Source organism: Erwinia sp. TECH1 (assembly GCF_054057575.1).
The window spans coordinates 3,588,672-3,644,002 of the sequence record NZ_JBSRZK010000001.1 but is presented as its reverse complement, the minus strand read 5'-3'; the positions used below and the strand labels follow the sequence as shown (position 1 = coordinate 3,644,002).

The 55,331-nt window shown below is 54.2% G+C and carries 56 protein-coding genes, 1 other RNA gene and 3 pseudogenes (2 of these 60 cut by a window edge); 39 read left to right on the top strand and 21 right to left on the bottom strand.

From position 1 onward, the window contains the following. Window positions 1-642: the 5' portion of a phosphoethanolamine transferase EptA gene (gene eptA, locus ACVWZ0_RS17115; RefSeq protein WP_253459099.1), read on the bottom strand. It extends 999 nt beyond the left edge of the window; only the first 642 of its 1,641 coding nucleotides appear in the window; the start codon lies at window positions 640-642; its stop codon lies beyond the left edge, outside the window. A gap of 91 nt (window positions 643-733) precedes the next feature. Continuing rightward, entirely contained in the window at window positions 734-1,636 is a 903-nt protein-coding gene (locus tag ACVWZ0_RS17110; protein WP_253459101.1) for an AraC family transcriptional regulator, read from the bottom strand. Between the two features lie 673 nt (window positions 1,637-2,309). Here ACVWZ0_RS17110 and ACVWZ0_RS17105 point away from each other — a divergent pair. The 4 genes from ACVWZ0_RS17105 to ACVWZ0_RS17090 are packed head-to-tail and all read left to right on the top strand — an operon-like array spanning window position 2,310 to window position 6,187. Further along, the gene (locus ACVWZ0_RS17105) at window positions 2,310-3,719 is read left to right on the top strand and encodes a sugar porter family MFS transporter (RefSeq protein WP_253459104.1); all 1,410 of its coding nucleotides are present in this window, start codon (window positions 2,310-2,312) and stop codon (window positions 3,717-3,719) included. 16 nt (window positions 3,720-3,735) lie between these two features. Continuing rightward, the gene (locus ACVWZ0_RS17100) at window positions 3,736-4,746 is read left to right on the top strand and encodes a Gfo/Idh/MocA family protein (protein ID WP_253459107.1); all 1,011 of its coding nucleotides are present in this window, start codon (window positions 3,736-3,738) and stop codon (window positions 4,744-4,746) included. A 19-nt stretch (window positions 4,747-4,765) separates the two neighbouring features. Next, window positions 4,766-5,200, top strand: a complete 435-nt coding sequence (locus ACVWZ0_RS17095) for a PTS sugar transporter subunit IIA (RefSeq protein ID WP_253459110.1) — start codon at window positions 4,766-4,768, stop codon at window positions 5,198-5,200. Between the two features lie 45 nt (window positions 5,201-5,245). Then, window positions 5,246-6,187, top strand: coding sequence for a sugar phosphate isomerase/epimerase family protein (locus tag ACVWZ0_RS17090; RefSeq protein ID WP_253459113.1), 942 nt, complete (start codon window positions 5,246-5,248; stop codon window positions 6,185-6,187). Between the two features lie 88 nt (window positions 6,188-6,275). On the opposite strand, the gene ACVWZ0_RS17085 is transcribed toward ACVWZ0_RS17090, so the two are convergent. Both ACVWZ0_RS17085 and ACVWZ0_RS17080 read right to left on the bottom strand, forming a co-directional pair. Beyond that, window positions 6,276-6,629: a hypothetical protein gene (locus ACVWZ0_RS17085; protein WP_253459116.1), complete on the bottom strand. Its 354-nt coding sequence runs from the start codon at window positions 6,627-6,629 to the stop codon at window positions 6,276-6,278. Between the two features lie 256 nt (window positions 6,630-6,885). Continuing rightward, window positions 6,886-8,004, bottom strand: a complete 1,119-nt coding sequence (locus ACVWZ0_RS17080) for an ABC transporter ATP-binding protein (RefSeq protein WP_253459119.1) — start codon at window positions 8,002-8,004, stop codon at window positions 6,886-6,888. Window positions 8,005-8,331: 327 nt separating this feature from the next. Between ACVWZ0_RS17080 and ACVWZ0_RS17075 the strand changes: the two genes are divergently transcribed. The 6 genes from ACVWZ0_RS17075 to ACVWZ0_RS17050 all read left to right on the top strand — a co-directional run bounded on the left by ACVWZ0_RS17075 (window position 8,332) and on the right by ACVWZ0_RS17050 (window position 15,454). Then, on the top strand, window positions 8,332-9,552 hold the full coding sequence (locus ACVWZ0_RS17075; RefSeq protein ID WP_253459121.1) for an extracellular solute-binding protein: 1,221 nt from the start codon (window positions 8,332-8,334) through the stop codon (window positions 9,550-9,552). A gap of 72 nt (window positions 9,553-9,624) precedes the next feature. Beyond that, entirely contained in the window at window positions 9,625-10,902 is a 1,278-nt protein-coding gene (locus tag ACVWZ0_RS17070; RefSeq protein WP_301289828.1) for a carbohydrate ABC transporter permease, read from the top strand. Between the two features lie 10 nt (window positions 10,903-10,912). Next, entirely contained in the window at window positions 10,913-11,764 is an 852-nt protein-coding gene (locus ACVWZ0_RS17065) for a sugar ABC transporter permease (protein WP_253459124.1), read from the top strand. Between the two features lie 3 nt (window positions 11,765-11,767). Continuing rightward, window positions 11,768-12,961: a glycoside hydrolase family 53 protein gene (locus ACVWZ0_RS17060; protein WP_253459126.1), complete on the top strand. Its 1,194-nt coding sequence runs from the start codon at window positions 11,768-11,770 to the stop codon at window positions 12,959-12,961. A 47-nt stretch (window positions 12,962-13,008) separates the two neighbouring features. Beyond that, the gene (locus tag ACVWZ0_RS17055; protein WP_253459128.1) at window positions 13,009-15,069 is read left to right on the top strand and encodes a beta-galactosidase; all 2,061 of its coding nucleotides are present in this window, start codon (window positions 13,009-13,011) and stop codon (window positions 15,067-15,069) included. A gap of 70 nt (window positions 15,070-15,139) precedes the next feature. After that, entirely contained in the window at window positions 15,140-15,454 is a 315-nt protein-coding gene (locus ACVWZ0_RS17050; RefSeq protein ID WP_253459130.1) for a glucose PTS transporter subunit EIIB, read from the top strand. Window positions 15,455-15,538: 84 nt separating this feature from the next. On the opposite strand, the gene ACVWZ0_RS17045 is transcribed toward ACVWZ0_RS17050, so the two are convergent. After that, window positions 15,539-16,801, bottom strand: a complete 1,263-nt coding sequence (locus ACVWZ0_RS17045; protein ID WP_253459132.1) for a maltoporin — start codon at window positions 16,799-16,801, stop codon at window positions 15,539-15,541. A gap of 262 nt (window positions 16,802-17,063) precedes the next feature. Here ACVWZ0_RS17045 and ACVWZ0_RS17040 point away from each other — a divergent pair, with 262 nt between their 5' ends. Beyond that, entirely contained in the window at window positions 17,064-18,134 is a 1,071-nt protein-coding gene (locus tag ACVWZ0_RS17040; RefSeq protein ID WP_253459135.1) for a LacI family DNA-binding transcriptional regulator, read from the top strand. 391 nt (window positions 18,135-18,525) lie between these two features. On the opposite strand, the gene ACVWZ0_RS17035 is transcribed toward ACVWZ0_RS17040, so the two are convergent. From ACVWZ0_RS17035 to ACVWZ0_RS17020, 4 genes and pseudogenes are all read right to left on the bottom strand, one after another. Continuing rightward, complete coding sequence (locus ACVWZ0_RS17035; RefSeq protein ID WP_253459139.1) at window positions 18,526-18,996, bottom strand: DUF943 family protein; 471 nt, start codon at window positions 18,994-18,996, stop codon at window positions 18,526-18,528. Continuing rightward, a pseudogene (locus ACVWZ0_RS17030) lies at window positions 18,980-19,832 on the bottom strand (YPO3983 family protein). The gene ACVWZ0_RS17035 and the pseudogene ACVWZ0_RS17030 overlap by 17 nt, the downstream one beginning before the upstream one ends. Window positions 19,833-20,204: 372 nt before the next feature. Continuing rightward, window positions 20,205-20,669 carry a DUF943 family protein gene (locus ACVWZ0_RS17025; RefSeq protein WP_253459142.1) on the bottom strand — a complete coding sequence of 155 codons (465 nt, stop codon included), beginning with the start codon at window positions 20,667-20,669 and terminating at the stop codon, window positions 20,205-20,207. Then, the gene (locus ACVWZ0_RS17020; protein ID WP_367399475.1) at window positions 20,653-21,456 is read right to left on the bottom strand and encodes a YPO3983 family protein; all 804 of its coding nucleotides are present in this window, start codon (window positions 21,454-21,456) and stop codon (window positions 20,653-20,655) included. The genes ACVWZ0_RS17025 and ACVWZ0_RS17020 overlap by 17 nt, the downstream gene beginning before the upstream one ends. A gap of 824 nt (window positions 21,457-22,280) precedes the next feature. On the opposite strand from ACVWZ0_RS17020, the gene ACVWZ0_RS17015 reads away from it, so the two are divergent. After that, on the top strand, window positions 22,281-22,496 hold the full coding sequence (locus tag ACVWZ0_RS17015) for a hypothetical protein (protein ID WP_253459145.1): 216 nt from the start codon (window positions 22,281-22,283) through the stop codon (window positions 22,494-22,496). Window positions 22,497-23,330: 834 nt separating this feature from the next. Here the strand turns inward: ACVWZ0_RS17015 and ACVWZ0_RS17010 are convergent. From ACVWZ0_RS17010 to smpB, 4 genes and pseudogenes are all read right to left on the bottom strand, one after another. Further along, window positions 23,331-23,804, bottom strand: a complete 474-nt coding sequence (locus tag ACVWZ0_RS17010) for a hypothetical protein (RefSeq protein WP_253459148.1) — start codon at window positions 23,802-23,804, stop codon at window positions 23,331-23,333. Window positions 23,805-23,913: 109 nt separating this feature from the next. Continuing rightward, window positions 23,914-24,572, bottom strand: a pseudogene (locus tag ACVWZ0_RS17005) (primase-like DNA-binding domain-containing protein); the annotation flags it as partial. Window positions 24,573-24,689: 117 nt separating this feature from the next. After that, window positions 24,690-25,053, bottom strand: a transfer-messenger RNA (tmRNA) gene (gene ssrA / locus ACVWZ0_RS17000). A 49-nt stretch (window positions 25,054-25,102) separates the two neighbouring features. Further along, window positions 25,103-25,585, bottom strand: coding sequence for an SsrA-binding protein SmpB (smpB, locus tag ACVWZ0_RS16995; protein ID WP_125289457.1), 483 nt, complete (start codon window positions 25,583-25,585; stop codon window positions 25,103-25,105). Window positions 25,586-25,743: 158 nt separating this feature from the next. Here smpB and ACVWZ0_RS16990 point away from each other — a divergent pair, with 158 nt between their 5' ends. Together ACVWZ0_RS16990 and ACVWZ0_RS16985 are read left to right on the top strand one after the other, a co-directional pair. After that, window positions 25,744-26,178, top strand: coding sequence for a type II toxin-antitoxin system RatA family toxin (locus ACVWZ0_RS16990; RefSeq protein WP_125289458.1), 435 nt, complete (start codon window positions 25,744-25,746; stop codon window positions 26,176-26,178). Beyond that, entirely contained in the window at window positions 26,171-26,458 is a 288-nt protein-coding gene (locus ACVWZ0_RS16985) for an RnfH family protein (protein ID WP_125289459.1), read from the top strand. The genes ACVWZ0_RS16990 and ACVWZ0_RS16985 overlap by 8 nt, the downstream gene beginning before the upstream one ends. Window positions 26,459-26,549: 91 nt before the next feature. On the opposite strand, the gene bamE is transcribed toward ACVWZ0_RS16985, so the two are convergent. From bamE to nadK, 3 genes are all read right to left on the bottom strand, one after another. Further along, the gene (gene bamE, locus ACVWZ0_RS16980; protein ID WP_253459150.1) at window positions 26,550-26,897 is read right to left on the bottom strand and encodes an outer membrane protein assembly factor BamE; all 348 of its coding nucleotides are present in this window, start codon (window positions 26,895-26,897) and stop codon (window positions 26,550-26,552) included. Window positions 26,898-27,069: 172 nt separating this feature from the next. Next, window positions 27,070-28,731, bottom strand: coding sequence for a DNA repair protein RecN (gene recN, locus ACVWZ0_RS16975; RefSeq protein WP_253459153.1), 1,662 nt, complete (start codon window positions 28,729-28,731; stop codon window positions 27,070-27,072). 88 nt (window positions 28,732-28,819) lie between these two features. Next, window positions 28,820-29,698 (bottom strand): NAD(+) kinase, encoded by an 879-nt coding sequence (nadK, locus tag ACVWZ0_RS16970; RefSeq protein ID WP_125289462.1) that lies wholly within the window; start codon window positions 29,696-29,698, stop codon window positions 28,820-28,822. A gap of 124 nt (window positions 29,699-29,822) precedes the next feature. On the opposite strand from nadK, the gene grpE reads away from it, so the two are divergent. Further along, window positions 29,823-30,401 (top strand): nucleotide exchange factor GrpE, encoded by a 579-nt coding sequence (grpE, locus tag ACVWZ0_RS16965; RefSeq protein WP_125289463.1) that lies wholly within the window; start codon window positions 29,823-29,825, stop codon window positions 30,399-30,401. A gap of 64 nt (window positions 30,402-30,465) precedes the next feature. On the opposite strand, the gene ung is transcribed toward grpE, so the two are convergent. Next, window positions 30,466-31,146, bottom strand: coding sequence for a uracil-DNA glycosylase (gene ung / locus ACVWZ0_RS16960; RefSeq protein ID WP_253459156.1), 681 nt, complete (start codon window positions 31,144-31,146; stop codon window positions 30,466-30,468). A 272-nt stretch (window positions 31,147-31,418) separates the two neighbouring features. Here ung and grcA point away from each other — a divergent pair, with 272 nt between their 5' ends. Further along, a complete protein-coding gene (gene grcA, locus ACVWZ0_RS16955) occupies window positions 31,419-31,802 on the top strand; it encodes an autonomous glycyl radical cofactor GrcA (protein ID WP_253459159.1) in 384 nt (127 codons plus the stop codon). 231 nt (window positions 31,803-32,033) lie between these two features. Here the strand turns inward: grcA and srmB are convergent, their stop codons facing one another. Beyond that, entirely contained in the window at window positions 32,034-33,365 is a 1,332-nt protein-coding gene (gene srmB, locus ACVWZ0_RS16950) for an ATP-dependent RNA helicase SrmB (RefSeq protein ID WP_253459161.1), read from the bottom strand. Between the two features lie 132 nt (window positions 33,366-33,497). On the opposite strand from srmB, the gene trmN reads away from it, so the two are divergent. Continuing rightward, entirely contained in the window at window positions 33,498-34,235 is a 738-nt protein-coding gene (gene trmN / locus ACVWZ0_RS16945) for a tRNA(1)(Val) (adenine(37)-N(6))-methyltransferase TrmN (protein ID WP_253459164.1), read from the top strand. Here trmN and nadB read toward each other — a convergent pair whose 3' ends face one another. Beyond that, window positions 34,236-35,828, bottom strand: a complete 1,593-nt coding sequence (nadB, locus tag ACVWZ0_RS16940; protein WP_253459167.1) for an L-aspartate oxidase — start codon at window positions 35,826-35,828, stop codon at window positions 34,236-34,238. Between the two features lie 361 nt (window positions 35,829-36,189). Between nadB and rpoE the strand changes: the two genes are divergently transcribed. The 11 genes from rpoE (at window position 36,190) to acpS (ending at window position 45,517) form a co-directional block, all read left to right on the top strand. Continuing rightward, window positions 36,190-36,765 carry an RNA polymerase sigma factor RpoE gene (gene rpoE / locus ACVWZ0_RS16935; protein WP_125289469.1) on the top strand — a complete coding sequence of 192 codons (576 nt, stop codon included), beginning with the start codon at window positions 36,190-36,192 and terminating at the stop codon, window positions 36,763-36,765. A 30-nt stretch (window positions 36,766-36,795) separates the two neighbouring features. Beyond that, the gene (gene rseA / locus ACVWZ0_RS16930) at window positions 36,796-37,437 is read left to right on the top strand and encodes an anti-sigma-E factor RseA (protein ID WP_253459170.1); all 642 of its coding nucleotides are present in this window, start codon (window positions 36,796-36,798) and stop codon (window positions 37,435-37,437) included. After that, window positions 37,437-38,384 carry a sigma-E factor regulatory protein RseB gene (gene rseB, locus ACVWZ0_RS16925; protein WP_253459174.1) on the top strand — a complete coding sequence of 316 codons (948 nt, stop codon included), beginning with the start codon at window positions 37,437-37,439 and terminating at the stop codon, window positions 38,382-38,384. The genes rseA and rseB overlap by 1 nt, the downstream gene beginning before the upstream one ends. Next, window positions 38,381-38,842 (top strand): SoxR-reducing system protein RseC, encoded by a 462-nt coding sequence (rseC, locus tag ACVWZ0_RS16920; RefSeq protein ID WP_253459178.1) that lies wholly within the window; start codon window positions 38,381-38,383, stop codon window positions 38,840-38,842. The genes rseB and rseC overlap by 4 nt, the downstream gene beginning before the upstream one ends. 265 nt (window positions 38,843-39,107) lie before the next feature. Beyond that, entirely contained in the window at window positions 39,108-40,907 is a 1,800-nt protein-coding gene (lepA, locus tag ACVWZ0_RS16915; protein WP_253459182.1) for a translation elongation factor 4, read from the top strand. A gap of 25 nt (window positions 40,908-40,932) precedes the next feature. Continuing rightward, window positions 40,933-41,892 (top strand): signal peptidase I, encoded by a 960-nt coding sequence (gene lepB / locus ACVWZ0_RS16910; protein ID WP_253459185.1) that lies wholly within the window; start codon window positions 40,933-40,935, stop codon window positions 41,890-41,892. A 130-nt stretch (window positions 41,893-42,022) separates the two neighbouring features. Beyond that, window positions 42,023-42,703: a ribonuclease III gene (gene rnc, locus ACVWZ0_RS16905; protein WP_125289475.1), complete on the top strand. Its 681-nt coding sequence runs from the start codon at window positions 42,023-42,025 to the stop codon at window positions 42,701-42,703. Continuing rightward, complete coding sequence (gene era, locus ACVWZ0_RS16900) at window positions 42,700-43,605, top strand: GTPase Era (protein ID WP_253459188.1); 906 nt, start codon at window positions 42,700-42,702, stop codon at window positions 43,603-43,605. Before rnc ends, era begins: the two co-directional genes overlap by 4 nt. Window positions 43,606-43,608: 3 nt before the next feature. Further along, window positions 43,609-44,334 (top strand): DNA repair protein RecO, encoded by a 726-nt coding sequence (gene recO, locus ACVWZ0_RS16895; RefSeq protein ID WP_253459192.1) that lies wholly within the window; start codon window positions 43,609-43,611, stop codon window positions 44,332-44,334. Window positions 44,335-44,405: 71 nt separating this feature from the next. Continuing rightward, window positions 44,406-45,137 carry a pyridoxine 5'-phosphate synthase gene (pdxJ, locus tag ACVWZ0_RS16890; protein WP_253459195.1) on the top strand — a complete coding sequence of 244 codons (732 nt, stop codon included), beginning with the start codon at window positions 44,406-44,408 and terminating at the stop codon, window positions 45,135-45,137. Continuing rightward, entirely contained in the window at window positions 45,137-45,517 is a 381-nt protein-coding gene (acpS, locus tag ACVWZ0_RS16885; protein ID WP_253459198.1) for a holo-ACP synthase, read from the top strand. Before pdxJ ends, acpS begins: the two co-directional genes overlap by 1 nt. 58 nt (window positions 45,518-45,575) lie before the next feature. Here the strand turns inward: acpS and ACVWZ0_RS16880 are convergent, their stop codons facing one another. Next, window positions 45,576-45,833 carry a YfhL family 4Fe-4S dicluster ferredoxin gene (locus ACVWZ0_RS16880; protein ID WP_253459201.1) on the bottom strand — a complete coding sequence of 86 codons (258 nt, stop codon included), beginning with the start codon at window positions 45,831-45,833 and terminating at the stop codon, window positions 45,576-45,578. A gap of 99 nt (window positions 45,834-45,932) precedes the next feature. Continuing rightward, window positions 45,933-46,610, bottom strand: coding sequence for a S24 family peptidase (locus ACVWZ0_RS16875; protein WP_253459205.1), 678 nt, complete (start codon window positions 46,608-46,610; stop codon window positions 45,933-45,935). 177 nt (window positions 46,611-46,787) lie between these two features. Here ACVWZ0_RS16875 and ACVWZ0_RS16870 point away from each other — a divergent pair, with 177 nt between their 5' ends. From ACVWZ0_RS16870 to ACVWZ0_RS16820, 11 genes and pseudogenes are all read left to right on the top strand, one after another. After that, the gene (locus ACVWZ0_RS16870; protein ID WP_253459207.1) at window positions 46,788-47,162 is read left to right on the top strand and encodes an antiterminator Q family protein; all 375 of its coding nucleotides are present in this window, start codon (window positions 46,788-46,790) and stop codon (window positions 47,160-47,162) included. A gap of 977 nt (window positions 47,163-48,139) precedes the next feature. Next, complete coding sequence (locus tag ACVWZ0_RS16865) at window positions 48,140-48,490, top strand: phage holin, lambda family (protein WP_125289483.1); 351 nt, start codon at window positions 48,140-48,142, stop codon at window positions 48,488-48,490. After that, window positions 48,474-48,914, top strand: a complete 441-nt coding sequence (locus tag ACVWZ0_RS16860; protein ID WP_253459210.1) for a lysozyme — start codon at window positions 48,474-48,476, stop codon at window positions 48,912-48,914. Before ACVWZ0_RS16865 ends, ACVWZ0_RS16860 begins: the two co-directional genes overlap by 17 nt. 93 nt (window positions 48,915-49,007) lie before the next feature. Continuing rightward, window positions 49,008-50,828: an amylovoran biosynthesis protein AmsF gene (locus ACVWZ0_RS16855; protein ID WP_253459213.1), complete on the top strand. Its 1,821-nt coding sequence runs from the start codon at window positions 49,008-49,010 to the stop codon at window positions 50,826-50,828. Window positions 50,829-50,857: 29 nt separating this feature from the next. Continuing rightward, complete coding sequence (locus ACVWZ0_RS16850) at window positions 50,858-51,295, top strand: lysis protein (protein ID WP_436830343.1); 438 nt, start codon at window positions 50,858-50,860, stop codon at window positions 51,293-51,295. A 94-nt stretch (window positions 51,296-51,389) separates the two neighbouring features. Further along, window positions 51,390-51,935 carry a phage neck terminator protein gene (locus ACVWZ0_RS16845; protein WP_253459216.1) on the top strand — a complete coding sequence of 182 codons (546 nt, stop codon included), beginning with the start codon at window positions 51,390-51,392 and terminating at the stop codon, window positions 51,933-51,935. Between the two features lie 3 nt (window positions 51,936-51,938). Next, window positions 51,939-53,091: pseudogene (locus ACVWZ0_RS16840) on the top strand (DUF3383 family protein). A 10-nt stretch (window positions 53,092-53,101) separates the two neighbouring features. Further along, a complete protein-coding gene (locus ACVWZ0_RS16835) occupies window positions 53,102-53,542 on the top strand; it encodes a phage structural protein (protein WP_125289487.1) in 441 nt (146 codons plus the stop codon). 3 nt (window positions 53,543-53,545) lie between these two features. Next, on the top strand, window positions 53,546-53,971 hold the full coding sequence (locus ACVWZ0_RS16830) for a phage tail assembly chaperone (protein WP_125289488.1): 426 nt from the start codon (window positions 53,546-53,548) through the stop codon (window positions 53,969-53,971). Window positions 53,972-54,006: 35 nt separating this feature from the next. Further along, entirely contained in the window at window positions 54,007-54,159 is a 153-nt protein-coding gene (locus ACVWZ0_RS16825) for a DUF6889 family protein (protein ID WP_125289489.1), read from the top strand. Next, a protein-coding gene (locus ACVWZ0_RS16820; protein WP_253459222.1) for a phage tail tape measure protein crosses the window boundary here: on the top strand, window positions 54,149-55,331 show its 5' portion. Its footprint extends 464 nt past the window's final position; the window shows 1,183 of its 1,647 coding nt (coding positions 1-1,183); it begins with the start codon at window positions 54,149-54,151; its stop codon lies off the right edge, out of view. The genes ACVWZ0_RS16825 and ACVWZ0_RS16820 overlap by 11 nt, the downstream gene beginning before the upstream one ends.

The window sequence follows — 55,331 nt, the reverse complement described above, 5'->3', positions numbered from 1 at the left end:
CAGGTGCGTTAGCTGGTTGTGCTTATACCAGGAAAGCGTTGCGGCAATACTGTTGGAAGGGCTAAGCGACTTCACCAGCTCTTTATGATTGCGAAACAGCGAGGCGTAATCTTTATAGAAGAGCAGGGCTATCAGTAGGATCAACATGGCAGAGGCGGCCAGGCTGATAGCGCGCGGCACCACGCTGCTCAACAGGCCCGACGGCGTTTTGAAGCGTATCCAGAACGCCAGCACGACGGCCAGCACGCCGGAAAGCAGCAGGCTGATAACAAACTGCGGCGTCATCAGGGCAAAGGATTCCGACGCGGTGGTATCCAGCATATTGACGATCATCGAGCGGTCGAGAACGATATTGTAGTTCCAGATAAAATACTGTGCCGCAGCGGAAACCAGGATAAACAGGGCGATAAGCAGCCTGTCCAGCCACAGAAACGAAGCCAGCGTCAGCACGATATTAATGACGCTGAACGCTACAAGCGGCATAGAAAGGAAAACCAGCGTACAGCGCAACGTGGTAAGCGGCATGGCCGCCAGCACCTGATGGTAGAAGGCAAGATTCAGAAACAAAGCAATGTAGGCGGAAAAGAGGATCAGGAAAAGGTGTCGACTCAGCGACACTCTTTTTAGCTGCATCAGTGACATACCAGCAATCCGGAGCAAGAAAAGAGAGGCTCAGCCTGCCAGTGAAAGGTTAGGAAAACCTTAAGGCCCTTAAGAAATCGCGTCCGGCGCGCTATGCGCTTGCTGACTGCTGGCCCGGCGTCGGCACATTTTTCAGCTCGCCAGTTAACCAGAACTTTTTATAGCGAGCGGGCGGGATGCCTACCAGATTATGAAAAATACGATGAAAGTTATTGACGTTGTCATAGCCTACCGCATTCGCCACTTCCGTTACGCCCAGTTCGGTGCTGAGTAATAAAGACTGCGCTTCGCCGATCCTGCGTCGGGTCTGATACTGTTTAGGCGAATAACCTGAAAAAGCTTTAAACAGATGCGCCAGATAAAAACGATTCATTTGCAGTTCGGCCGTAATTAAACGGAAATCAAGATTGTCTTTATAATGTTCGTCAATAAAATCTTTAATACGCTGGCCTGGCGACAGTGCGTCAGGATCGCTAACTTCGTTTTTCTCCGCCCAGATTGTCCGACAAATTAACAGCAGCGCCTGCAATAAGCTGTGGCCCGTTTCGCTGGCGTAGGGCTTTTTACTGTTGATATGTTGCCACATCTGTAAAAAGAGCTGGCGGATTTCGTCGTAATAAACGCCGCTCGGCATCATCGCCGTCTGGCCGCGCGGCGTTAAATGATTTAGCGGCAGCCCGTGAATACTGAGCTGTTCTACGCCGCAGCTGAATAACATCAGGTCGTCCGTAGCGTGCGGGCATTCGTCATGCAGCACGCCTGCATTAAACAGCAGCAGATCGCCCTGTTTCGCCTGATACTGACGCCCGTCGATATGATAAGTGCCGCTGCCCTGCATAATAAACATCAGCTCAAACCGCTCTTGATGACGGTGCATCACGCGCGGCGTGGCGGCGCCAATGCCGTCGGCCCGGCACATAAACAGCAAACGCGGCCGCATGCCGTTTGCAAAGCCGCCCGTGGCGGAGCAGTCGTTCAGGCAAAATGTCAGCATAATTTCTCCCGTGGCGTTCATCACTATTCTTACATCAATAGTCGCTGGCTGTAATCATCAAAATTAGTTTTTATTTTTCTATAAACTGCTGATTGATAATGGATATAGAAAAATAGTCGGCCAGAAAATCTCTGTTTTTGCTTTATGCCGCCGCAATCAACCAGCAAAAACGGCTGCCGTTCCACCGGTCGAGTCTTTTTTGAGCACATTTTGAAATAAAAGGTTCAACCGCCATCCCGTCGGCAAAAAGGTAAATCCCCTTTTTCGGTATGGCTTTTTAATGTTGACCGACAGGACGAAAATCATCAAAACGGCAGAATAAAAGCCTGATTGCCGCTCCAGTTACCAGCGTAATTAATGCCGTAAGATATTATCTTCCTTGTTATTTTTAATAAAAGTAAGCGTAGAAATAATCTCTTCATTCTTGCTAAGTCAACGCGTTAAAATCAGTTTGTGATTGCTGTCACCCGCTATGGGAAAATTTAAGCGGAATATTGATCTCCACCACGGTATGAATTTTTCGTTATCTTTCTATATGGCCTTTTTCTTTCACTTCGGTATACCCTTTTCTCTGTCCGCTGTAGCCTGGGATTGTTTTTAAACGGCGGCAACAGCCATTAACGGTTTATAAAAAATGATGCAAGGCGTTCCTTAAAACCAGACGGAAAACCCTATGTATAATAAAAGTCACCTGCAAAATCCCAACCGAATGCGCTTTATTACGCTGGTCTCTACTATCGGCGGATTATGTTTCGGCTATGATACCGGCGTAATTTCCGGTGCATTAATTTTTATGAAATATGATTTTAATTTAACGCCGGTGCAGGAAGGTTTTATTACTTCCTTTTTGCTGTTCGGCGCGGCGTTGGGATCGCTGTTCGGCGGTTATTTATCCGATAAGCAGGGGCGGCGGAAAAACCTGCTGTGGGTCGCGGCGATATTTATTATTGGCGCGCTGGGCACGGCTTTCGCCTGGAATGTCCCTTCCATGATCGTCGCCCGCTTTGTCCTTGGCCTGGCCGTCGGCTGCGCTTCGGTAACCGTGCCTGTTTACATCACTGAACTGGCGCGGCCAGCCCAGCGCGAGCGACTGGTTACGGTCAATGAGCTGATGATCGTTACCGGCCAGTTCCTCGCCTACTCGATGAACGCCGGTATCGTTAATTTTTATCCCGATATGTCGCATAACTGGCGCATCATGCTGGCGATCCCGGCTATTCCCGGCGCACTGCTGTGGATCGGGATGCTGATGATGCCGGAATCACCGCGCTTTCTTCTGCGCCACGGCGAAACCGATAAAGCCATAAAGGTGCTGAAAACCATCCGTCTGCCGCAAGAGGTCGATCGTGAGGTCAAAGAGATACAGCGCATTCTCCAGATTGATACGGCACGGCTGAATATCTTTGCCGAGCTGAAAAAACCCTGGGTTATCCAGCTGATTCTGATTGGCCTGATGATCGTGCTGGCCACACGCGTGACGGGCGTCAATACCATCATGTATTACGCGCCGACAGTGCTGAAAGCTACTGGTCTGGGCGATGCGGCCGCGGTCACCGGCGCGGTGGCCAACGGCGTGGTCTCCATCCTCGCAACGCTGCTGGGCATGGTGCTGATTGGCAAACACTCGCGCAGAAAAATCTTTTTCACCGGGCAGGCTGGCGTCACCCTGAGCCTGGTGCTGATCGGACTCTCCTTTAAGCTTTTCTTCCATACCGAAATCCAAAACGGCGTGGAGAGTCTGCATGCCGATTTTGCGAGCGCAAGCTACATCATCCTGGGTCTGATGCTGCTGTTTCTGGTCTTTATGCAGGGCTGGATAGCGCCGGTTTTCTGGCTGATGCTGGCGGAAATCTATCCGCTGCGGATGCGCGGCCTTGGCATGGGTATCGCCGTGTTCGGCCTGTGGATCTTCGACTTTATTATCCAGTCCATCTTCCCGCTGCTGCTGCATCACTATGGCGGCGGCATGACCTTTGGCTTCTTCGCGGCGACCAATGTCGTGATGCTGATCCTGCTGGTTAAATTTCTGCCCGAAACGCGCGGGCTGACCTTAGAACAGATTGAAAATAAATTCCGCTTTTAAAAGTGAGGTAAACGCAATGCCAGTAAATATCGGACTCATTGGCCTGGGCATGATTGGCCGCGATCATCTGCAACGCTTCAGTACAGTAATTAATAACGCCAGAGTCACGGCGGTGTGCGATATCAATAGCGGCGTAGCGGATACGCTGGCGAAGCAGTACCAGGCCACCGCTTATTATGACGCTATTGAGATGATTCATTCAGAAAGCGTGGACGCCATTTTTATTTGTTCTGTCGGCCCTGTGCACAAGGAACAGATCCTGGCCGCCATCAAAGTCGGCAAGCCAATATTTTGCGAAAAGCCGCTGACGCCGACCGCTGAAGAATCGAAAGCCATTATCGATGCGGAAACGGCATACGGTAAACGATTGCTACAGCTGGGCTTTATGCGTCGCTTCGATCCCGGCTATATCGAACTGAAAAAGAGCATCGATGCCGGCGAGCTGGGCGATATCCTGCTGATGCACTGTGCGCACCGCAATCCTTCCGTACCGGAGAGCTATACGCTGGAAATGGCGATTAACGATTCAGCAACCCATGAAATCGACATCATCCGCTACCTGCTTAACGAAAACATTGTTTCGGTACGCGTCGATATACCGCGTAAAAAAACCAGCCGCGCGCTGCCGCATTTGCAGGATCCGCTGATGGTGATTTTTGAAACGGAATCGGGCGTGCGCATCGATGACGAACTGTTTGTTAACTGCAACTACGGTTACGACATCCAGTGTGAAGTTATCGGGGAAAATGCTATCGCCAGCCTGACAGAACAGGCGCTAACCGTGAAGCGATCCGTCAGCGGCGCCGGATACCCTATCGCCAAAACCTGTATGGAACGCTTTGCCACTGCCTACGATCGGGAGGTGCAGAACTTTATCGACAATATCAGCAGCGGCAGAGAGATGAGCGGGCCGTCTTGCTGGGACGGTTACGTCGTTGCGCTGGTGTGCGATGCGGGACTCGCTTCATTGCAGGATGGCTTAAAACACGAAGTCACCGTGCCGCCGCGTCCGGCGCTCTACCGCTAATCATTAACAGGAACCGACTATGCTGGCACTTTCGCAGGACGACCTTTTTCTCGACTGCCAGGCCTCGTCAAAAACAGAGGCGATCCGTCAGGCAGCCGCAGCGCTGGAGCAGGGCGGCTACGTAAAGCATGGCTTCTTTGATGCCATGCTGGCGCGGGAAAGCAGCGTATCGACTTATCTGGGCGCGGGGATTGCTCTGCCGCACTGCGCTAAAGAGCGCATCGATCTGGTGATTAAAACCGGCTTTCAGGTTTTTCAGTTTCCACAGGGCGTGAACTGGGGGAAGGGCAAGATCGCCTTTATCGTGGTAGCGGTAGCGGCGAAGCAAAACGAGCATATCCAGGTTATCGCCGATATCGCTGACCTGTTTAGCAACGAATGGAAAAGCACGCTGCTGGCGCAGGCAACCAGCAAAACCGATTTTATTACGCTGTTTGTAAAGCCGGAATTTTAAACAGGCCGACAGCGCAATCCAGACCTGATGAATTAAGGATCACCCATGAAACTTGCACTTTGTACGGACGTCCTGGCAAATTTGTCATTTGGCGAAATGCTGGATCGGGTAAAAAGCTACGGGATTTACGGCGTGGAGATGACGGCAGGCGGCTGGTCGCCCTGTCCGCATGTGCCAACCGATGAGCTGCTGGCCTCTGCGGAAAAGCTGGCCGCTTTCCGTCATGAACTGGAACGGCGCGATATGGAGATCGTGGCGCTGAACTGTTCAGGCAATCCGCTGGCGCCTGGCGAGCTGGGGGAAAGGCACAGCAACAGCAGCTACAAAACCATTGAGCTGGCGGCCAGGCTGGGCGTGAAAAAGATAGTGATGATGAGCGGCCTGCCGGGCGGCGGCCCGGAAGATAAAATCCCAAACTGGATCGCTTCGACCGTATCCTGGCCCGACTATATGCCTGGCGTGCTGGCTTACCAGTGGGAAGAGGTGGCTATTCCCTGGTGGAAAAAATTTGTGCAGCATGCGCGTCAACACGGTATAGAGAAAATTGCTATAGAAGCCTTTCCGAGCCAGCTGGTTTACAACGCGTCGACGCTGCTTAAGCTACGTAGTGCGGTGGATGAGATGATAGGGATCAACCTTGATCCTTCGCATCTGATCGCCATGGGTGCCGATCCGATCGCCGCCGCCAGAAAGCTGGAAGGCGCGATATTCCACGTGCACGGCAAAGATGCGCGCATTGAGCGCGGTCTGGCGGATATTGATGGACTGATGGAAACGCAGCCGGTAACGGAAACGAAATCCAGAACCTGGAACTATGTAGCGGTGGGCTGCGGGAAAGATTTACTGTGGTGGAAGGAGTTTTTCTCCGTGTTGCGCATGACCGGCTACAACGACTATGTCGCGCTGGAAATGGAAGATTTGACGATGAGCGTTGAGGCCGGGCTGCAAACGTCAATTGAGGCGCTGAATGCCAGCATCAGCCGCTAGCGTTCGCTCCCCATCGGTCTGTGAAACCCTGTAGAGCCATAAAAGAAAAGGCCGCATAAGCGGCCTTCAACTCGATCACGATAAGCGATTACTCAGTGACTTTCTTTTTCAGATCGCTGGCGCCTTCTTTGGTCTTATTCCAGCCTTTTTCAGTGCCTTCTTTGGTTGCATCCCAACCTTTTTCGGTACCTTCTTTGGTCTTATGCCAGGTTTTCTGCGTGCCTTCGCTGATTTTGCTGGTGGTGTCGTGGCTTTTGCCTTCCGCCGCGTGTTCAGACTTCAGCTTCAGCTCTTTGCCTTCATTCTGGGTCTGGTGCAGTTTCTCTTTTGCCGTGTTGGCGCCTTCGTTAGCGGCGGCTACGGTGTCGTCCGTTGCGTGTGTGGCGGCAAAAACAGGAGAAGCCAGCAGCAGGGCAGAAAGTGCAATAATCGTTTTTTTCATGATTTCCTCACCAAACATTGATCCGTTGTGTAGTTAAGCATGGCACGGCAAATGACGCCCCGCCTTAGGAATAACCTGTATTTGAGCATAGCTGAAGCGGGCGATTTTGCTGCTTTACCGGTGGAATGGCGGTTAAAAAGCGCTTACGCAGGGATAAAGAGAAGGATTGCAGCAGCGAGAAAGCGGGGCCGGATACTGACGAACACAAAGTATCCGTCCGGCAGGGCCGAACGGAAAGAGGGCGGTATCATATCGATCAGGCGGCACGTACCTGCGGCATGGCGATATCGGCGCTGATGCGGGTTCCCTCGGCATCAAACACCATGCAGTGATGGGGGTAAAACCCAGGCTGTAAATGTTGATAAGGGCGGAAATGCACGTCGCCCGGCAGCAGCATCTTGAAGCCGTCGTGGCCGTGGCCCTGGCCAAACAGATAAGTATTGTTGCCAAGCCGTTCAACCACTTCGCAATGGAAATTGAGATGCAGCGGCGCGTCGCCGCCAATCTGCAGCTGCTCTGGACGAATGCCCAGCGTAATGGCGTCGCCCGGCTGCAGCTGGCGCACCGGCGGCGGCAGCTGTAGCGTATGCTCGCCCTCATTGATACTGGCGATCAGTCCGCCGGTGCCGCACTGCTGCACGCGCGCCGGCAGAAAATTCATTTTCGGCGAGCCGATAAAGCCCGCCACAAAGCGGTTTACCGGATTATAGTAGAGCGCCATCGGCGATCCGACCTGTTCCACCTTGCCGTAGTTCATTACCACGATCTTATCCGCCAGCGTCATCGCCTCGATCTGGTCGTGGGTGACATAGACCATGGTGGTTTTCAGTTCCTGATGCAATTTGGCAATGTGCAGCCGCATATCGACGCGCAGTTCCGCGTCCAGGTTCGAGAGCGGCTCATCGAACATAAACACGCGTGGGTTGCGCACGATAGCGCGACCGATAGCGACGCGCTGGCGCTGCCCGCCGGAGAGCTGCTTCGGTTTACGGTCGAGAAGGTGGGCAAGCTGCAGCGTTTTCGACACCATCTCAACCTGATGCTGAACCTGCGCTTTCGGCACGCCGTTAACCTTCAGGCCGTAGCCGATATTCTCCGCCACCGTCATATGCGGATAGAGCGCATAGGACTGAAAGACCATCGCCACGCCGCGATGAGCGGGCGCAACGTCATTCATCACCTCATCGCCAATTAAAATCTCGCCGTCGCTGATCTCCTCCAGTCCGGCAATCAGCCGCAGCAGGGTGGATTTACCGCAGCCGGAAGGGCCGACAAAAACGGCAAACTCGCCCGCCTCAATATCAAGCTCGATATTTTTCAGCGTTTCTGTTTTTCCAAAGCGTTTGGTGACGTTTCTCAGTCTGATGCTGGACATGCGGATCCTCATGGCGAAAAGGTTTGGCTGTGGAAGTATGTAGTACGTATAACAATTACGAGCACTTCACGTCAGCCTTGATGGTGCCTGCTTTGACTATAACGCCGCCCTGATGCACGCCCTATCGCTGTTGTTGATTTCTGTAATACCGATCACACATTGATGCGAAGGGGCTGGAGCACGACGGAAGTTACGCGTAGCTTAAGCCCACAATGCGATACGTCGTTCCTGCTTTATAGATTGTGAAAGTCGAGTAAAACCGCGAACTGCGCACATGATTTCAGCATCTTTTAGTTTGAAATGTCATACCTTCACATGGGGTCTTTAATGAGAATCAAAACTGGCGTTACGCTTCTTCTGTCAGCCCTGATGCTGAATCAGGCGGCCTGGGCCGCACCACAGCTCACCGTCTGGGAAGATATTAAAAAATCGGACGGCATCAAAACGGCGATCGTCGATTTTCAAAAGCAATTTAACGTTGAGGTGAAGGTGCAGGAAATGCCGTTCGCCCAGCAGATCGAAAAATTACGGCTTGATGGCCCGGCCGGCATCGGCCCGGACGTGCTGGTGATCCCTAACGATCAGCTTGGCAGCGCGGTAGTGCAGGGGCTGCTGGCACCGCTGAACGTCGCGGCGGCAGAGCAGGCGGCCTACACGCCATCGGCCATGGCGGCATTTGTGCACGATAAGGTGGTTTACGGCATCCCGAAAGCGGTGGAAACGCTGGTACTGATTTACAACAAGGATCTGCTGCCGTCACCGCTGAAATCACTGGATGAATATCGCGCTTTCTCTCAGAAGCAGCGCGCGGCGCAGCAGTACGGCCTGCTGGCTAAGTTCGACCAGCTTTACTACAGCTGGGGCGTGATGTCGCCAATGGGCGCTTACATCTTTGGCAAAGACGGCAAGGGCGCGCTCGCGACCCAGGATGTCGGGTTAAACACGCCCGGCAGCGTTGAAGCGGTGACTTACCTCAAGCGCTTCTTCAGCGAAGGGCTGTTGCCGAGCGGCATTATGGGCGACAACGGCCTGAATGCCATCGACTCACTGTTTACCGAGAAAAAAGCCGCGGCGGTTATCAACGGGCCGTGGGCCTTCCAGCCTTATCAGGCGGCGGGCATCAACTATGGCGTAACGCCGCTGCCGCTGCTGCCCAACGGCAAGCCGATGAGCTCGTTCCTGGGCGTAAAAGGCTATGTGGTGTCGACCTGGAGTAAAGATCGGGCGCTGGCGCAGAAGTTCATCACTTTTATCAACCAGCCGCAGTATGCGAAAGAACGCTATCAGAAGACGCAGGAGATCCCGCCGGTGACCGCGCTGATGAACGATCCGATCATCAAAAACGATGAGAAAGCGAATGCGGTAGCGGTGCAGGCGACCCGCGCCTCCGCGATGCCGGGCGTGCCGGAGATGCAGGAAGTCTGGGGCCCGGCCAATGCCGCGCTGGAGCTGAGCGTTTCCGGCAAGCAGGAACCGAAGGCCGCGCTGGATAACGCCGTGAAGCAAATTTCAATGCAGATCGAAGCGATGCAGGCCAGTAACCAGTAATGCAGGTTCGCGGGGCAACCCGCACAGGATAAGGATCCGGGTGTGACTATTTCTTCCGATGAAAAGCTGGCGATGCCTAAGCGTCCGCGCCGCCATGCGACGACCGGCGCGCTGCTGGCGCTGCTGCCTGGCTGCGGCCAGTTTTACCACCGCCAGTGGGCCAAAGGGCTCTGCTTTCTGGTTTTGCTGTGCAGCTTTACCGGCGTCTTCCACGATTTTCTCCGCGAGGGGCTGTGGGGGCTTTATACGCTGGGCGAAGAGGTGCCGCGCGATAACTCGATCTTTCTGCTGGCGGAGGGCATTATCAGCGTGCTTATCGTTGCCTTTGGGGTGGCGATTTGGGCGCTGTCGGTGCGCGATGCCTGGCTTAACGGCGCAAAGCGCGATAACCATCAGCCGCTGAACAGCGTGCGCCAGCAGTATCAGCTGCTGCTGCGTGACGGCTTTCCCTACCTGATGATTTCGCCCGGCTTTATCCTGCTGGTGTTTGTGGTGGTGTTTCCGATCCTGTTTGGTTTCGCCATCGCCTTCACCAACTATAACCTCTATCACACGCCGCCGGCGAAGCTGGTGGACTGGGTCGGCTTCAAAAACTTCGTTAATATTTTCACCCTGTCGATCTGGCGCTCCACTTTCCTGGACGTGCTGCAGTGGACGGTGGTGTGGACGCTGCTGGCCACCACGCTACAGTGTAGCGTCGGCGTCATGCTGGCGATCCTGGTCAACCAGAAAGACCTGCGCTTTAAACCGCTTATCCGCACTATTTTTATCCTGCCGTGGGCGGTGCCGGGCTTTGTCACTATTTTGGTGTTTGCCGGTATGTTCAACGACAGCTTTGGCGTGATCAACAATGCCATTCTCCATTTCTTTGGGATTGCGCCGAAGGCGTGGATGACCGATCCCTTCTGGAGTAAAACCGCGCTGATCCTGATGCAGACCTGGCTCGGTTTTCCGTTTGTCTTCGCCATGACCACCGGCGTATTGCAGGCGATCCCCGACGATCTCTACGAGGCGGCGATCATGGACGGCGCCAGCGCGTGGACGCGGCTGAAAACCATCACGCTGCCGCTGGTGCTCTACGCCATTGCGCCGATCATCATCACCCAGTACACCTTCAACTTTAATAATTTCAACATTATCTACCTGTTTAACAACGGCGGGCCGGCGGTAGCGGGATCGAACGCTGGCGGGACCGATATCCTGGTGTCATGGATCTACAAGCTCACCATGTCGTCATCGCAGTACGCTATCGCCGCCACCATCACTATTTTGCTGTCGATTTTCGTGGTGGGCCTTGCGCTGTGGCAGTTCCGCGCAACCCGATCGTTTAAACAAGATGAGATGGCGTAAGGAAGCAATTATGGCGAAGTCCGTGAGTATTAAACGCGAAAAATGGGTGCGCCTGTCGTTGACCTGGCTGGTGGTGTTAGCGGTCTCGACCATTATTATTTATCCGCTGATCTGGACGGTAGGCGCGTCGCTGAACGCCGGCAATAGCCTGCTCAGCAGCTCGATTATCCCGGAAAACGCCTCGTTGCAGCACTATCGCAACCTGTTCAACGGCACCGTGCCTTACCTGACCTGGTACTGGAACTCGATGAAAATCAGCTTCCTGACCATGGTGTTGACCCTGCTCAGCGTCAGCTGTACGGCCTATGCCTTTTCGCGCTTTCGCTTCAAAGGACGGCAAAACGGGCTGATGCTGTTTCTGCTGCTGCAGATGATCCCGCAATTTTCCGCGCTAATCGCTATTTTCGTGCTGTCGCAGCTGCTGGGGCTGATTAACAGCCATATTGCGCTGGTGCTGATATACGTGGGCGGCATGATCCCGATGAACACTTATCTGATGAAGGGCTATCTCGATTCTATCCCTAAAGATCTGGATGAATCGGCACGCATGGACGGCGCGGGCAACTTCCGTATCTTTGTGGAGATTATTATGCCGCTGTCGAAGCCGATCCTGGCGGTGGTGGCGCTGTTCTCCTTCACCGGGCCGCTGGGCGATTTTATTCTGTCCAGCACCATCCTGCGTACCCCCGAGCAATTTACGCTGCCGATTGGCCTTTATAACCTGGTGTCGCAAAAGATGGGCGCCAGCTACACCACCTATGCGGCTGGCGCGGTGCTGATTGCGCTGCCGGTCGCCGTCTTTTATCTGGCACTGCAGAAATACTTCGTCTCTGGCCTGACCTCAGGCGGCACCAAAGGATAAATCATGACACCAAAAACCTTACTTCTCGCCCTGGCGCTGGCCTGGGCGACACCGCTGCTCGCCGCCGATCCGGCACCTGTCGCCTCCGCCGGGCCGTGGCCAGCGGATTTTGTGAAGGGTGCGGATATCTCTTCACTGGCGGAACTGGAGCGACAGGGCGCGAAATTCTATAACGCGGCCAATCAGCAGCAGGATGCCATCGCCATCCTGAAAGCCAACGGCATCAATACCGTTCGTCTACGGCTGTGGGTCGATCCCCGCGACGGCAGCGGCCATACCTACGGCGGCGGCGGTAACGATCTGCCGACCACATTGGCGCTGGCAAAACGCGTAAAAGCCGCGGGCCTGAAGCTGCTGCTCGACATCCATTACAGCGACTTCTGGACCGATCCCGGCAAGCAGTTCAAGCCTAAAGCCTGGCAGTCGTTGCCGTTCCCGCAGCTGGAAACTGCGGTGCATGACTATACGCGCGACGCCATCGCCCGCTTTAAGGCGGAAGGCGTAATGCCGGATATCGTGCAGATCGGCAACGAGCTGAACGGCGGCATGCTCTGGCCAGAGGGCAAAAGCTGGGGGCAGAACGGCGGCGAGTTCGATCGGCTGGCGGCCCTGCTGAAAGCGGGCATCAGTGGCCTGCGCGAAAACCTCAGCGATCCGCAGCAGGTGAAGATCATGCTGCATCTGGCCGAAGGCACCAAAAACGATATGTTCCGCTGGTGGTTTGATGAAATCGTCAAGCGCCAGGTGCCGTTCGATATTATCGGCCTGTCGATGTACACCTACTGGAACGGCCCGATTAGCGCGCTGAAAGCCAATATGGACGACATCAGCCAGCGCTATAACAAAGACGTAATGGTGGTGGAGGCCGCCTATGGCTACACGCTGGAAAACTGCGATAGCGCCGAAAACAGCTTCCAGGCTAAAGAGGAACAGGCGGGCGGCTATCCCGGCACGGTGGCCGGTCAGGCGGCCTGGCTGCACGATCTAATCAAAGCGGTGCTGGCGGTGCCGAACCATCGCGGCAAAGGCGTGGTGTACTGGGAGCCGGCCTGGATCCCGGCGCCGGGCAATACCTGGGCGACGCCAGCCGGGATGAAGTATATCCACGACGAGTGGAAACAGGGTAACGCCCGCGAAAATCAGGCGTTGTTTGACTGTCACGGCAAGGCGCTGCCTTCGCTACAGGTTTTTCATTAATCCATTGGCGCTATCGCTGATATTTCTGACACCTCAAAGGAACAGGTATGAATAAATTTCCCCCGCTCAGCGCCAGGGTCAACGCGCTGCTGCACGGCGCTGACTACAACCCGGAACAGTGGGCTCACCAGCCGGGTATCATTGATGATGATGTAGCGATGATGAAGCAGGCACGCTGTAACGTGATGTCCGTCGGCATTTTCAGCTGGGCGAAGCTGGAGCCGGAGGAGGGACGCTACGATTTCGCCTGGCTGGACAACGTGCTGGACAAGCTGCACCAGCAGGGCATTTCGGTGTTCCTCGCCACGCCCAGCGGCGCGCGTCCGGCCTGGATGTCGCAGAAATACCCGCAGGTGCTGCGTGTTGGACGCGATCGCGTGCCCGCGCTGCATGGCGGCCGACATAATCACTGTATGACCTCGCCGGTTTACCGCCAGAAAGTGCGGGCGATGAATGAACAGCTGGCCGCGCGTTATGCGCACCATCCGGCGGTGATAGGCTGGCACATTTCCAATGAGTACGGCGGCGAATGCCATTGCGATCGCTGCCAGGAAGCTTTTCGCGGCTGGCTGCAGCACCGTTACGAAACGCTGGAAAATCTTAATCACGCCTGGTGGAGCGATTTCTGGAGCCACACCTACAGCGACTGGTCGCAGGTTGTCTCGCCGGCTCCGCAGGGCGAAGTCTCGATCCATGGCCTGAACCTCGACTGGCGGCGGTTTATGACCGATCAGGTCACCGACTTCTGTCGTGAAGAGATCAAACCGCTGAAGGCGGCGAACCCGGCGCTGCCCGCAACCACCAACTTTATGGAGTACTTTTACGATTACGACTACTGGAAGCTGGCGCAGGCGCTTGATTTCATCTCATGGGACAGCTATCCCATGTGGCACAACGACAAGGATGAAACCGCGCTCGCCTGCTATACCGCGATGTATCACGACCTGATGCGTACCCTGAAGCAGGGCAAACCCTTTGTGCTGATGGAGTCGACGCCGAGCGCCACCAACTGGCAGCCAACCAGCAAGCTTAAAAAGCCGGGTATGCATATCCTTTCCTCGCTCCAGGCGGTGGCGCATGGCGCGGACTCGGTGCAGTACTTTCAGTGGCGCAAAAGCCGCGGTTCGGTTGAAAAATTCCATGGCGCAGTGATCGACCACGTCGGCCATCTCGATACCCGCACCGGGCGTGAAGTCAGCGAGCTGGGCCGGATGCTGGCGGCGATGACGCCGGTAGTCGGCAGCCGGACTGAAGCCAAAGTGGCGATCGTCTTTGACTGGGAAAGCCGTTGGGCAATGGACAATGCCCAGGGGCCGCGCAATCTGGGCCTGCATTATGAGCGCACCGTCAACGAACACTATCGCGCGTTCTGGGAGCAGGGCGTGGCGGTGGATGTGATTAACGGCGACAGCGATTTCAGCGGCTATGCGCTGGTGATAGCGCCCATGCTCTATATGGTGCGCGACGGCTTTGCCGGGCGTGTGCAGCAGCATCTGGAGCAGGGCGGCCACTTTGTTGCCAGCTACTGGAGCGGCATCGTCAATGAAAGCGATCTCTGCTATCCCGGCGGATTTCCAGGCCCGCTGCGGCCGCTGCTGGGTATCTGGGCGGAAGAGATCGATAGCCTGACGGATGAAGAGTTCAACGGCGTGCGCGGCGTGCGCGGCAACGAGCTTGGCCTGAGCGGGCCTTATCAGGCACGCGAGCTTTGCGAGCATATCCATCTGGAAGGCGCTACGGCGCTGGCCAGCTATGAGAGCGACTTCTACGCCGGTACGCCTGCTGTCACCGTTAACCGCGTTGGCCAGGGCAAAGCCTGGTATATCGCATCGCGTAACGATCTGGCGTTCCATCGTGACTTCTACGGCGCGCTGATTAAACAGCTGGCGCTGCCGCGCGCGCTGGCGATCGATCTGCCGCCAGGCGTCACGGCCCAGCGGCGCACCGATGGCGAACGTGCCTTTATCTTTCTGCAGAATTTTAGCGGCCAAACGCATCATCTACAGCTACCGGCGGGGCTTGAGGATTTAATTGACGGCACGCCGCTGGCCGGGCCGCTGACGCTGGTGCCGTGGGGCTGCCGCGTTTTGTGCGCGCCGCTGGCTTGATGGAGCGGTAAGCGTTGTCAGTAAGACGGCGGGCAGCAGCCCGCCTTTTTTTTCTCTGAAGGAGAGCAGCATGGTGAGTCTGAAATCGTTTAAACACTACTTCAGTCGACAGGCATTGCCGACTGAGGCCGCCCCGGCCGACAGCGCTTTGCTGGATCGGCTGATGAACTGCTTTGGCGGGCGCGACAATATCCGGCAGGTAGACGCCTGTTTAACGCGGCTACGCGTAACGGTGAAATCACTGGCGGTGGTAGATTCTGCGGGGTTGCAGGAGGCGGGAGCGATTGGCGTGGTTATTCTTGGGCATGAAGTTCATGCGATTTTCGGTACGCAGTCCGATCGTCTGCGTCAGCTGCTGGAGGCGCGCTTCTTTCAGCCGGGATAAAAAAAAAGGATAACCGGCGACGGTTATCCAAAATAAGCCTCTGTATAAGAGGCTAATAATAATGACAATGAGGATAGTGCGCGTTTACCACCAGGCTTCGACCTGCACGCCGAAGTTCCAGGTATCGTTACTGGTGTTGTCCTGGAAGCTGTGGCCGTTTTCAGAGTCATTCAGGTAAGAGGCAAACACGCGCAGTTCAGGGCGCGACATAAACTCCGAACCGGCGGCCAGCGCTAAAGCCAGGGTGTATTTCTGTCCGGCCTGTTTGTAGTCGCCACCGACTTTATTCTCATCTTTCTGCCAGAAACTGCCCACTTCACCGATGCCGCGCACATACTGCGTAAACTGGTACTGACCACGGCCCACCAGCGACAGCAGCGTACTTTTATTGGTCAGGGCGGTAACGTCATCGGCCGATCCCCAGGTGAAGACCTGATTCAGCGAAAACTTATCGGTGATCGGCAGCAGGCCGGTGTTGATCACGCGGTAGCCTTTGGCATTGCTGGTGTCGTTCCACATGTCATACCAGCCGCCGCCCTGGGAGATCATGTTTTGCGCCAGCCCTTTATCCGCATATTGCAGCACCAGTTTCTGATAGCCGCCCCAGAGATCCTGACTGATTTCGCCTGTTACCATCACGCCGTTTTCAGCGTCGTACAGGCCGCCATACTCTTCCTGTTTTTTGGTGGTGTTAGGAATGGCGTAATCAATACCAAACTCGGTCCACGCGCCGCTCCAGGGTTTCCAGCCGGCATAACGAAGATCGAGGTAGTTAATATTTACGTCGTTGTCGTCATCCACGCGGTAGTCCACGTCATTGGCATCGCCACGGATCCAGGCGAAGGAGATGGCGCCGGGGCCGAGCGTATAGTTTTCAATACCGGCGCCGGAACCGGAAATATTCCAGTATTTGGTATCGATGATATGTAAATCGTGGCGCTGGTAATAGCGTTTACCGCCCCAGATCACCGCATTTTTGTCGCCAGGCATCAGCCCCTTGATCTGCAGATTAAGCTGACGCAGGCCAAACTGCGCATCGTCGCCGAAAGTGGTTTCGTTGTCGTTGGAGCCGTCGGAAAACATGCTGACCATGGTGTCGACGTAGAAGCTGACGTCATCCTGTTTATAGACTTCGCTGCCCAGCTCAACCTCGCCATAGGTATCCGCTTCGTTGCCCAGACGGCCAATCTTGTTTTTCTGCCACTCTTCCATGCCGCCATCCTGAGACACGCCTACGCCACCGCGCAGGTAGCCATGGAAATCAATGTTGTCGATCGCCGCATAAAGTGTAGGGGAGGTCAGGACTGCAGCGAGCGCCACAGCAGCAGTGCGAAGCCTTGTATTCATGTTACCCTCAGTTTAATTGTAATACGTTCACATACGGCGGCAGTAAACGCCTTTCCCCCAGAGGGTGACAATTCAAATCGCAATAATATGTGACATACTGCAAATAAAAGGGCGCATTTTGTAACGATTGGTGAAACAGATCACTTAATCCTGTATGTGAAGGTATAACTTTTTTGTTGTTTTATTGCAGTGTGATAACGGTAACCTGACCTGAAGTTACGTTATGATACTATTCCGCCACTGGTTAACAGGGATGCGAGTTATGAAATCAAAAAATGCCACCTTAGAGGACGTTGCCCGCCATGCTGGCGTGTCGTATCAGACGGTTTCGCGGGTTTTGAATAAGTCGGCAAACGTCTCGGAAGCAACGCGGCGCAAGGTGGAGGCCGCCATTGAAACTCTGCGCTACGTGCCTAACAGACTGGCGCAGCAGCTGGTCGGTAAGCAAAGCACGACGCTGGGACTGGTGACCACCTCGCTGGCGCTGCACGCGCCTTCACAGGTGGCCGCGGCGGTAAAACGCTACGCCAATGCCGCTGACTATCAGGTGCTGATCGCCATGATTGATGAGAACGTCAATCAAAGTTTGCAGGATTGTATCAATGAGCTGAAGTCGCAGCGGGTGGATAAGGTCATTATCAACGTGCCGCTGGAGAGCGAAGATGCCGAGCGGATCGTGCTGGAGAACGAAGATATCCTGTGCCTGTTTCTGGATGTCGATCCCTACACGTCGGTGTTTAACGTTTCGTTTAACCCGGCGGACGGCACCCGCGCCAGCGTCAAATATCTTTATGAGCAGGGGCACCGTGATTTTGCGTTGCTGGCCGGGCCTGAACAGTCGGTTTCCGCCAGGCTGCGTCTGAAAAGCTGGCTGGAGACGCTGGCCAGCTATGGCCTGGAGCCGGTCAGCATCCGCCACGGTAACTGGGACGCGCAGAGCGGCTATAACGGCATCCTGCAGCTGCTGCGTGAAGCGCCTGACTTCAGCGCGCTGCTGGTAGGCAACGATCAGATGGCGCTCGGCGTGTTAAGCGCGCTTCATCAGCGCGGCGTGGCGGTACCCGGACAGATTTCCGTTATTGGCTACGATGACACTTATGAAAGCGCGTTTTTCCATCCGGCTCTGACCACGGTTTCGTTGGATCTTGACCTACAGGGAAAAGAAGCGGTAGCGCGTATTCTGTTGGCCAGCGATCTCGATCGGCAACGCTCGTCATCAATCCTGCCGGCGAAGCTGGTGGTGCGCAGCTCTACCGGTGCGGCCGATCAAAAGCAGCAAAATTTAAAGCAGCTTGCCGAACAGCTGCGCCTGATTGCCAGCCAGCTGGAGTAGGTAACCGGCGAGTGGATCCTGCCAGAACGCGCTGCTGAAAGCAGGCCTGTGTAATTCGGGCCTTAGCGAAGCTGGCTGATGGATAAGCACAAAGCCCTTTTCGCGCGCTTTTTAATGGCGGGGCGAATGAGCGAAACCGCCGGATTTTACTGTCGCTGGATTTAACAGGTCACTCAAGGCTGTCGTCATGGTAGAGAATGCAATCATACCCGGCGCATATCAAAGCAGGGCATTCATGTCGTGAAAGGCGCAATATCAGTGAGGCGGCGGCAAGGCATTGCCGCTTTTCTCCGTCTGGATAGACTCCTGAGTATTTGCTACTTCCGCTTTGCTGGTGCAAGCCGGGCAGGGCGGATGATTTTATTGCTGCCTCTACGCGAGAGAGGCAGACCTAATCAGATGTAACTTTTATAATGTCGCCATTAAGGTCTAAGCGATAATTATCGCCATCATACACAGTGAACATTAAACCCATATTTATACTTTTATCTACAGAAAAGATAGCGTCCTTTTCGATGCAGTTTATTTTTGTTTTTATATCATTAAAACAGAGTCTGTCATATTTTACTTCTTCCTTATACCCTTTCCCAAACAACCAGAAGGTGACATAAAAATAGCCATTTGAATCAGGTTTTGGAATGGCATATTTATCTTTTAACATATTCTGGTTTTTTAACCACCATTTAATTTTCCCTTTATCAGTCGGTGGAAAACTAGTGACCAGCACATCACTGAAACCACTACTTCTGTGATGAATAGCGACAATCTCTACTGGACGCAGAGACAACCAAAACCAGTAGACAAGCAGCACCAAGCCAGCCAGAAAGAGCGAAGCTATAGTTTTCCTATTTTTCACTCTCATTTGTGAGCTCCCTTAATTTCTATGATGGCTTCCATGTTGGTCATAAAGGGCTTGAAGCCAAACTGATTGTATCGCTGGAGCACGAACCAGATACGGAAAAAATGGAACTGGCTGAATTTTTTCTTCAGTATATCGTCACTGTCGAGGCCAAAGTGATCCTGAACTTTGTAATGCACCACTACGCGAAAGTGATCGTTATAAATATGCAGTTATTTTATGGTGATACGCGTTGCCCAAGTATCATGAACAGTGATACCCATGCCATTAAAATCATCCTGGAAACGGTCAAATTTAGGGAGTTTCCCGCCGAGGATTATTTCTTTTAATTTATCCTTTTCTTTTGCTGGGTAATGTTTTTTATGCCAATCAATATTTTTTTTAATAACTTCATGCAGTCTTAGGCGAGTGCTATTTTTTGATTTGTCATTAAGAATATGCTCCTTTAAAGCTGTGTCCAGTGACATATCATGGAAAGGCGTACCGTTGCCGTTTTGCATATGGGTAATCATCTTTTCGATCAGGTGGCTGTACGGCCCATAAATGGAAAAATTACGGGATAACGAGCGGAACTCATCAAACAGCATCATGGCGCACTGCTGCCGACTAATTTTCTCTCCGGCTCCGCGCCGATTGCAACAGAACATGGATTGAGGCCGATCCATTGAGGAACGCCGGGTCAGCATGTAAGGATCAATACGGTCAGAGATATAGTCCAGCCGGTAATGGGATTTCAGTTGTGCTTCAGTCAGATCGCCACAGCGCATATCCTCAGCGCTATAGTCATCCATCCTATTTTGAGTTTTGAATATAGTACAGGGAAACTGTAGAGCCGCCATCATGATACATTCCTTGTGTCATTGTCCGGTGTAGAGTTAACAGAGGATAATACGCGGTGACTGGCAGTGATGTAAATGCCGTGCAATCACCACCGTAATTTTACAGAAAAGCGTTAACCACGTACGCTGGCCTGGATAAGAGCGGGTAAAGCGTAAATTCCTGCCCGTGCTGCAAAAGGCCCGATATCTGTTAAACAGGCCGCTATATATCTGGGCAGACCAGGATGTAGTATCACAGATGCAGCAGGTAGCCAGGTGTTGCCGCTTTTCTTTCCGTCGAAATAGCCCTTTGGTCTTTTGCTATCCCGCATGGCAAGTGCAATTTAGAAAGAACGGAAATTTTATTGCTGCCTTAACGGCAGGTGACTGAATTTATTCGTATTTTCTTTTATCTATCTCACCATTTTCCTTTACGTAATATTTTCCGCTATCCATTCGAAAATACAAGCCTGTATTTTTACTATATACCACCATCATTAGCGAGTTTTTATCAATGCAGTTTTTTACTGCTTTCATATCATCAAAGCAGAGTCTGTCATAACCATCAGTTTCTTTATATTCATCACCAAAATCCCAAAAAATGACGGTAAAAAAACCATCCTGGGCAGGTTTGGGGGTGTTGTAAATATCCTTTATATTTTTCTTGTTTGTCAGCCACCAATTAATTTTCCCTCGTTCAGTTAATGGAAAATTATTTACCAGGATATCGCTATAGTTATGCCTTTGGTGAATGGCTATGATCTCCACGGGACGTAATGACAACCAAAATAAGTAACCCAGCAGAGTACAGCCAACCAGTAATGATGCACAAAGCAATTTTTTATTTTTTGATTTCATTGCGTTCACCTGTAATCTCTACAGTTACTCCGATATCGGTTATGTATGGTTTGAAACCAAACTGACTGTATCGCTGCAGCACGAACCAGATACGGAAGAAATGAAACTGGTTGAATCTTGTTTGCAGAATATCATCGCTGTCCAGACCAAAGTGATCCTGGATCTGATAATGCACCACTGCCCGGTAACAGTCATTATCAATTTTTAATGACTTTATCGTAATACATGTTGCCCAGGTATCGTGAACAGTGATGCCCATACCATTATAATTATCCTGGAATCTGTCGAATTTAGGAAGCTTTCCGCTAAGTACGGCATCCCTCAGTTTGCCTGATCCTTCTCGTGGGTAACGTTTATTTTCCCAATTAATATTTATGCTTAAGGCTTCTTGCAATAATAAGTACGTACTATTTTTTGTTCTGTCGTTAAGAATATGCTCCTTTAAAGCCGTGTCCAGTGACATATCATGGAAAGGCGTACCGTTACCGTTTTGCATATGGATGATCATCTTTTCGATCAGGTGGCTGTACGGCCCATAAATGGAAAAATTACGGGATAACGAGCGGAACTCATCAAACAGCATCATGGCGCACTGCCGCCGGCTAATTTTCTCTCCGGCTCCGCGCCGATTGCAACAGAACATGGATTGAGGCCGATCCATTGAGGAACGCCGGGTCAGCATGTAAGGATCAACACGGTCAGAGATATAGTCCAGCCGGTAATGGGATTTCAGTTGTGCTTCAGTCAGATCGCCACAGCGCATATCCTCAGCGCCATAGTCATCCATCCGGTTTTGAGTTTTGAATTATAGTACAGGGAAACTGTAGAGCCGCCATCATGATACATTCCTTGTGTCATTGTCCGGTGTAGTGTTCACAGGGGATAATACGCGGTGACTGGCAGTGATGTAAATCTTCAATTATTACTGCCTGTAATCTTTTACAGCTCTTGTGCTGAGGATGCACCGCTAAGGTCTGATTTATCAAAGCGCCATTTGGCAATTTTATAATTTTTTGGTTCTTGTGCTCTTTATTTTGGATCTTCTGCTCTTTATGTTTTTAAATGGTTTTTTTGAATTCAACTTTGAGTGGTATATCAATGCCGTTTCGTCTACGGTTTTTCAACCGGTCGATAGTTAGTATCCAGGCATAGACCATTACACGGGTTGTCTTTCGCTATAGCAGGTTAAAGCTATCAAAGTTAGTGACGTGATGTCTTAGTCTGAAAGAGTAATTGTTAAACTAATTTTTTGAAGATTGTAATAAAAAATATAAGGGAAAAGTATTCACCCTGTTCACTTTTTAATTTTTGTGATTTATTATCAGTGACTTAAATGATTAATTAGGCGGAAATTCTTCGCCATTCTTCATCCGAAGGTGAACACCATTCGCCGCTAGAGATAAAATCGGCCTGGCCAGCGGGCAATGCACACTGTCTTGCCCTGCTGCTTCTGCTGGTGCGAATAGTCGACTGGAGAATTTTCCGGGAAGCACTTTCCTCACCGGAGAGCAGTTGGATACAGGCGCAGAAAATAATTACATCAATGAAATTTATACCGAAATAGTGATTTCCGGCGACAATTTATATCCGGCCCTGAACAGGAGAAACACAATGCATAAGGTCTCGAATCTACTGGTTTTTATCGGCCTTGTTAGCTTTGCAATAGCTTTGGCCGTGAACCTCTACAGCAGCTATGCCGTCAGTCATGTCAACAGCGCGCTGCTGTTCTCTACTAACTGGTGGGCGCGCTGGTTCCCGATTTATGTCTCGGGCATTGCGCTACTTTTTATTGGTCTGGTGTTGCGTCTGACCGGTCGCGCGCGTTAAGCAATAATGAGCGCATTATAGCCAGACGTCTTGCTGAGTGCAGCCCGCCAGCAAGCGCCTGGCGCACGGAGTGAGGCGGACTGGCGACAGGCGCAGGCGAGAGGAGGCCAGCTTAGCCTGGCGCATCACCAGCATTGCTGCCTGCTGCGTACATGGCGATATAGTGCATTTTCCCCTTGTTCTGGCGTAGCCGGGTTTACCTGGCGGTTAACGATATCTGCCAGCCGGATACAGGCGACGTGGCCGGATTGATGAATGAATTATCAGCAGTGATGGACTTTGCGTTTGCCGCAGAGTCAGCGGAAGGCGAGGCGGCCTAGCTGAAACTGAACGACGTGCAGATTAGCTGGCTAGCCGTTACCGATAGCTATCGTTTGGTTCATCAGCAGCAAATTACTGATTTTGATCACGCCGGCAAGCTGGCTCAGGCTATCTCCGGGGTATTGTTAAACTGGAAGCGCTGTCGTTTTCACTATTGGTCGCCCGCTACTGAGGCTGCCGGAAGCGCTTAGGGCGTGGACTACGGTAGAGAGAATGGCTGAGCGGGTTTAAGTGGGGCGATTACAGAGGTAATTGCTGATGTATAGCGGTTAATGCGGAAAGGTCTGGGCACACCGCCGCTGAAGGATACAAAAAAGCCCGCAGGGCTTATACCATACGTGCTCTCAGATCTTTGTCGGATGGGCTGGCGGAATCTGAATTTTTTCGGCAATGTTATTTATATTATTTTATAAATTCAATTTTGATGAGTATAGCTGAGCGTATGCCAAGAGCGTTTCGTCTCGCAGCTTTGTCGCCTGTTCTGGTGATAAAGAAAAGCGCCCAGAGACTGCACTAACGGCTACCGTCAGCCCTGGCCGGAGCAGGATTAGCGGAGATATCAATGTATTTCCGCAATCTCGTCGGACGACTTACACCGCGAGGATCGGAAAAGGGCAGTTTTAACGTGGGTGAAGGCGATACTTTTACTGTCCATGTGGTATCACCGATAAAGCGGAAGCTTGCGGAGCGGGGCGAAACCTTTAAATCTTTAAAGCGACCTGAAGTATAAGCGCCTCCAATAGTCAGTTCTTCTACTACGCCTTGAGAAAGATCCAACAGTAGGATCGTCAGCATTTCTTCAAAGATGACGTCATCCGTCACGAATAAAAGATAGCGACGCGCATCGACTTTTATCGCAGCCTCAAGCACTTGGCCGGGAATAATAATTCCTGTTGAGTTGTCTTCAAGCAGCACTTCAGACCGGGCCTGGGTGGTATCTGTTGCCTGATTCACTTCCGATAACGATAGTGTCGTAATTTCTTCCATCTCTATTTCCACCAGTTGCCCATTTCCCATGCCGCTAAAGCACCGCCCACAAATCCGCCTAATAGCACGCATACGGGTGCGTCAGGCCCACACATTAAACCAGCAATAGCACCGCCAGCCCGAACGCCGTCAGGCTCATGGGGTGCTGATGCCCTCTGCCCTCCATAAACGACAGGTAGGCGTGATAGAGGTAGCGGCGCGGATTCATGGGCCGGATATTGGCGTTGCCGATAAACAATCCGGTCGGAGTACTCAGCGGCGTCAGGTAGCCGCAGAAGTCGACCAGCGGGTCGGCGCTGCGCTTGATTTCCAGCGCTTCTTCTGAAGATTGCTGCGCCTGAAGCAGCTCGCGGGCGTCGTCCGGGCGGGTGAAGCGCTGCATCAGGTGGCGCACGATAACCGCCAGCTCACCGGCAATCTTTTCCAGCAGCTGCGGGTCGCGCTCGTTTGCCGGTATCACGTCCGGGAACGGCAGGATTACCCGGCGACGGGACACGCCGCCGCTGCGGTCGCTGAAGCGCATCGGGTTGTTGTTCACTGCCAGTATCACCGCGGGATGTGCGTTGAGTAGGCGTCACGGTACTTCGGGTCAATCGCCACGGCGTCGCCGCCGGTAATCGCCTTGATGCCCGCGCCGTCGCCGCTCCACTTCTCCTGGTCCGGCAGGATAATCAGCGAGTAGCCCACCACGCTTGCGCGTTCCCGTGACGATTCCAGCGTGTCGATGGTGGCGGCCGTGGTGTTGTCCTCTCCGGCCAGCAATTGCGGCCATCTCGCTTGTATCGCTCCGCGACAAATCCAGGACACAAAAAAGCCCGCAAAACTTTCGCTTTGCGGGCTTTCAGGACTTCATCGAATGGTTCTGGTAGCCATCGACCAAGAATTTGGTGGAGCTGGCGGGAGTTGAACCCGCGTCCGAAATTACTACACCGTCGGCACTACATGCTTAGTCCAGTCTTTACATTCGCCGGTTAGCTGCGAACGGACACGCTACTAACAAACTAGCCTGATTGGATTTAACGCTTCAACCCCAGGCAGGGCATCCACGCGATCTCTTTTGGGTTTGACCTCTCTTGATCCCCGTCCTAAGAGCGGAGGCTAGGGAGAGAGGGCTCTTAGCAGGTTATTAAGCTGCTAGGGCGTAGTTTTCGTCGTTTGCGACTATTTTTTTGCGGCTTTTAACGAGGCAAACCGCCCCTCGGCATGCTCCTAGGGCTTCGCAAATCCCGTCGAATCCAGAATCAGCCCCAAGTACTGTTTAGCAGTATAACAGAAAAACCTCACGCAATGCCAGTACCTTAGCGATTTGCGTGCTTCATTATACGTGCTTTGTCTGTCTTCCACTCACGCTCTTTGATGTCGTCACGCTTGTCGTGCTCTTTCTTACCTCTCGCCACGCCGATTTTCAGCTTGGCCCAGGCGTTTTTCCAGTACAGCGACAGCGGCACGATGGTGTAACCGTCGCGATTAGCTTTGCCAAACAGCGTATCCAGCTCTCGCTCCTTCAACAGAAGCTTACGGGTGCGCGTAGGATCGCAAACCACGTGAGAGGATGCGCCGGTCAGCGCCTGAAAAGTTGCGCCGAACAGGAACGCTTCACCATCGCGCAGCATAATGTAGCTTTCGCTGATGTTGGCCTTACCTGCACGGAGAGATTTGACCTCCCATCCCTGGAGCGACAGACCCGCTTCGAACTCTTCCTCAATAAAGTATTCGTGGCGCGCCCGCTTGTTCATGGCAATGGTGGCAGAACCGGGTTTATGTGCTTTTTTCTTTGTCATAGTGCAACTTAGTGTACATGAAGCGGTGAATGATGGCATCCCCTGTAACAACAAGCGCGGGGAAAAGCGCTATTTTAGCAGAACGCTGGCGGCTGAGAATTTTTGTTTACAGGCCGTCGATGTTATTATTGTAAAGTTTAAGATTAACAGGAAACGTTATGTCCCAGATTAGTCGTTCTGCGCTGGTGCCCTACAGTGCTGAGCAAATGTTCCGGTTGGTAAACGATGTGGATGCCTATCCGGAGTTTCTACCAGGGTGTACCGGCAGTCGCGTGCTGGATTCCAGTGAGCAGCAGATGACGGCGTCGGTAGATGTTTCCAAAGCCGGGATCAGCAAAACCTTCGTCACGCGCAACACGCTGAACAACAACAAGAGCATCCAGATGCAGCTGGTTGACGGGCCTTTTCGCAAATTGACCGGCGGCTGGCAGTTTACCGAACTGAGCGAAGATGCCTGTAAAGTTGAACTGAATCTGGAGTTTGAATTCACCAACATGCTGGTCGAGATGGCGTTTGGCCGCATCTTTAAAGAGCTGGCCAGCAGCATGGTGCAGGCTTTCACCAAGCGCGCAAAAGAGGTTTACAGTGCCTGATATCGCGGTAGAAGTGGTCTATGCGCTTCCTGAAAAACAGTATCTTTATACGGTTAACGTGGAAGAGGGCGCCACTGTCGAACAGGCGATTAAAGCTTCCGGACTGCTGGAGCTGCGCAACGATATCGATCTTGCCAGCAACAAAGTGGGCATTTTCAGCCGTCCGGTTAAGCTGAGCGATGAAGTGCACAGCGGCGACAGGATTGAAATCTATCGTCCGCTGCTGGCCGATCCCAAAGAGCTGCGCCGCCAGCGCGCAGAGCGAGCCGCAAAAAAATAAGGCGCTCTTCAGCGCCTTATCTGTTTTTCTTCCCGTCGCCTTCCCAATCTACACGACCGCAGTCGGGCCGACAGGTTGGTCAGCCTCTGCCTTAGCGCTTATTGGACGACAGCTGAGGCTTGTTATCGATATTGGTCAATACGCCGTTGCTGTCAAAGGTCAGCGTCAGCGTCTGCTGGGTCACAGGTTGATGGCCCGGCTCCTGACGGAAAACGTAATACCAGACGTTGCTGCCGAAAGGATCGTGCATCATCGGCGTGCCCAGGGTGTAAGCCACCTGCTGTTGGGTCATGCCGGTATGGATTTTAGAGACGTCATTCGCAACCAGGTAGTTGCCCTGGTTGATGTCCGGCCGGTAAACCACTCGCTCCAGAGTGGAACATCCGGCGGTCGTCATCAGCAGAACCACCGCCGCAGCAGTCAGCGTTTTACAGCGCATAAGTATCTTTATTCCTTTTCGGGCCAACACCTTGGGCATCAGGCTATTTTATATTCTGTATCGGTTTATCGCTTCGATCACAGCGTCAGAAGCCGATGATAATAAACCTTTCCGCAGTTGGAAACCTCTACGAAGCAAGGTTATGACCGCCGGATGCCAAAAAAGTGCCGTTTCAGGCCGCCAAAAGCTCTTTTGCGTTAGCTAAGGTGTTGCGCGTTACCTCGCTGCCGCCCAGCAGACGCGCCAGCTCCTGCAGACGCGCGCGCTTGTCCAGCGGCTGCATATGCGTTTCGGTCATCTCGCCGTCCGTTTCCTTGCTGACAAAGAAATGGTGATTACCACAGCCCGCCACCTGTGGAAGGTGGGTTACGCACATGACCTGGGTGGATTCGCCCAGCTGGCGCAGCATTTTACCGACGACCGCAGCGGTTGGGCCGCTGATACCCACATCCACCTCATCGAAAATCAAGGCTGGAGTATCCATCTTACGCGCGGTAATCACCTGAATCGCCAGCGCGATACGCGACAGCTCGCCGCCGGAGGCGACTTTAGACAGCGGCTGCAGCGGCTGCCCTGGGTTCGTGGTCACGCGGAACTCGATACGATCTGCGCCTTCTGCGGTCAGATGGTCCGGGTTGAACTGGACTTCAATAGCCAGGCGGCCGTGCGGCATTGACAGCGCGTGCATACTTTCGCCAATCAGCTGGCTCAGCTCCTGCGCATAGTGCAAACGGCGCTCATGCAGACGCTCGGCGCATTCCACGGCGGTTTTGTGATGCTTTGCCACGGCCAGCGCCAGCTCTTCCTGATTGCTTTCCTGCTGATCGAGCTGGGCCTGCTCTTCCAGCAGCTGCTGATGATAGCCAGCCAGCTCGTCCGCAGAGATGCGATGCTTGCGCGACAGCGAGATATAGCGCGACAGACGCTGCTCCAGCTCGTAAAGACGGTTAGGGTCGAGATCTAAACGTTCGCAGTAATGACGCAGTTCGTCACTGGCCTCGCTGATCTGAATGGCCGCCTCGTCCAGCATGACGCAAACGCCGTTGAGTTTATCATCCATCGCCACCAGTTCGCTCAACAGCTGCTGCGCGGTATAAAGCTGGTTCTGCAACGTAGTATGTTCACCGTCGGCCAGCAGCATTAACGCCTGCTGGCTGGTGGACAGCAGCTGACCGCTGTTCGCCAGACGCTTGTACTCTTCGTCGATGGCTTCATATTCGCCTGCAACCGGCGCAAACTCGTTCAGCTCTTTGAGCTGATACTGCAACAGCTCGCGACGGGCTTCACGCTCCTGCGACAGCTGCTGATGCTGCGCCAGCACGCGACAGCTCTGGTTCCACTGGCGATAGCTCTGCGCCACTTCCTGCATCAGGCCGTTCTCGCCTGCGTAGCCATCCAGCAGCGTTTTCTGATGTTCTGGCTTCAGCAGCAGCTGATGGGCGTGTTGACCGTGGATCTGAATCAGCAGCTGGCCCAGATCGCGCAGCTGGGAAAGCGGAACGGAGGTGCCGTTGATAAAGCCGCGAGAGCGGCCGTCGCTGCTGATTACGCGGCGCAGCAGGCATTCGCTGCCTTCGTCCAGCTGGTTCTCCACCAGCCAGGCGAGGGCAGAAGGGGTATCTTTCAGGGAGAAGCGGGCACAGAGGTCGGCGCGATTTGCGCCCTGACGCACCATATCGGCTTCAGCGCGACCGCCCAGGCAGAGGCCGAGCGCATCGATAGCAATAGATTTACCCGCGCCGGTTTCGCCGGTGATTGCGGTCATGCCACGCTGAAAATCGATTTCAAGTTCACGAACAATCGCAAAATTACTGATGGTCAGTTGTGCCAGCATAGAAAGCGTTCCTGTATGAAAACACAGATATGGTTTTTCATACAGTATATACTGGTTCTATAACCAGTAAAGTAGCTGGCAACGGATTTTAAAACAATTTTTTCGACCAGCCAAGTTTTGAGCTTAACGTATTGAAATAGTTGTAATTTTGCGGATGAATAAGATTCAGGTGATCGTCATTACGGCGGATCAGTACGTCTTCGCCTTCCTGGATAGGCAGCGCGATCTGACTGTCGCAGCTGACTTCCAAGTCGCTGCGCATATGGGAAAAGCGCAGCCGAATCGTACTGTTGCTGTTGATTACCAGCGGCCTGGCCGAAAGCGTATGCGGGAACATAGGCACAATAGCAATCGCATCCAGCGAGGGCGTCAGGATAGGGCCGCCAGCGGAAAGCGAATAGGCGGTCGACCCGGTCGGCGTAGAGATAATCAGGCCGTCGGAACGCTGCGAAAAAGCGAAGGTCTCATCGATATACACTTCAAACTCAATCATATGCGCGACCTTGCCGGGGTGCAGCACCACTTCGTTAATTGCCGTACCGACGCGCGGCTCGCGGCCCTGGCGGCAAACCCGCGCCTCCAGCAAAAAGCGGCTTTCCGTAATGTACTTGCCTTCCAGCACGTCGGCCAGCTGCTGCTGCGCGTTATCCGGATCGAGGTCGGTCAGGAAACCCAGGTTGCCGCGATTGATGCCGATGACCTTGATATCGTAGCGAGCCAGCACCCGCGCCGCGCCCAGCATATTGCCATCGCCGCCTACCACCACCGCCAGATCGGCCTTTTGCCCGATTTCTGACAGCGAGCCGGTTTCGACGTCGGCCAGATTCAGCTCGCGGGCTATCTGCTCTTCGATGATCACCTGATAGCCCTTCGCCGTAAGCCAGCGACAGAGCATTTCGTGAGTGGTCAGCGCGGTAGGATGGCGCGGATGGCCCACAATACCGATGCAGTTAAAATGGTTGTTCATGATGCTGGTGTTCCTCATGAGGTAAACTACCTCAGACAATGTAACGGGTTCCCTTGAAACCGCAATTCTGATCCCCATAATAAGCGAACCAGCGAGATGAATGTGCACAAACGCGGAGAAATTCATGAGTAGTAAAGAACAGAACACACCAAACGAGCAAGTCTCAGACGATATCGAGATGGAACAGGCAACCCAGGACGCGGAGACAGCAGAAGGCGTGGATCCGCGTGATGAGCGCATTGCCGAGCTGGAAGCCCAGCTGGCACAGGCGCAGGGTGGCGTTCGTGAAGCGCAGCTGCGTGCTCAGGCCGAAATCGAAAATATTCGTCGCCGCACCGAACTGGATGTGGAAAAAGCGCATAAATTTGCGCTGGAAAAATTCGCCAACGAGCTGCTGCCGGTTATCGACAGCCTGGAGCGCGCGCTGGAACTGGCCGACAAAGAGAACAGCGAGCTGACCGCGATGATCGAGGGTATCGATCTGACGCTGAAATCCCTGCTTGGCGCCGTGCGTAAGTTCGGCGTGGAAGTGGTTGGCGACGTCAACGTGCCGTTTAACCCGGAAATCCATCAGGCGATGTCGATGATTGAATCCGAAGACGTGGCGCCGAATCACGTGCTGATGGTCATGCAGCGCGGCTACACGCTGAACGGTCGCCTGCTGCGCCCGGCAATGGTTGCGGTAGCGAAAGCCAAAGGCTGATAGCTATAACGAAAAAAAGCACCTTCGGGTGCTTTTTTTGTGTCCGCAGCCGCAGCCAGAGAAGCTAGTCTGGCAGAACCGGCGTCCAGTCTATCGGCTGCTCACCGTGCTGTTCCAGCCATTCATTGGTTTTGGAAAAGTGTCCGCAGCCAAAGAAGCCGCGATGGGCCGAAAGCGGAGAAGGGTGGGGCGCCTGTAAAACATGATGGCGCTGGCGATCGATAATGCTGCCTTTTTTCTGCGCGTGCGATCCCCATAGCAAAAACACCACGTTCTCGCGATGCTCGTTAATGACGGCAATCACGCGGTCGGTAAAGGTTTCCCAGCCGAAACGGGCATGTGAATGCGCCTGTCCCGCCTCCACGGTTAAGACCGTATTCAACAGCAGCACGCCCTGACGCGCCCAGCTTTCCAGAAAACCATGATTGGGACGCTGGAAGCCCGGAATATCGGTGACCAGTTCCTTATACATATTCACCAGCGACGGCGGCACGGCCACGCCGGGCAGCACCGAGAAGGCAAGGCCATGCGCCTGATTAGGGCCGTGATACGGATCCTGACCGAGGATCACCACTTTGACATCGCCCAGCTCCGTCAGGCGAAAAGCATTGAACACGTCCTTTTGCGGCGGATAAACGGTTTTTCCGGCCGCACGTTCTTTAGCCACCATCGATAACGTCTCGATGAAGTAAGGTTTCTCTTTTTCCTCTGCCAGCACATCGTGCCAGGTCAGCGTATTGACCATGTCCGCCTCCTTTAGGGTAATCAGGGTGTAGCTTAGCGCGGATCGCTACCGACACAAACTTAAAATAAAGTTTAAAAATACAAAAAAACCAGGAAAGAGCGGTGCGGTAAAGTTGAGATAAATCATAAAGTTGACGATATGTGCACAGTAAAGGACGCTCACTTTTTGATTTCGGTCAAAGCTGCCTGGTTTCCAGGCTGTTATATAGGTCGGATACAGATCAATTTTCTCTGCTGATACCTCATCAGCCACCAACCGCCTGGGAGGCAACAATGATTTCCGGAATCCAAATCACCAAAGCAACTAATCCAGCGCTAGTTAACTCTTTCTGGCTACTCGATAATGAAAAAGAAGAGGCTCGCTGCATCTGCGCCAAGGACAGCTATAAAGAAGATCAAATTGTACCGGTAAGCGATTTCGGCCAGTTTGAATACCGCGACGTACCGCTGGATATCCAGCCGCAGGTACGCGTAGAGGGTGGTCAGCACCTGAACGTTAACGTGCTGCGCCGTGAAACGCTGGAAGATGCCGTCAAACATCCGGAAAAATATCCGCAGCTGACGATCCGCGTGTCAGGCTACGCCGTGCGTTTCAACGCGTTAACGCCTGAACAGCAGCGCGATGTGATTGCTCGTACCTTTACTGCAAGCCTGTAAGAGAAAGACGGCTGCCTGAGGATAATAAGGCGGGCGCTGAAAATAACATCAGGGAAATATTATCTTAGTTTATTGAAATATAAGATGTAATTTAAAAACAAGGAAAGGGCCGCGCAGCTGCATGGCAGAAATCAGTATTTCAGGCAGAAAATCAGGTTAAACAGTAATAAATAAAATAAAAGATGTAAAAAAACCGCCCTGACGAGGGCGGTTTTTTGTTGGGCAGCGTATTTATTCAGCGCTGTCGGTTTTTGGCGCAGAGCTCGGCTTGCGACGCTTGCCAACGTTTTTGGCATCGCGATGGCGTTTCTTCACGCGCGGCTTCTCTTCGCTATCTTTCTTCTCTTTCTGCTCTTTACGCTTCGCCAGCACTTTCTTCGACGGCTTGCCGTTCAGCTTTTCGCTTGGCGCGCGCGTGGTTGGACGCAGCTCATCGATGGTGCGGGCCTTCAGGGGCTCGTTGACGTAGCGGCTGATTTTACCCAGCAGTAAAAAGTCATGCGCTTCCACCAGCGAAATCGCAGTGCCTTTTTTGCCCGCGCGGCCGGTACGACCGATGCGGTGCAGATAGGTATCCGCCGTGCGCGGCAGATCGAAGTTAAAGACGTGACTGACATCGTCAATATCGATGCCGCGCGCCGCGACGTCGGTAGCCACCAGCACGTTGACACGGCCATCGACGACACGCTTAATCGCTTCGTTACGCTTGAACTGCTCCAGTTCACCTTCCAGATAGCTGGAGTTGATACCGGCGTCGCGCAGCCAGCCGCACAGCTCATGCACACGCTCGCGCTTGCGCACGAAGATCACCGAACGGGTGACTTCCGGCTGTTTCAGCAGGTGAAGCAGCAGGGCGGTTTTATGCTTAACGTCATCGGCGCGGTAATACCATTGCAGGATCTTCTTACGCTCGCGGCGGGCGGGATCGGCTTCAATCTCGACCGGCTCGTTAAGCAGGCGCTCGGAGAAATCTTTAATCGCTTCGCCTTCCAGCGTGGCGGAGAAAAGCAGCGTCTGTTTACGCCAGCGGGTTTCCGCCGCGATAGTTTCGATATCCTGCGCGAAGCCCATATCCAGCATACGGTCGGCTTCATCCAGGATCAGCGTCTCTACCGCACGGCAGTCAAAGTTCTCTTCTTTGATGTATTGCAGCAGACGACCGGTGGTAGCGACTACCACATCCTGGTTTTCGCTGAACACTTCCGCATGGTTCATATAAGCCACGCCGCCGGTGATGGTCGCGATATCCAGATGCGTGTTTTTCGCCAGCTCGCGAGCCTGATCGGCCACCTGCATCGCCAGTTCGCGAGTCGGTGTCAGGATCAGAATACGCGGCGGGCCGGATTTTTTGCGCGGGAAGTCCAGCAGATGCTGGAGCGCAGGCAGCAGGTAAGCCGCGGTTTTGCCTGTACCTGTTGGTGCCGAACCCAGAACGTCGCGACCCTCCAGTGCAGGCGGGATCGCAGCGGCCTGGATTGCCGTGGGGCGCGTGAAGCCCTTTTCCTGCAGGGCGTCCAGCAGGCTTTCATCAAGTTCGAGTTCGGAAAAAGTGGTTACAGTCATGGTCTACCTCAGTTTGGGGCGCTGATTATAGACAGATTGCGCGCGATCTTCATCTCTTTGTGTGGAATGAATGACTTTTCCTTGCATCTTAATTGTCCTATGCTAGCGCCGTTTCCCTTTCAGGTCGCTTAAATGTCACAACAAAAAGCGGTATTACGCCCTAACGGCTTTACCTTTAAACAATTTTTTATCGCGCACGATCGCTGCGCCATGAAGGTCGGCACCGACGGCGTGCTGCTGGGTGCCTGGGCACCGGTGGCGGAAGCTACCGCCGTGCTGGATATTGGCACGGGCAGCGGCCTGATTGCGCTGATGCTGGCGCAGCGTACCGGTGAAAACGTCTGCGTGGAAGCGGTTGAGCTGGATGAGCAGGCCGCGCGACAGGCGCAGGAAAACGCGGCGGCATCTCCCTGGGCCGGGCGTATCCGCATCCATCAGGACGATATTCGCCACTGGACAAAACGGTGCGAGCGCCGCTACTCGCTGATTGTCAGCAATCCGCCCTATTTTGTACCGGGCAGCGAATGCGCCACGCCGGCACGTGCCTCGGCGCGCTCTACTACCGATCTGACACATGATGTTCTGCTGGCCTGCGCCGAAGAGCTGATCACCGAAGACGGTTTCTTTTGCGTGGTGCTGCCGACAGCGGCAGGCGATCGGCTGGTGGCACTGGCGCTACAGCGCGGCTGGCATCTGCGTTTTCGTACCGACGTTGCCGACAATGATAACCGGCCGCCTAACCGCGTGCTGTTGGCGCTGTCGCCTGAATCGGGCGAGCTTTTTCAGGACAGAATGACGATACGCGGGCCGGATCAGCGTTATTCAGAAGCGCATTGCAGCCTGACCCGCGACTTTTATCTTTTCCGTTAATCAGGGCGTCAGGATGGTCGGCCTGGCTTCCGCCAGCCGCTGGGGATAATCCAGCGTATAGTGCAGGCCGCGACTCTCTTTTCTTGCCATCGCGCAGCGCACCATCAGTTCCGCCACCTGCACCAGGTTACGCAGCTCCAGCAGATTATTGGAAATACGGAAGTTGGCGTAATACTCATCAATTTCCTGCTGAAGCAGGTTAATCCGGCGCAGCGCTCTTTCCAGCCGTCGGGTGGTGCGCACTATCCCCACGTAGTCCCACATAAAAAGCCGCAGCTCATGCCAGTTATGCTGAAGGATGACCTGCTCGTCCGAGTCGTCCACGCGGCTTTCGTCCCACGCGGGCAAATTATCTACCGGCCCAACGCGCTGAAGCCAGGTGGCGATATTCTCTGCCGCCGACCAGCCGTAAACCAGGCATTCCAGCAACGAGTTAGAAGCAAGACGATTGGCGCCGTGCAGCCCGGTATAGCTGACTTCGCCTATGGCATACAGGCCGTTCAAATCGGTGCGGCCATAGTGATCCACCATCACGCCGCCGCAGGTATAGTGCGCCGCCGGGACAATCGGAATCGGCTCCTTGGTCAGATCGAAACCCAGCGTCTTCAGCTTTTCGGCAATGGTCGGGAAGTGCGCCCTGACAAATTCCGGCGGTTTATGGCTGATATCCAGATACATGCAGTCCGCGCCCAGCCGTTTCATCTCATGATCGATGGCGCGGGCGACGATATCCCTTGGCGCCAGCTCTGCGCGCTCGTCGAAGTCAGGCATAAAGCGCGTGCCGTCGGGTCGTTTCAGCAGCGCGCCTTCGCCCCGCAGCGCTTCGGTCAGCAAAAAGTTTCTCGCCTCGGGATGGTACAGGCAGGTCGGGTGAAACTGATTAAACTCCAGGTTAGCCACGCGACAGCCCGCGCGCCAGGCCATGGCGATGCCGTCGCCAGAGGCCACATCGGGATTGGTGGTGTACTGGTAAACTTTGGCGGCGCCGCCGGTCGCCAGCACTACCGCCCGGGCGCGGCAGGTTTCCACCTTTTCGCGTTTGCGGTTCCAGATCCAGGCGCCCACGACGCGGCGCTCGCCCGGCAGGCCGATTTTATCTGAGACGATCAAATCCACCGCGTTGCTGCGCTCAAGGATGGTAATGCCGGGATGGCTGAGTGCCTGGCTGACCAGCGTGGTTTCTACCGCGCGGCCGGTGGCGTCGGCGCTGTGCAGGATACGGCGATGGCTGTGGCCGCCTTCACGCGTCAGATGATAGCTGCTGTCCGTGTCCGCTTTATCAAACATCATGCCGTTATCGATTAGCCACTGCACACAGTGGCGGGCATTACTGGCGATAAAGGAAACTGCCTCCCGATCGCAAAGGCCGTCGCCCGCAACCAGCGTATCTTCCACATGTGAGGCAACGCTGTCGGTTTCATCGAAAACGGCCGCTATCCCGCCCTGGGCATACAGCGTCGAACCTTCGTTGATCGGCCCCTTGCTTAATACGGTTACCCGCTGCTGGTCGGCCAGACGCAGCGCCAGCGACAGGCCTGCCGCACCGCTGCCAATAATTAACACGTCACAACTGTAATCGGATGCCAGAGTCATAGTGTTTAATTTACTAAACAGGTTGTTTGCTGAGCATAGCGCCGTTCGCAGAAGCAAAAAAGGTTTTTTTCTGTACAGCGCAAAAAACAGTGCCCCAGACCGTTCGGACTGGCCTGAAAAATGGCGGCCTTCCTGTACATCCCGCCGGGCCGGTTTATTATGATGAACCTGCAAGATTTAAAGATGAAAAAGCGGCTTTCTTAGAGTACTCTGCGGCGATGATGCACATGACACCACAAATATAACGGCGCAACGGAACTTTACTCATGACCATTACTCTAAGCGGATGCTTGCTCGAAAATTATGAGTTACGGGTAGTTCAAATACGCGTGGAAAAAGATTTGGGGAGACATTACCTCGGATGAGCGAGCAGTTAACGGATCAGGCTCTCGTAGAGCGAGTGCAGAAGGGAGATCAGCGGTCATTCAATTTACTGGTAGTGCGCTATCAGCATAAAGTGGCGAGCCTGGTTTCCCGCTACGTGCCCTCTGGAGATGTGCCTGACGTAGTGCAGGAATCATTTATTAAAGCCTATCGCGCGCTGGAGTCGTTTCGCGGGGATAGCGCTTTTTATACCTGGCTCTATCGGATAGCCGTCAATACGGCCAAAAATTACCTGGTTGCTCAGGGACGTCGGCCGCCCGCCAGCGATGTAGACGCTATTGATGCGGAAAACTTTGAAAGCGCTGGCGCGCTGAAAGAAATATCGAACCCTGAGAACTTAATGTTGTCGGAAGAATTAAGGCAGATGGTTTTCCGTACCATTGAGACGCTGCCCGAAGATCTCCGTATGGCGATCACGCTTCGGGAACTGGATGGACTGAGCTATGAAGAGATAGCCGCCATCATGGCGTGTCCGGTGGGCACGGTTCGTTCCCGTATTTTCCGGGCGCGCGAAGCCATCGACAATAAAATTCAACCACTTATCCAACGCTAGCGATAGCGGACACAGGAAGGGTACTGAGGCATGCAGAAAGAACAACTTTCCGCTTTAATGGATGGTGAAACTTTAGATAATGAAGTTTTGTCCGCATTGTCTGAAGACGCTGTGCTGCAAAAACAGTGGGAAAGCCATCATCTTATCCGCGATACCCTGCGTGGCGACGTTGCGCCGGTAATGCATTTCGATATCGCGGCGAAAGTCGCGGCGGCTATCGAAAAAGAACCGCTGCCGTTGAAGAGAGCGATACCAGAGGCGCAGCCCGAACCGCAGAGCTATGACAAGCTGCCGTTCTGGCACAAAGTGCGTCCATGGGCCGCGCAGCTTACCCAGATCGGCGTGGCGGCGTGCGTGTCGCTGGCGGTGATCGTGGGCGTGCAGCACTATAACCAGCCTGCTGAAGGGCAGTCGCAGTCAGAGTCGCCGGTATTCAATACGCTGCCGATGATGGGCCAGGCGTCGCCGGTCAGTCTGGGCGTGCCGGCGGAAACCAACAGCAGTGCGCCACAGCAGGTGCAGGATCAGCGTCGTCGCGTTAACGCGATGCTGCAGGATTACGAACTGCAGCGCCGTCTGCATTCAGAAAGCCTGCAGTTCGAGCAGACGCCTGCCCAGCAGGCAGCTGTTCAGGTGCCGGGTAACCAGTCGTTAGGAATTCAGCAGCAGTAATGAAGCAGCTTTGGTGCGCCGTCAGCCTTATGGCTGGCAGCCTGTTTTATTCCTCCTTCGCCCCGGCGCAAACCACGTCCGGGGCGCTGTTGCAACAGATGGAGCAGGCCAGCCAGTCCCTCAATTACGAACTCGCCTATATCAACGTCTCGCGGCTGGGCATTGAGTCGCTGCGTTTTCGCCATGCCGTTCTGGACAGCAAAACCTATGCACAGCTGCTGCATATGGATGGGCCGCGCCGCGAGATTGTTCAACGCGGTAACGAGATCAGCTATTTTGAACCAGGTCTGGAGCCTTTTACTCTGCCCGGTAAACATATTGTTGATTCGCTGCCGTCGCTGGTGTTCGCCGATTTCCAAAAGCTTTCCGAATATTACGATTTTGTACCGGTAGGGCGGACGCGTATCGCCGATCAGCTGTGCGAAGTGATCCGCATCGTGGCGCGCGACGGCACTCGCTATAGCTATATTGTCTGGCTGGACAGCGATACCCGGCTGCCGTTAAGGGTCGATCTGCTCGATCGGGACGGCGAAACGCTGGAGCAATATCGCGTGGTCAGCTTTGCGGTGGATGACGGCGTCAGAAAAATGATGCAGGGGCTGGATAAAGCCAGCCTGCCGCCGTCGCTTTCGGTGCCGGCCAGCGATAAAGCCACCTTCGCATGGCGGCCGTCGTGGTTGCCGAACGGCATGAAAGAGGTTACGCAGAGCCGCAGGCAGATCCCTTCGCTGAACAAGCCGGTTGAGTCGCGCCTCTATTCTGACGGGTTGTTCAGCTTCTCGATCAACGTCAGTGCGGCGGACAAAAACAGCGTGTCGCAACAATTGCGCACGGGACGACGTACGGTGCATACGGAAATACGCAATAATAAAGAGATCACGGTGGTTGGCGAGCTTCCTCCTTCAACCGCCAAGCGTATCGCTGACAGCATAGGTAGCGCAAAATGATGAGAGAATGGGCCACGGTGGTCTCCTGGCACAACGGTGTGGCGACGCTGCATTCAGAAATGAAAACCTCCTGCAGCAGCTGCTCCGCCCGTAAAGGCTGCGGTAGCCACATGCTGAACAAGCTTGGGCCAAAGAACGCGCACGTGATGAAAATCGCCAGCGCGGAGCCGCTGGCGCCGGGGCAGCGTATTGAACTGGGCATTGAAGAGAAGAGCCTGCTCAGCTCGGCGCTGCTGGTTTATATGACGCCGCTGCTGGGCCTGTTTATCGTGGCCGGGCTGTTTCAGATGCTGTTTCACAGCGATCTGGCTGCCGCTGCGGGCGCGCTGCTTGGCGGCATCGGCGGGTTTATCATCGCTAAGGGCATTTCCGGCTATTTGGGGAAATCCGCCTCTTTTCATCCGGTGATTCTGAGCGTGGCGCTTCCGCCGGATGCGCTGCGCGTTGAAACCGAATAACGCTTAATCCGGCAGGCCGTCGGCACTTTTACCCCTTATCGCTATCCTGCGTCCCGGCGCGTGTCCCGTCGCGCTGCGGTCACGATTACAGCAGTAGACGCGCGGCCCGCAGGGAAATCATACGCTATGCATGTGAATTCTTTCGTGGCGGGGGCTAACAGTGTAAGATGCGTGCTCATTGATGGCGGGTACATTGCAGTCGGTCTCTACGGCTCTGTCCACCGCAAGAACTAAACCGAACGTTTAAGCGAAAAAATTCATATAAATGAAGCATATAAGAAACTTTTCTGTCATCGCTCATATCGACCACGGCAAATCGACGCTCTCTGACCGTTTGATTCAGATCTGCGGTGGCCTCACCGAACGCGAAATGGCGGCTCAGGTACTGGATTCTATGGATCTGGAGCGCGAGCGCGGCATTACCATCAAGGCACAGAGCGTAACGCTCGACTACCACGCTCCTGACGGTGAAACTTACCAGCTCAATTTTATCGACACGCCGGGTCACGTTGACTTCTCCTATGAGGTTTCCCGCTCGCTGGCGGCCTGTGAAGGCGCGCTGCTGGTGGTGGACGCCGGTCAGGGTGTGGAAGCGCAGACGCTGGCCAACTGCTACACCGCGATGGAAATGGATCTGGAAGTGGTACCGGTACTGAACAAGATTGACCTGCCGGCCGCCGATCCCGATCGCGTCTCGCAGGAAATCGAGGATATCGTCGGTATCGATGCTACCGACGCCGTGCGCTGTTCGGCCAAGACCGGCGTCGGCGTGCCTGACGTGCTGGAACGTCTGGTGCGCGATATCCCGCCGCCGGAAGGCGATCCGGAAGGCCCGTTGCAGGCGCTGATTATCGACTCCTGGTTCGACAATTATCTGGGCGTTGTCTCGCTGGTGCGTATCAAAAACGGCACGCTGCGCAAGGGCGAAAAAATCAAGGTAATGAGTACTGGTCAGACGTATAACGCTGACCGTCTGGGTATCTTTACCCCGAAGCGCGTCGATCGCGATGCGCTGAATTGCGGCGAAGTAGGTTGGCTGGTTTGCGCCATCAAGGACATCCTGGGCGCGCCGGTAGGCGATACGCTGACGCTGGCGCGCAACCCGGCGGAAAAAGCGCTGCCTGGCTTTAAGAAAGTGAAGCCGCAGGTCTATGCGGGCCTGTTCCCAATCAGCTCTGACGACTATGAAGCTTTCCGCGACGCGCTGGGCAAGCTGAGCCTTAACGACGCCTCGCTGTTCTACGAGCCGGAAAGCTCTACCGCGCTGGGCTTCGGCTTCCGCTGCGGCTTCCTGGGTCTGCTGCATATGGAGATCATTCAGGAGCGTCTGGAGCGTGAATACGATCTCGAACTGATCACCACGGCGCCGACGGTAGTGTATGAAGTTCTGACCACCTCAGGCGACACCGTCTACGTTGACAGCCCGGGCAAACTGCCGCCGCTGAACAATATCGAAGAGCTGCGCGAGCCGATCGCCGAGTGTCATATGCTGCTGCCGCAGGAATACCTGGGCAACGTCATCACGCTGTGTATCGAGAAGCGCGGCGTGCAGACCAACATGGTTTACCACGGTAACCAGGTGGCGCTGACCTATGACATCCCGATGGCGGAAGTGGTGCTGGACTTCTTCGACCGTCTGAAATCCACCTCCCGTGGCTACGCGTCGCTGGATTACAACTTCAAACGCTTCCAGGCTTCCAACATGGTACGCGTTGATGTGTTGATTAACTCCGAGCGCGTTGACGCGCTGGCGCTGATCACCCACAACGATAATGCGCCATACCGTGGCCGCGAGCTGGTGGAGAAGATGAAAGATCTGATCCCGCGTCAGCAGTTTGACATCGCGATCCAGGCGGCCATCGGCAACCACATTATTGCCCGTTCTACCGTTAAACAGCTGCGTAAAAACGTGCTGGCGAAGTGCTACGGCGGCGACGTCAGCCGTAAGAAAAAGCTGCTGCAGAAGCAGAAAGACGGTAAGAAGCGCATGAAGCAGGTCGGCAACGTCGAACTGCCTCAGGAAGCCTTCCTGGCCATTCTGCATGTAGGTAAAGAGAGTAAGTAAAGCCTAAGACGACGAGGGAACTGGAATGGCTAATATGTTCGCCCTGATACTGGCGATAGCAACGCTCGTAACCGGTATTATCTGGTGCGTGGACAGATACAAGTGGGCGCCGGCCCGCAGGGCCAGCCAGGCGCTTGCGGAGGCTTCAGCAGACAATGTGGGCGAGAAAAAAACCGGTCAGCCGGGCTGGATAGAGACGGCCGCGTCCGTTTTCCCGGTACTGCTGCTGGTGTTTGTGGTGCGCTCTTTTATCTATGAGCCTTTCCAGATCCCGTCAGGGTCGATGATGCCGACGCTGCTGATTGGCGACTTTATCCTGGTAGAGAAATTTGCCTATGGGATTAAAGATCCGATCACGCAGACCACGCTGATCCCAACCGGGCACCCTAAGCGCGGCGATATCGCGGTGTTTAAGTACCCGAAAGATCCAAGCATGGATTATATTAAACGCGTGGTAGGGCTGCCTGGCGACCGCGTCAGCTACGATCCGCAGAGCAAAACCGTGACGGTGAATCCGGCCTGCGCGCCAGAAAAAACCTGCGATACGGCGCTGCCGATCACCTATTCCGACGTTGAGCCAAGCGATTTTATCCAGACCTTCAGCGGCTTTGACGGCAACGAAACCGGCAATGGTTTCTGGCAGAAGCCGCAGGGTGAAACCATCCGCGGCGGTCTGCGTCTCGCTACGCGTAACGAAAAGCTGGGCGACGTCACGCACCGCATTCTGCTGGTGACCCAGGCGCAAAGCCAGGCAAGCTCTTACTATCAGCAGCCGGGCCAGCCACAGTCCACGTGGGTCGTGCCCGCCGGCATGTATTTCATGATGGGCGATAACCGTGACAACAGCGCCGACAGCCGCTACTGGGGCTTCGTGCCGGAAAGAAATCTGGTCGGCAAAGCCACCGCTATCTGGATGAGCTTTGAAAAGCAGGAAGGGCAATGGCCAACCGGCGTTCGCCTGAGCCGTATTGGCGGTATTCACTGACGGCGCGCAGGCGCCGCTGCAAAAGGGTGGCTTCCCTTGGGGAGCCACTGCACACGAAACAGTCTCGTGTTGGCGTGTCCAGCCCTGTTCCCTGTGCAGGAAAATTTTCGCATTAAGATATTGGTAACGCATGAATCCCATCGTAATTAACAGGCTCCAGCGGAAGTTGGGCTACACTTTTACCCATCAGGAACTGTTGCAGCAGGCGTTGACCCATCGCAGCGCCAGCAGTAAACACAATGAAAGACTGGAGTTTCTGGGCGACTCCATCCTCAGTTACGTGATTGCCAACGCGCTCTATCACCGTTTTCCACGCGTGGACGAAGGCGATATGAGCCGGATGCGCGCCACGCTGGTGCGGGGCAATACGCTGGCGGAGATGGCCCGGGAATTCGATTTAGGCGAATGCCTGCGTCTGGGGCCAGGCGAACTGAAAAGCGGCGGCTATCGTCGCGAGTCGATCCTGGCCGATACCGTAGAAGCGCTGATTGGCGGCGTGTTCCTGGACAGTAATATCCAGACGGTAGAACAGCTGATCCTCGACTGGTACGCCAGCCGTCTCGATCAGATTAGCCCGGGCGACAAACAGAAAGATCCAAAAACGCGTCTGCAGGAGTATCTGCAGGGTCGTCATCTGCCGCTGCCCTCCTATCTGGTGGTGCAGGTGCGTGGCGAAGCGCATGACCAGGAATTTACTATCCACTGCCAGGTAAGCGGCATGACGGATCCGGTTGTGGGAACCGGCTCCAGTCGTCGCAAAGCTGAGCAGGCAGCGGCCGAACAGGCGCTGATTAAGCTGGGACTTGAATGAGCGAACAAACCACCCATTGCGGCTTTATTGCTATCGTAGGCCGCCCGAACGTTGGAAAATCCACGCTGCTGAACCAGTTACTGGGGCAGAAGGTTTCCATTACCTCGCGTAAACCGCAAACCACGCGCCATCGCATTATGGGCATCCATACGGAAGACGGCTATCAGGCGATCTACGTCGATACGCCGGGCCTGCATATGGAAGAGAAGCGGGCGATCAACCGCCTGATGAACCGTGCGGCCAGCAGCTCAATCGGCGACGTCGAGCTGGTGATCTTCGTTGTGGAAGGCACGCGCTGGACGGCCGATGACGAAATGGTGCTGAACAAGCTGAAAGAGAACAAGGTGCCGGTGCTGCTGGCGATCAACAAGGTCGACAACGTTACCGATAAAACCATTCTGCTGCCGCATATGCAGTTCCTGAGCCAGCAGATGAATTTTATGGACGTGGTGCCGATCTCTGCCGAAACCGGTAAAAACGTTGATACCATCGCCAGCATCGTGCGCAAGCGCCTGCCGGAAGCGGAACATCACTTCCCGGAAGAGTACATCACCGATCGCTCGCAGCGCTTTATGGCCTCCGAGATGATCCGTGAAAAGCTGATGCGCTTCCTGGGCGCCGAGCTGCCTTATTCGGTGACGGTGGAAATCGAGCAGTTTGTGACCAACGATCGCGGCGGCTATGATATCCACGGCCTGATCCTGGTAGAGCGTGAAGGCCAGAAGAAAATGGTCATCGGCAACAAAGGCGCGAAGATCAAAACCATCGGTATTGAAGCGCGCAAAGACATGGAAGAAATGTTTGAAGCCAAAGTCCACCTGGAGCTGTGGGTGAAGGTTAAATCCGGTTGGGCAGACGACGAACGTGCGCTGCGTAGCCTGGGTTACGTAGACGATCTGTAATTGATGGAAGGCTGGCAACGCGCATTTGTCCTGCACGGACGTCCCTACAGCGAAACCAGCCTGATGCTCGATCTCTTTTCGGAAAACTACGGCCGCGTGCGCGTCCTGGCCAAAGGCGCGCGCGGCAAGCGTTCCAGCCTGAAAGGCGCCTTACAGCCTTTTACGCCGCTGCTGGTACGCTGGGGTGGGCGCGGCGAGGTGAAAACCCTGCGCGGCGCCGAACCCATCTCTCTTGCCCTTCCTCTGACCGGTATTTCCCTCTACTGCGGCCTGTACGTTAATGAGCTGATAGCTCGCGTGCTGGAGCAGGAAACCGCCTTTACCGAGCTTTTTTTCGACTATCTGCACTGTGTTCAGGCGCTGGCTGCGGGCGTCGGCTCGCCGGAACCGGCGCTGCGCCGCTTCGAGCTGGCGATGCTGGGCCATCTTGGCTACGGCGTCGATTTCCTGCACTGCGCGGGCAGCGGCGAAGAGGTTACGGATGATATGACCTATATCTATCGCGAGGAAAAAGGCTTTATCGCCAGCCTGGTGAAAAGCCATAAAAGCTTTACCGGACGCGAGCTGCGGGCGCTTTATGAACGCAGCTTTCCGGATAGCGAGACGCTCAGGGCCGCCAAGCGTTTCACCCGCATGGCGCTCAAGCCCTATCTGGGCGGAAAACCCCTGAAGAGCCAGGAGCTTTTTCGACAGTTCGTGCCGAAAAAACGCGCGGACGCGCCCGAGTAAAGTCGCCTGGCTGTACCGGGGAACGGCGCGGACGTACACTGTAGCCCTCGTACATTATTCTGAGGTTTGTTATGGCTGAACTCCTGTTAGGCGTCAATATCGACCACATCGCCACCGTGCGCAACGCTCGCGGCACGCATTATCCCGATCCGGTACAGGCTGCTTTTGTTTCCGAGCAGGCCGGCGCGGACGGCATCACCGTCCATCTGCGCGAAGATCGTCGCCACATCACCGATCGTGACGTCAGAATTCTTCGTCAGACCATTCAGACACGCATGAACCTCGAAATGGCCGTGACCGATGAAATGGTCGACATCGCCTGCGAGATCAAACCCCATTTCTGCTGTCTGGTGCCGGAAAAGCGCGAAGAAGTCACCACCGAAGGCGGCCTAAACGTGGCGGGCCAGCAGGAAAAAATCACCTTTGCCGTTTCGCGCCTGAAAGAGGCGGGCATTCAGGTTTCGCTGTTTATCGATCCCGACTATCGGCAGATTGATGCCGCCATGGCCTCCGGCGCGCCCTATATCGAAATTCATACCGGCGCCTATGCGGAAGCGGAAGAGGGCGCGGTACGCGACGCGGAGTTCCGTCGTATTAAAGATGCGGCGGCCTATGCGCACGACAAAGGCCTGAAGGTGAATGCGGGCCACGGGCTGACCTATCATAACGTGCAGCCGATCGCCGCGCTGCCGCAGATGCATGAGCTGAATATCGGACACGCTATTATCGGCCGCGCGGTGATGAGCGGGCTTGCCGATGCGGTAAGCGAGATGAAGGCGCTGATGCGGGAAGCGCGTCGCTAATGGCTATTCTGGGGCTGGGCACGGATATCGTGGAAATCGACCGTATCGAAGGCGTGATTTCCCGCTCCGGCGACAGGCTGGCGAAACGCGTGCTGAGCGAAAACGAATGGGCGCAGTATCAGGCGCATCAGCAGCCTGTGCGCTTTCTTGCCAAACGGTTCGCGGTAAAAGAGGCTGCGGCTAAGGCGTTTGGTACCGGCATACGCGGCGGCCTGGCTTTTAACCAGTTTGAGGTTTACAACGACGAGCTGGGCAAGCCGGGGCTGCGTTTCTTTCAGCAGGCGGCGGAAGTGGCGCAAAGGCTGGGCGTCGCGCACGTTCATGTCACGCTGGCGGACGAGCGTCACTACGCCTGCGCTACGGTAATTATCGAAAGCTAATTCGGTCGGGCTGGTTGCATCGCCAGTCCGACCGCTGCGCGCCTCAGAGGTCGCCCGTTCAGGAGGCGACGTGATGCAGGAGCACAAACTTTTCCCACAGCCTGTCGCTGCTTTCCACACATTCCGGATCGCTGATAATCGTATTATCAATAGGGCAAACCTGCTGACAGGTTGGCGTGTCGTAATGACCCACGCACTCCGTACAGCGGTTCACATCGATCTCGTAAATGCTTTCGCCCATGGAAATCGCCTGGTTCGGGCACTCCGGCTCGCACATATCGCAATTGATGCAGCGTTTAGTGATCAGTAAAGCCATGTTCAGCGAATACCCTTAACGGAAGAAGGGGCGTAATTTACCACACTGAACGACCGTTTCCCACGGCCTGTCTTCGGGTCGTTAGCCAGCCGTTGTTGCTCAGGGATGCCAGAGCGAAGATTTCGCAATGCCGGCGACATACTGCATCTGCGTAACCTCTTCAACCGGCAGGCGGATCGGGGCGTGATCCTCATTAACCGGCAGCAGATGGTAAAAGCCGTCGCGTTTAAACAGGAAGGTTTTCACCATCACCTCGCCGCTGCTGGTGACCACCAGCACCTCATCGCCCGGATGAAAATTCTGATTCGGCTCCACGATCACAAACTCACCCTCTTTGATCCTTGGCATCATCGAATCCCCCACGCATTTCAGCGCGTAGACGTCGCGATCGCAGGAAGGCCAGCGTAGAAACCCGTCACCATTGCCAACAGGATATTGCATATCGCTCCAGTAGCCGCTGTGGCCAAGTTGAGTATTGCCCAGCACCGGCACCTTATGCAGCACCAGCGAGTGAAGCTCGCCTGTCACGCCCGGCGCATGTTGCGCAGCCGATGCCTGTAAGTCGCGCTCGATCAGATCGATGGGCGAAACGTGAAAATAATCCGCCAGAGACTTCAGCGTGGTGTACTTTGGGTCTTTCACTTCTCCCGTCAGCAGCCGGTGCAGGGTGGACTGCTGTAGCCTGACCTTTTTAGAAAGCTCCGTCACGCTGCCGATGCCCTCTCTTTCCATCAAGTGCTTGATGTTACTGTTGAATACATCCAAATCAAAGATCATTTTATCTTCCTGTTATTGCGCGCTAACGTTGCAATTATGCGTTTTTGCATTAGAATGGGTGTTGTTAAGGCGATTATGCTTCATCAGATAATGCAGTTTAGTATAATTCATCGCCACAGTCATCCTGCCCGATCGGGCAGGCCACAAAAGAGTCAGGTAAGAAAAGGAGGTCGGTTGATGCGTAATATACAAAAAGTACTGGAACGTTGGGGCGGTTGGGCTGTGGCAGAGGGCACGCAGCTTGACTGGTCGCCGGTTGCGGCGGGCTTTAAAGGGCTGCTGCCGGATGAGCGGAGAAGCCGACTCTCCTGTAGCGACAGCGACGGGCTGATTGTCGATGCGGCTATCGCCAAATTGCACAAGGTCGGGCGTACGGACGAGGTCGAGCTGATTATCCTGCACTACCTCTATAATATTTCCAAATCCGCCATTGCCCGGAAAAAGAAATGCTCGGAAGGCAAAGTAAGGAACCAGCTGATGATAGCTGAAACCTTTATTGATGCCTGTATAATTATGAGCGATGCGGAGCTGGAAATGGATGCCTGGATATAAAATCTCTTCGTTACGAATATAAAAATATAAAAGCAAAGAATAATTTAATTATGACCAGATGTCGTAAGGCAAGTCTACGTTGTTACGCAATTTGCATACATAGCAAAAATAATATTGATCAGGGCTTTTCTTAACGATTTTATACGCGTAAAGTAGCAACATGGTTCTTTAACGATTGCGAACCACAAAGAGAATGTCTTCTATATGCACTCCGTTGTCTGCCTTATTGGCAGGCAGGAGTGCATTTTTTATGCCTCAAACTTTCCTGAGTTCTTAAATAAAAAAATTAGCACTAAGGGGTTTTCGTTACGAAATAAACCCCTTAATGTAGCAGCATGGATTAGTGACAGGCAGGGAGAAATGAAAAAGGAAAGGTTTTCGTAACGAATTTCCCGCGGTAATATAGCATCATGAATATAAACAACCGGCTGCAAAAGATATTAAAGAAAATGGTTTTCGTTACGAAATAAACCCCTTAATGTAGCAGCATGGATTAGTGACAGGCAGGGAGAAATGAAAAAGGAAAGGTTTTCGTAACGAATTTCCCGCGGTAATATAGCATCATGGATATAAACAACCGGCTGCAAAAGATATTAAAGAAAATGGTTTTCGTTACGAAATAAACCCCTTAATGTAGCAGTATGGATTAGTGACAGGCAGGGAGAAATAAAGCAGGAAAAGGGTTTCGTAACGAACTTCCCGCAGTAATATAGCATCATGGATATAAACAACCGGCTGTAAAAGATATTAAAGAAGATGGTTTTCGTTACGAAATAAATCCCTTAATGTAGCAGCATGGATTAGTGACAGGCAGGGAGAAATAAAAAATCAAAAGGTTTTCGTAACGAATAGCCCGCAATAATCTGGCAGCATATAAATAATCAAAAGATAAAAAAACTTTAAAATACATCCCAAAAAACGATGTAGGGAGCAAGCTTTCCCTGCGCCGTAATGATACAGGAGGCCAGATATAAAGCATGTTTCCTCAGGAGCCAGGCTTTTGGGCCAGTGTCGGACTCTGGCTTTACAGCCATAAAACAGAATGGGGCTATGCCGGCATCGCCGCCATGTTTTCCCTGCTGCGCAGCGCTTGTGCCCGAACCCCCTGGAGCAAGCGTGTGCTTGACGCGGTGTCGTGCAGCGCCCTGGCTTTCTTTGCGGCGCCGACGCTGCAGGTAATTGGCGCGCTGCTGAACTGGAATATGCCCGAGGCCGCCGCCCAGGTTTTTGCCGTTTATATTGGCTACGTGGGTAATGACTATATCAGCGAAAAGTTAAAGCGCTGGATCAACAAAAGAACGGGAGAGCCAGATGGAAATCAGCCCTGACGGTATCAGCTTTATCAAGCAGGAAGAAGGTGAAAAACTTACGGCCTATCGGGATAGCCGCGGCATATTAACTATCGGCGTCGGGCATACGGGCCTGGTTGCCAGTAAAACGATAGCGGACGGCATGGTCATTACGTCTGAGCAAAGTAATAAGCTGCTGCTTGCGGATATTTCGCATGTTGAGCATTTTATTAATGAAAAAGTCAGCGTCAGTCTGACGCAAAATCAGTACGATGCTTTATGTAGTCTGGTATTCAATATTGGCGTCAGCGCTTTTAATAGTTCGACGCTGTTAAAGAAATTAAATCAAGGCGATTATGAGGGCGCCGCAGAAGCCATGCTGTTATGGAAAAGGGCCGGTCAGTTATCTGACGTGCTGCTGCCACGCAGAAAAAGAGAAGCCGCTCTTTTTCTGAAAAAATAAAAACGTCCTTTTTTATTTTCTTCGCTAAAAACCGTGGCGTTTCGCTATGCCATAACCATAAAAATAACTAACCAACAACCCAAGGAAATCAAGATGATTGAAGTTAATTCATTTGCAGAGTTACGCACCACCAAACCTTCCGCCTCTGGCGATATCGCCATGCTGAAACGTTATTACGATAAAGATTCCACCTTTCAGGGCGGCGGGCGTTTCGTCGGCTTTATTGATGCGTCGATAGCAGCATCAAAGGATGATGGCGGCTCCGTGGCGGTAGCGACGGGCGGCGGCTATTACTGGAAGCGTATTATTGATAACGTCGAAGATATTAATATCTATCATTTCGGCGGCAAGCGTCTGCGCGGCGACAGTAATTTCGATGCGGACAATGGTAAAGTCAACCATGACGCCTGCATCAATATGTATAAATGGGGACAGGCTTTTTCATCGCCGATTAGCGATACCAGCAAAAATCCGATCCACGGCGTGGGTATTCGCTTCCCGGCCGGGAAATTCCTGGTAAACCCGGTCGATCTTACCGGCGAAGGCGAAATCAACTATTTCAGCCTGTACGGTGACGACTGCGAATATGGCGTGTCACCGCGCACCATTATTGTTTCCGACCAGTCCGCCGCGACGGTATTTAAAGTGAAGGCGCGCCGCACCGCTATCCGCGGCATCTTCTGGGACGGTCAGGCCACGGCGGACACCGAAACCAATACGGGCGTGATTACGCCGGAAATGGTCAGCAACACGCAGCCCTTTTTTGAAAATACCGTGATTGAAGGCGAGTTCGTCAATATTACCTGCTGCCGCATTGAGAATATCGGCGGCGCCGCTTTCAAATTGCTCGATACGCTGGATACGCGTCTGGATCAGATTTACAGCAACACCACCTATGCGCGAGTGTTTGATATCCAGTGGTCGGATTCTGTTATTGGCGTCTGGGATCACTCGACGGCGGTCGAGCTGTCGAACTGTAATTTCCAGAAAGGATACAGCGACGCCACGCTTTATATGCCGCGCGTCACCCAGGGACTGATCCGCAACGTCTGGATTGAACACACGCGTTTCCCCGGCGATTTGAGCAACGGCCAGTGGATTATCGACGCGCTGAGCATCGAGTCTTCTGAAAATCCGCTGAAGCTGAACTACACCAGGGCCACGATGCGCGCCCTCAGCCTTCAGTCCGGCGCCAAAGTCGACCTGAGCAGATCCGGTACGCCGTGGCTGTCAGGCTTTGAATACGGCTGGCGTCGCGATGAAAACTACGGTTCGGAGATGACCGGTTCCCTGAAGGCCGGCTGGTATTCCGGCTACCGCGTCAGCAACACGACGGATGAGGATAAATGGTTCCGCGTCGGCAAATTCTTTTTCCCTCATGCCAACCAGCACTGGCATCTGGAAATGCACGGCAAAACGCTAAGGGATACCGTTACGCAGCCTGCCGATGCGCCGCTGCTGACCAACGTCTGCGGTAAGGCCTACCTGAACCTTTATCGCGGCGCCAGCTCCGTTGGCGGCAACCTGCATTATGAAGGGGATTCGGGCGTGGTTGACTGCATTGTCAGAACCAGCGACAGCAAAGGCCTGTACGGCGAAGTCTGGATCAAGCTCAAGGCGCAGTGCGGCGACGTGATGATCAATCTGAAAACCACCGGCCCGTCGCGCTTTGAAGCGGGAGAGTGCTCGCTGTTCAGCGCCGACTTCTCAGAAGTCACCGATCTGGATACCACTAAACGCGTCACGCTCTCTACGGTGATGAATTTTCATAACGGCACTGCCGGTTATGGCTTTGACGGCAGCCTGGCGACGCTGACGACGGCAGTAGCGGAAGCGCCAGCGGCGACCGCAACGCCTGCAGGCTATATCACCGTTAAAATTAACGGCGTAAACCGCAAGCTGGCTTATTTCTGATAAATAAAAGGGGAGGACGGATGAAATGAATGAACGCTAAATGGCTAATCTTTATTTTTCTGTCGGTTGTTATGTTAGCCGCAGTAAAAACCGCGCTTTTTTATCATTCCCACTATGTGGATACCCGTAATCAGCTTCGGCAGCAGCAGGAGCAGGTTAATACGCTACAGCAACGGCTTAACGCCGCGGCCGCTATGGATAAAAAATATGTTTCGCAACTGCAACAGGCCAGGGAAAACGCTGGCCAGCTTGAGCATGATGTTGCTGCTGGCCAGCGCAGGCTGCAGCTCGCCGCCAGCTGCCACAGCGCCTCCACGGCCCGCGCCGTCGGCGTGGCTGATGCAGCCGGCCCCCGACTTACTGACGCCGCTCAACGGTATTATTTCACTCTCAGAGAAAGAATAGCGACGGCCCGCATTCAGATAGCGGGATTACAGGATTATATTCGCCAGCAGTGTCAGCCTTAATAAGCGATATATCCCGACGGATGAAATCTTTTCATCCGCTTTTCTGCTGCCTGCAATTTGCTTTTCATTGCAATAACTAACAGGAGGTGTGCTGGTGACGAATACCAGTAAAACAGCCGGCTGGCTGACGCCGCTTAATGACGAACCAGCCAGGGACGCCGCGCTGGAAGAACAACTCAGCACGTGGATCCAGGGGCTTACCGGCCTGGCTGCCGATCGGGTGGCGGTTGACGACGGCGCGTCGCCGCCTGCATGGCTGCCGACCGGCGAAAGCGGCTGCGCTTTTATGGTGATGAAAATCGCCGCCGAAGGCACGCCCGTGTTGACTAACCAACAGGAGGACAATGTCCAGCTGTGGCGGGATGAACGGATGGAATGCCGACTGCATTTCTATGGCCCTTCCGCCCAGCTTTATGCCGCTCGTTTTCGCGACGGAAATACGCTGGCGCAAAACCTTGCCGCTTTAAAACAGCTTTCGCTTGGCGTCAGCGATTGCAGCGATATTACCACCGTATTGGAAATGGTTAATAACGCTCAGACCCGCCGTTATGAATTAACGGTCAATGTTGTTCGTAAAATATTCCGTCTCTACGGAATTTACTCACTGGTGGAAACACCCGTTCAATTTTTTGGAGAATAAAATATGCCTCAAGGATTGCCTTTATCCGGCATCGTGAATGTTGACGTCCTGATGTCACCCGTTGCCGCTTCCGGTCGTAACTTTGGCTCAATGCTGATTATGGGAAGCGCCACGGTGATCCCCCTGACGGAACGCCTGCGTCTTTATACCGCCGCCGCCGATATCGGGGCCGACTTTGGCCTGGATTCCCCGGAATATCAGGCGGCAGCCGTCTGGTTTGCGCAGTCGCCGCAGCCGCAGCAGCTTTATATCGGCCGCTGGGCTAAAACGCTCGCCGCGGACGAAGAGGGTAAGACAGAAACGCTGGTCGAAGCCGTCAACGCCGCGCTGGAATATGCTAACTGGTACGGCCTGGCCGTGGCCACCGCCGCAGACGACGTTATCAGCGACGAAGATGTACTCGGCGTGGCGGCGGCTATCGAATCGGCCGGTCAAAGCCGTGTCTTTGCCGTTACCACCGGCAGCGCAGCGGTGCTGGATGCGACTTCCACCACGGACGTCGCCGCCCGGCTGAAAGCGGCAGGCTATGCGCGCACCTTTGTGCAGTATTCCACCCGCAGCCGCTTTGCCGCGATTTCCGCGTTCGCCCGTGCCTTTACCGTTAATTTCAACGGCAGCAACACCACGCTGACGCTGAAATTTAAGCAGGAGCCGGGCATCGCTTATGAAACCCTGAACGCCAGGCAGGCCGCCGCGCTGGAAAGCAAAAGGGCCAACGTCTATGTCCTTTTCGCCAACGACAGCGCCATTCTGCAACAGGGCGTCATGGCTAACGGCGACTTCTTTGATGAGCGCCACGGGCTGGACTGGCTGCAAAACTTCGTGCAGACCAACCTGTATAACCTGCTCTACACCTCTGCCAGCAAAATTCCGCAGACCGAAGCGGGCATTACCCGGCTGATGGGCAATGTGGAAGCATCTATGGATCAGGCCGTGACCAACGGGCTGATCGCGCCGGGCGTCTGGAACGGCGGCGAGATTGGCCAGCTGGCTGCCGGCGACATGCTCACCAAAGGCTATTACGTCTATGCCCAGCCGCTGGCGCTGCAGTCGCAGGCCGATCGCGAAGCGCGTAAAGCGCCCGCTGATGCAGGTTGCCTGCAAACTGGCCGGTGCCGTGCACTACGCCGATGTCCAAATTAACGTTGTTCGCTAAGGAAAAAAATATGTCTGCCTATTCATTTATGGATGTTACCGCCTCTTTTATTGGCCCGGGCGCGGTATTTGATTTGGGAAGCGGTTCCGGTAGCTCGGAAGAGGGCATTACCGTTTCCATGAAGGAAAATAAAAACAGCATGAAGCTGGGGATTGACGGCGAAGGGATGAATACCCTGCTGCCGGGCACCTCCGGCCAGATTACGGTTAACCTGCTGGAAACCTCGCCGGTGAATAAAAAGCTCTCGCTGGCCTATAACGCGCAGAGCGCAAGCTCTGCCAGCTGGGGGAAAAATATTATCGTGATCCGCAACAGCGCCTCGGGTGAAGTCATCACCGCGCGCGGCGTGGCCTTCCAGAAGCTGCCCGATCGTAAATTCGCCAAAGAGGGCGGCACCACCGCATGGATCTTCGACTGCATCAAAATCGATGTGGTGATGGGGGAATATTAATCGATGGAATTCACACTCAACGAAACCACGTTCCGTATCGCTAAGCTGGACGTTTTTCAACAGCTTAAAGTCTCGCGAAAGCTGCTGCCGCTGCTGGCCGGGCTGCTCTCCGACATTAACACGGTGAAATCGGCGGCGGCGCAGGGCGACTATTTCCAGGTGCTGGAAAAAGCGCTGCCCGCTATTGCGCACTCGCTGGCCGACATGAGCGAGGAAGACACCAATGCGATTTTGCATCCCTGCCTGGCGGTAGTCTCGCGCCAGCAGGCAAAAAGCTGGGTGCCGATCTTCTCTCAGGGTGTGCTGATGTTCGATGACCTCGATCTGATCACCATGCTGAAGCTGGTGCTGCGGGTAGTGGAGGATTCGCTGGGCAGTTTTTTGCCCGAACTCCCCGTCAGCAGGAGCGAGGTCCCGGCAGCGGGCTGACACTGGAAACGCTTCCTGACGGGGAAGATTTTCTGATGCGCCCGGTGGATGCCGGGCTTATCAGCTACACCGCGCTCAAGGATGGCTCAGTGGATCTGGCGGATATTGCCCGCCTGAACGACTGGCTGGATCTGAAAGCGGATAATCAACACCGCATTGAGCAATGGAAACAGGCCAATGAACGCTGAAAATACAAAAAATTTTCTGATGGTGCTGGATACACAGCTGGCGGCGGAGGCCGCCAGCTGGCAAAAAGTCAGGCAGTTTGTTGAGGCGCCGGGCTGGCAAAACAACGAACAGGCGGCAAAGGCGCTCGATCTGCAAAAGATCAAACAGACGGTAGAGCAGGCGGGTAAAGCGCTGGTGGAGTACATCAACCGCTTCGCCAGCCGTCTGGAGCAGCTTGGCGTCCGTGCGCAGAATGCCGGTACGCCAGCGGGCGATCTCAACGCGCTGGAATACGGCGCGGCCCAGACCGGCCTCAGCAACGATGCCATAGCGAAAGCTTTCCAGACCCTCATTAATAAGCCGGGCGCGGAAGCGCGCCTGAATAAGCTGGGCGTGGCAACGCGCGACGCCAGCGGCCAGAAAAAAACGGACAGCGAACTCTTCAGCGAGGCCAGCAGCAGGCTTGGCGCTATGCCGGAAGAGCAGGCGCTGGCGACCGCCAATAGTCTGGGACTTGCGCCCGATATCCTGGCCGCCATGCAAAGAGGGCTGGGGAAATTTATCGGCGACTATAACCAGCTTTCCGACTCTCTCGGCGTCAATATGACGCAGGCCGTCTCCGGCGCCGACCACTTTATGACGGCCAGGCGCAAGTTTGATGAGGTTGTCGAACTGCTGCAAACCAACAGCAGCAGCCGGCTGAACAACGGACTTGGGGAGATCTTCGATAACTTTACGAAGAAGCTGACCGACAACGCGCCTGACGTCGAGCGCGTGCTTGATGGCGCGGTAAGCCTGCTGCTGCTGCTTGCCGAAGTGGGAGAAAGGGTCATATTGCGTCTGATCCAGGCGGTGGCCGATTTAAGCGGCTGGTGGGACTCGCTGGATAGCAGTTCGCAGGAGCTGATCGTCACGCTTGGCGTAATGACGGCGGCCTGGCTGGCGCTGAACAGCGCTTTTTTACTCTCGCCCATAGGAATAGTCGTGGCGCTGGTAGCGCTGCTTTTCACGCTTTACGACAGCTATAAAACCTGGCAGGAGGGCGGAAAAACCCTGATTGACTGGGACCAGTGGGCGCCAGGCATCAACGCGGCCAAAAAGGCGCTGGACTGGCTGCTGGAGAAATTCGGCCAGCTTACGGCAGGCACGCTTGACTGGAAGGGCGGGCTACAGGCTATTACCGATTTTGTGA

What these genes read in the sequence shown, in the direction of transcription:
- ACVWZ0_RS16870 (WP_253459207.1), top strand. Translation starts at nt 46,788, where the DNA reads ATGCGTAATATACAAAAAGTACTGGAACGTTGGGGCGGTTGGGCTGTG.
- grcA (WP_253459159.1), top strand. Translation starts at nt 31,419, where the DNA reads ATGATTTCCGGAATCCAAATCACCAAAGCAACTAATCCAGCGCTAGTT.
- ACVWZ0_RS17065 (WP_253459124.1), top strand. Translation starts at nt 10,913, where the DNA reads ATGGCGAAGTCCGTGAGTATTAAACGCGAAAAATGGGTGCGCCTGTCG.
- ACVWZ0_RS17025 (WP_253459142.1), bottom strand. Translation starts at nt 20,669, where the DNA reads ATGAAATCAAAAAATAAAAAATTGCTTTGTGCATCATTACTGGTTGGC.
- ung (WP_253459156.1), bottom strand. Translation starts at nt 31,146, where the DNA reads ATGGTCAATACGCTGACCTGGCACGATGTGCTGGCAGAGGAAAAAGAG.
- rseA (WP_253459170.1), top strand. Translation starts at nt 36,796, where the DNA reads ATGCAGAAAGAACAACTTTCCGCTTTAATGGATGGTGAAACTTTAGAT.
- era (WP_253459188.1), top strand. Translation starts at nt 42,700, where the DNA reads ATGAGCGAACAAACCACCCATTGCGGCTTTATTGCTATCGTAGGCCGC.
- ACVWZ0_RS16830 (WP_125289488.1), top strand. Translation starts at nt 53,546, where the DNA reads ATGGAATTCACACTCAACGAAACCACGTTCCGTATCGCTAAGCTGGAC.
- ACVWZ0_RS17105 (WP_253459104.1), top strand. Translation starts at nt 2,310, where the DNA reads ATGTATAATAAAAGTCACCTGCAAAATCCCAACCGAATGCGCTTTATT.
- ACVWZ0_RS16825 (WP_125289489.1), top strand. Translation starts at nt 54,007, where the DNA reads ATGCGCCCGGTGGATGCCGGGCTTATCAGCTACACCGCGCTCAAGGAT.
- ACVWZ0_RS16865 (WP_125289483.1), top strand. Translation starts at nt 48,140, where the DNA reads ATGTTTCCTCAGGAGCCAGGCTTTTGGGCCAGTGTCGGACTCTGGCTT.
- ACVWZ0_RS16880 (WP_253459201.1), bottom strand. Translation starts at nt 45,833, where the DNA reads ATGGCTTTACTGATCACTAAACGCTGCATCAATTGCGATATGTGCGAG.
- ACVWZ0_RS16875 (WP_253459205.1), bottom strand. Translation starts at nt 46,610, where the DNA reads ATGATCTTTGATTTGGATGTATTCAACAGTAACATCAAGCACTTGATG.
- ACVWZ0_RS17055 (WP_253459128.1), top strand. Translation starts at nt 13,009, where the DNA reads ATGAATAAATTTCCCCCGCTCAGCGCCAGGGTCAACGCGCTGCTGCAC.
- ACVWZ0_RS17090 (WP_253459113.1), top strand. Translation starts at nt 5,246, where the DNA reads ATGAAACTTGCACTTTGTACGGACGTCCTGGCAAATTTGTCATTTGGC.
- rseC (WP_253459178.1), top strand. Translation starts at nt 38,381, where the DNA reads ATGATGAGAGAATGGGCCACGGTGGTCTCCTGGCACAACGGTGTGGCG.
- ACVWZ0_RS17040 (WP_253459135.1), top strand. Translation starts at nt 17,064, where the DNA reads ATGAAATCAAAAAATGCCACCTTAGAGGACGTTGCCCGCCATGCTGGC.
- ACVWZ0_RS17015 (WP_253459145.1), top strand. Translation starts at nt 22,281, where the DNA reads ATGCATAAGGTCTCGAATCTACTGGTTTTTATCGGCCTTGTTAGCTTT.
- pdxJ (WP_253459195.1), top strand. Translation starts at nt 44,406, where the DNA reads ATGGCTGAACTCCTGTTAGGCGTCAATATCGACCACATCGCCACCGTG.
- lepA (WP_253459182.1), top strand. Translation starts at nt 39,108, where the DNA reads ATGAAGCATATAAGAAACTTTTCTGTCATCGCTCATATCGACCACGGC.
- rpoE (WP_125289469.1), top strand. Translation starts at nt 36,190, where the DNA reads ATGAGCGAGCAGTTAACGGATCAGGCTCTCGTAGAGCGAGTGCAGAAG.
- recO (WP_253459192.1), top strand. Translation starts at nt 43,609, where the DNA reads ATGGAAGGCTGGCAACGCGCATTTGTCCTGCACGGACGTCCCTACAGC.
- ACVWZ0_RS16835 (WP_125289487.1), top strand. Translation starts at nt 53,102, where the DNA reads ATGTCTGCCTATTCATTTATGGATGTTACCGCCTCTTTTATTGGCCCG.
- ACVWZ0_RS17075 (WP_253459121.1), top strand. Translation starts at nt 8,332, where the DNA reads ATGAGAATCAAAACTGGCGTTACGCTTCTTCTGTCAGCCCTGATGCTG.
- rseB (WP_253459174.1), top strand. Translation starts at nt 37,437, where the DNA reads ATGAAGCAGCTTTGGTGCGCCGTCAGCCTTATGGCTGGCAGCCTGTTT.
- srmB (WP_253459161.1), bottom strand. Translation starts at nt 33,365, where the DNA reads ATGACTGTAACCACTTTTTCCGAACTCGAACTTGATGAAAGCCTGCTG.
- nadK (WP_125289462.1), bottom strand. Translation starts at nt 29,698, where the DNA reads ATGAACAACCATTTTAACTGCATCGGTATTGTGGGCCATCCGCGCCAT.
- ACVWZ0_RS17045 (WP_253459132.1), bottom strand. Translation starts at nt 16,801, where the DNA reads ATGAATACAAGGCTTCGCACTGCTGCTGTGGCGCTCGCTGCAGTCCTG.
- ACVWZ0_RS17060 (WP_253459126.1), top strand. Translation starts at nt 11,768, where the DNA reads ATGACACCAAAAACCTTACTTCTCGCCCTGGCGCTGGCCTGGGCGACA.
- recN (WP_253459153.1), bottom strand. Translation starts at nt 28,731, where the DNA reads ATGCTGGCACAACTGACCATCAGTAATTTTGCGATTGTTCGTGAACTT.
- ACVWZ0_RS17085 (WP_253459116.1), bottom strand. Translation starts at nt 6,629, where the DNA reads ATGAAAAAAACGATTATTGCACTTTCTGCCCTGCTGCTGGCTTCTCCT.
- ACVWZ0_RS17100 (WP_253459107.1), top strand. Translation starts at nt 3,736, where the DNA reads ATGCCAGTAAATATCGGACTCATTGGCCTGGGCATGATTGGCCGCGAT.
- bamE (WP_253459150.1), bottom strand. Translation starts at nt 26,897, where the DNA reads ATGCGCTGTAAAACGCTGACTGCTGCGGCGGTGGTTCTGCTGATGACG.
- ACVWZ0_RS17010 (WP_253459148.1), bottom strand. Translation starts at nt 23,804, where the DNA reads ATGGAAGAAATTACGACACTATCGTTATCGGAAGTGAATCAGGCAACA.
- nadB (WP_253459167.1), bottom strand. Translation starts at nt 35,828, where the DNA reads ATGACTCTGGCATCCGATTACAGTTGTGACGTGTTAATTATTGGCAGC.
- ACVWZ0_RS16855 (WP_253459213.1), top strand. Translation starts at nt 49,008, where the DNA reads ATGATTGAAGTTAATTCATTTGCAGAGTTACGCACCACCAAACCTTCC.
- ACVWZ0_RS16990 (WP_125289458.1), top strand. Translation starts at nt 25,744, where the DNA reads ATGTCCCAGATTAGTCGTTCTGCGCTGGTGCCCTACAGTGCTGAGCAA.
- smpB (WP_125289457.1), bottom strand. Translation starts at nt 25,585, where the DNA reads ATGACAAAGAAAAAAGCACATAAACCCGGTTCTGCCACCATTGCCATG.
- ACVWZ0_RS17020 (WP_367399475.1), bottom strand. Translation starts at nt 21,456, where the DNA reads ATGGATGACTATGGCGCTGAGGATATGCGCTGTGGCGATCTGACTGAA.
- rnc (WP_125289475.1), top strand. Translation starts at nt 42,023, where the DNA reads ATGAATCCCATCGTAATTAACAGGCTCCAGCGGAAGTTGGGCTACACT.
- ACVWZ0_RS17080 (WP_253459119.1), bottom strand. Translation starts at nt 8,004, where the DNA reads ATGTCCAGCATCAGACTGAGAAACGTCACCAAACGCTTTGGAAAAACA.
- trmN (WP_253459164.1), top strand. Translation starts at nt 33,498, where the DNA reads ATGTCACAACAAAAAGCGGTATTACGCCCTAACGGCTTTACCTTTAAA.
- grpE (WP_125289463.1), top strand. Translation starts at nt 29,823, where the DNA reads ATGAGTAGTAAAGAACAGAACACACCAAACGAGCAAGTCTCAGACGAT.
- lepB (WP_253459185.1), top strand. Translation starts at nt 40,933, where the DNA reads ATGGCTAATATGTTCGCCCTGATACTGGCGATAGCAACGCTCGTAACC.
- ACVWZ0_RS16850 (WP_436830343.1), top strand. Translation starts at nt 50,858, where the DNA reads ATGAACGCTAAATGGCTAATCTTTATTTTTCTGTCGGTTGTTATGTTA.
- acpS (WP_253459198.1), top strand. Translation starts at nt 45,137, where the DNA reads ATGGCTATTCTGGGGCTGGGCACGGATATCGTGGAAATCGACCGTATC.
- ACVWZ0_RS17050 (WP_253459130.1), top strand. Translation starts at nt 15,140, where the DNA reads ATGGTGAGTCTGAAATCGTTTAAACACTACTTCAGTCGACAGGCATTG.
- ACVWZ0_RS17035 (WP_253459139.1), bottom strand. Translation starts at nt 18,996, where the DNA reads ATGAGAGTGAAAAATAGGAAAACTATAGCTTCGCTCTTTCTGGCTGGC.
- ACVWZ0_RS16860 (WP_253459210.1), top strand. Translation starts at nt 48,474, where the DNA reads ATGGAAATCAGCCCTGACGGTATCAGCTTTATCAAGCAGGAAGAAGGT.
- ACVWZ0_RS17070 (WP_301289828.1), top strand. Translation starts at nt 9,625, where the DNA reads ATGCCTAAGCGTCCGCGCCGCCATGCGACGACCGGCGCGCTGCTGGCG.
- ACVWZ0_RS17110 (WP_253459101.1), bottom strand. Translation starts at nt 1,636, where the DNA reads ATGCTGACATTTTGCCTGAACGACTGCTCCGCCACGGGCGGCTTTGCA.
- ACVWZ0_RS17095 (WP_253459110.1), top strand. Translation starts at nt 4,766, where the DNA reads ATGCTGGCACTTTCGCAGGACGACCTTTTTCTCGACTGCCAGGCCTCG.